Below are 57,671 nucleotides of genomic sequence, written 5' to 3'. Positions count from 1 at the left end.
GTCCATTGTACTCAATGTGTACAGCCAGGCCATGTTCCTTTTTCAGGGAATCCGGCGCCTGGTTTTCTATGAGGATCGTAATTTTCATAATTGCTGCCTCCTGTAGGGATGTTTAATCAGTGGGTTTGTCTTTCGGTATGGCAACATTTAAAATGATGGCTACCAGGGCAGCAGGGACGATCCCGGAGCCACCGAAGATCAGCTGGACTGCCTGAGGCAGATTGGCAAGTGCGTCTGAATTTGCACCGAGACCGTAGCCGAGGCCAAGTGCAACGGAGACAATGGTCACGACGCGGTTGCTCACTCCGTCTTTGGCGATCAGCTGGATACCGCTGACTACGATGGATGCAAACATCATGACAGCAGCGCCGCCCAGAACAGACTGGGGCATGATGGACACGAGAGCAGCTAGTTTCGGAAACAGCCCACAGATTACAAGAAATCCGGCACCCATGGCGATGGAATAGAGGTTGACGACTTTTGTCATTCCCACAAGCCCTACATTTTGACTAAAGGATGTATTGGGCAGCACTCCGAAGATAGAGGCAAAGGAGGAACCGAGACCGTCGCAGATCACACCGCCGGACAGCTCTTTATCTGTGGCCTCTCTGGACAGACCGCCCTCTGTGATGCCTGAAATATCTCCTATGGTCTCTACGGATGTCACAATAAACATAATGGCGATTGGAATAATCGCTTTGAGATCAAATACAATTTTCACAGGCATGAGCTTTGGAAGGGAAAACCAGCTGGCGGCAGCTACTTTATCCCAGTTTAATACCCATGAAGCTGTCTGCTTGACACCCTCTGCATTGGTGTAGGTGGTCGGAAGAAACAATCCCAGAATACCGCACAGAATATAACCCACGATGACGCCGATCAAGATCGAGGAACTGCTGGTCACCCCTTTGGTAAAGTGCTTTAGAACAACGATCACAATCAGGACCACAGCTCCCACAAAAAGATTGGGAAGGGAGCCAAAATCTCCTGCTCCGGAACCGCCGCCGAAGGAATTGATTCCCACGGATATGAGAGATAATCCTATGGCCATAACTACAGTACCGGTGACCACCGAAGGGAAAAATCTGCGCAGCGGTTTTAAGAATAGACCGAGGACACCCTCAAAAAGGCCGCCGATGATGCTGGCTCCTAAAATGGCGCCGTAGGCGGCGATTCCTCCTCCCATGGAGGCTGCCACGCCGGAGCATACACCGATGAAACCGGAGCTGGTTCCCATGACGACCGGAAGACGGGCTCCCACAGGTCCGATGGTAAAAAGCTGAACAAAGGTCACCAGACCGGCCACCAGCATGGCGTTTTGCAGGATGGAAACCTGAAGGGGACTGCCCGCACCGATGCCGCAGGCACCGGCAATCAAAATGATTGGAGTCAGATTACCTGCAAACATGGCCAGTACGTGCTGAAGGCCTAATACGACAGCCTGGGGAAGGGGAATCTTTCCTTCCAGGTCTTGAGGGGAAGAATACGTTTGGTTTTTCATATAAAATCTCCTTTATATAGTTTAAAAATGAAAAAACGGAGTGTACCTATGCTTACACCGCAGGAACGGGCTCCGTTTTGCTAATTAAAAGTAGCATATGGAGTGAAAAATGTCAAAATTAACGTAATAAGGGCGAAAAATGGAAGGAAAATAAACGGAAGAATAAAAAGATAAGCGGTACAAAAATAGGAAAAATCAGGGCACAAAAAAGTTTTTATGACAACTAAACCGCCATTTATTACATTGACGCCCAAAAATCCGAAATATGATGTATAATAAATCTAAATTCAAGGTTCCCTCCCTTGAATTAGAGATAACCCTCTCTCACACATTAAGTGTATTTTGGTATAATGAAAGGCCTTCCATCGCCAGGTGGAAGGCCTTTCATTTTTTATTCCATAGGAAAGTTCTTTGAACCTCCCTATGGAATAAAAAAGCCCTGAGGGCAGTATGCACACAAATGTGTAAGGAATCTATTTGACTACGTCAAATCGCATTTAGTGCTCAAAGTTGTCAAGCCCCTCAAAGAGTGAAGGGGTGGGGAGATGAGATGGGCTTGCCCACTTTATTCTTCCAAAGCTTTTGTTATTTCATATAGTTTCATCCCATTGGAGCCTTTTACAAGGACCACATCATGTTCCTTCAAATTTTCCTTCAGAAAAGAAATCAGTTCTTTGTTGGTGGCAAACCACTGAACCCTTAGGGAAGGATTTTTCTTCAGGGACGCTTTGACATATTCCTTGGAGAGTGTACCGGTAATATAAAGGTCCGTGACTTTTGTTGAACCAAGGTATTCCCCTACTTCCTTATGGTATCCGGGGGAATCCGGCCCCAGTTCCAGCATATCGGACAGGACGGCAATTTTTCTTCCGGTATCCTGATAGTCAGATAATATTTTAAGACCGGCCTTCATAGAATCAGGGCTGGCATTGTAGGCGTCATCGATGATGGTATAACCATTCTGCTTAACAATGTTCTGCCGCTGTCCTGAAAAGGTAGAAAGCTGCTGCCTGATCACTGTCATCGGCACATCGTAGGCAAGTCCGATGGCGATAGCAGCAAGGGCATTGGATACGTTGTGGTCTCCAAGGACATTTAATATGATAGGTTCTTTTCGATCTCCGCAGACAAATGTGAAATGTGTCTGCCCATTATCTTCGGTCACATCAACTGCCCGGTAAGTGCAGTCTTTCGCAAATCCAAAAAACTCATATGGATGTGTTACATAATCAATATGTTTCCGGATCATATCGTTGTCACCGTTCAGATACAGCACGCCGTCTTTTGGCAGGCCGTTTTGTATGTCCAGCTTTTCCCTGCAGATATTGTCCCGGCTGCCCATCTGTTCTATGTGTGAGACTCCCACATTGGTGACCACCGCGGCGTTGGGATGGATGATTTCTCCAAGGATGGTGATCTGACCGGGTTCGCTCATACCCATCTCCAGCACTCCGATCTCATCCTTTGATGTGAGACGGTCCAGGGTCAAGGGTACGCCGACCTGGCTGTTCTGGTTTCCAATGGTCTCAAACACACGATATTTGCCCTTCAGCACATGGGCGATCATCTCGCGGGTCGTGGTTTTTCCAACACTTCCTGTAATGCCAATGATCGGAAGAGACATTTTATTTCTATAATAAGATGCGATCTGCTGCATAGCCTTTAAAGTATCCGCTACCCTGATAAATGGATGCGGACCTTCTGCGTGGTCATGTTCCTGAGTCAGAGCAGCTCCGCCGTCTTTCAGGGCGCTGTCGATAAATTTATGTGCGTTTACCCGTTCACCGATGATGGGTACAAACAAGGTATCCGGCCCCACTGTTCTGGAGTCTGTGCTTATGCGTTTGATCGGCATAGAAGAATCGCCGCACAGAAGGGTGCCGCCGGTTGCAGCTAAAATATCCTGAATGGTCATATGTTCCATAATCTTACTCCTTTATCTTCTTATCTTTTCCTTAGCATTATAGCACAGGAAATAGTTTTGTGGTAAAATCTATATATCTGTATAGAATTGTTGTTCGATCAACCGAAGGAGGACACGTTATGAGAAAGAAAAAACTGATATTTGCCGGACTACTGGCTGTGGTCGCAGCAGCGGGATTAGCCGGATGCAGTAATGATAATACAAAGCAGACAACAGAAAAGACCACAAAAGCTTCCACTGAAGCGGAAAAGACCACGGCAAAGAAAAAGACAACAGGGAAAAAAGCCGCAGCCACAACGGCAGAATCAAAGAAGCCGGTTGTAAAAGATTGTACCATCTATGCGCCGGATGACAATGTGGAGACATTGATCCAGGGAAAGGTAAAGATCCAGGATGTGACGGCGCAGAAGCTGCTGAAAGAGATGATTAAGATGGGAACACTGGAAGAGGGGACGAAGATCAACTCTTTCCAGATCAAGAAGCAGACAGCCTATATCGACTTTAATAAAACAATTGAAAAGACTTTGCGCAAGATGGGCAGTTCAGGTGAGGTGCTGACAGTTCAGGCAGTGACAAAGACCATATGTGAGAATCTTGGTACAAATGCAATGAAGTTTACGGTGGAGGGGAAAGTATTAGAGACCGGACATAATATTTACGATGAGCCTCAGAGACCGGGCGAAGAATAAGTACAGGAGAGAAAGTCCATGAGTTTTACACACTTACATGTTCATACAGAATACAGTCTGCTGGATGGATCCAGTAAGATCAAGGAGCTTGTTCATCAGACCAAAGAACTGGGGATGGACAGTATTGCCATCACAGATCACGGTGCCATGTATGGAGTCATTGATTTCTATAAGGCTGCCAAAGCAGAAGGCATCAAGCCTATCATTGGATGTGAGATCTATGTGACGGCTGGATCCAGATTTGAAAAGGACGGAAGGCAGGGAAGTAACAATTATTTCCATCTGGTCCTTTTGGCTGAAAATGACCAGGGGTATCACAACTTGATGAAGATTGTATCCAGAGGATTTACAGAAGGATTTTACTATAAGCCGAGAGTAGATTATGAAGTGCTGGAGACTTACAGTGAAGGCATCATTGCGCTGAGTGCCTGTCTGGGAGGAGAGATCCCAACTTATATCAGAGAAGGCGACTATGAGAAGGCAAAAAAAGCTGCCCTGAGGCTGGAGAAGATCTTCGGCAAGGGCAATTTCTTTCTGGAACTCCAGGATCATGGGATCAGTGAGCAGACAACAGTCAACTCTGCCCTGCTTAAGATGTCCAAGGAGACAGGCATTGAGCTGGTGGCCACCAATGATCTCCACTATACCTTTGCGGAGGATGTGGAGCCCCATGATATCCTGCTGTGTATCCAGACCGGAAAAAAAGTGGCGGATGAGGACAGGATGCGGTATGAGGGCGGACAGTATTACTTAAAATCACCTGAGGAGATGGAGCGCCTTTTTCCATATGCCAGAGAAGCCATAGACAATACGGGAAAGATTGCAAAGCGGTGCAATGTGGAGATCATTTTCGGGGAACAGAAGGTGCCGAAGTTTGATGTGCCGGAGGGTTATACTTCTACTTCTTATTTAAGAAAGCTTTGTGATGAGGGGATCAGCCGCCGTTACGAAGATGTGTCGGAGGAACTCAGAGACCGCCTGGAATTTGAGCTGGACACGATTGAAAATATGGGATATGTGGACTATTTCCTGATCGTATGGGATTTTATCCGCTATGCTAAAGACCATGGTATCGCTGTGGGGCCCGGGCGGGGATCTGCGGCGGGAAGTATTGTATCCTACTGTCTGGAGATCACAGATATCGAACCTACCAAATACCAGCTTCTGTTTGAGCGCTTCCTGAATCCGGAGCGTGTATCCATGCCGGATATTGATATTGATTTCTGTTATGAGCGCAGGCAGGAAGTCATTGACTATGTGGTGGAGAAGTATGGAAAAGACAAGGTGGTTCAGATCATAACGTTCGGAACTATGGCGGCCAGAGCGGTCATCCGGGACGTGGGAAGAGTTCTGGATATTCCTTACGCCAAGGTGGACAGCATTGCAAAAATGGTGCCCAATGAGCTGAATATCACCATTGAGGGGGCGTTGAAAAAAAGCCCTGATCTGAAAAAGGCATATGCGGAAGATGAAGAAACAAAATATCTTATCGACATGTCGAAGCGTCTGGAAGGACTGCCGAGGCACGCATCTATGCATGCCGCAGGTGTCGTGATTGGTAAGGATTCCATCGATGAGTTTGTGCCTTTGGCAAAAGGTACAGACGATGCTATAACAACACAGTTTACTATGACGACCATCGAAGAATTGGGACTGCTCAAGATGGATTTCCTGGGACTCCGGACATTGACAGTGATCCAGGATGCGGTGCACCTGATTGGGAAGAAAGAGGGCAGGCCGTTTAACATTAATGATATCGATACGGAAGACGCAAAAGTCTATGAGATGATCGGCCAGGGTAAAACAGAGGGTGTGTTCCAGCTGGAAAGCGGCGGCATGAAATCCTTCATGAAGGAACTGAAGCCGGAAAGCCTGGAGGAGATCATCGCGGGGATCTCTCTTTACCGGCCGGGACCGATGGACTTTATCCCGAGGTACGTAAAGGGAAAAGTGGATAAAGAGAGCATCCGCTATGACTGTCCGCAGCTGGAGAAGATTTTAAAGCCCACATATGGATGTATCGTATATCAGGAACAGGTAATGCAGATCGTAATGGAGCTGGCCGGATATACCCTCGGCCGCAGTGACCTTGTCCGCAGAGCCATGTCCAAAAAAAAGGGCGACGTCATGGTGAAGGAGCGGAAGAACTTTGTATACGGCAATGAAGAGGAAGAGATTCCTGGCTGTATCAAAAATGGTATCGACGAGAAACTGGCAAATCATATCTGGGATGAGATGCTGGACTTTGCAAAGTATGCCTTTAATAAATCCCATGCGGCAGCCTATGCGGTGGTTTCTTACCAAACTGCTTATCTGAAATGCTACTATCAAAAAGAATTTATGGCTGCATTGCTGACCTCCGTTTTGGGAAACACTAATAAGGTATCAGAATATATCTATGCCTGCCGAAAGATGGGAATCAGGATACTGCCGCCGGATATCAATAAGGGTGAAGGAGCGTTTTCCGTGGATGACGGATGTATCCGCTACGGGCTCAGTGCCATCAAGAGTCTTGGAAAGCCGGTCATAGAAGAGATTCTAAAAGAGAGAACCGAACATGGGCCTTTCAGGAGCCTGAAAGATCTGGTGGAACGGCTGTCCAGCAAGGAAATGAACAAACGGACCGTGGAGAGTCTGATCAAGTCAGGAGCACTGGACGGACTTGGGCGGACAAGAAAACAGCAGATGTTCGTCTACGCAAATATTCTGGAGAGCGTCCAGAAGGAACGCAAACAGGAGATCTCCGGACAAATGAGCCTTTTAGATTTTATGTCGGAGGACCAGCAGGAGAGCTTTGAGATAAAGTACCCAGACGTTGGGGAGTATGACAAAGAACAGAGACTGGCAATCGAAAAAGAGGTGCTGGGTATCTATGTAAGCGGACATCCGCTGGAAGACGATGTTGAGATCCTGGAGAGGCTCACGACAGCCAGTACATCCGATTTTGTTGCGGAAGAAGACACGGGGCAGCCAGTGTTAAAGGATAAGCAGACCTGTATCATCGGAGGCATCATCAGTGACATGAATATAAAACTCACCAGAAACAACCAGAATATGGCGTTTTTGACGGTGGAAGATCTTATGGGGACAGTGGAAGTCATTGTATTTCCGAGAGAATTTAACAACTACCAGCATCTTCTCAAAGAGGATGCCAAGATCTTTGTAAAAGGAAACACCTCTATCTCAGAGGAAGAGAGTAAGATGATCTGCAGCCAGATCAGTACGTTTGACGACCTGGCCCAGGAGATTTGGGTGCAGTTTGATGACAAGGACCGTTTTTTTGCGGAACAGGAACGGTTTTATGAGATGCTGAAGCCTTACAGGGGCAGCAATCCTGTGATCGTCTACTGCCGTAAGGAAAGAGCCGTGAACAGACTGGACCGGGCTTATGCGGTGAACAGTGAGGATGAACTCATTTATGCACTTGGAGAACGTTATGGAAAAGGAAATATCAGGATCAAGAAAACAGGGTTAAAATAATTATATTGAAAATCTTTAACAAATGCATTAAAATGAGTCTAACAAAATATAATTTTATGCTATTATTTGGAGGATTTTAACATGGGAACACCGAAAGTAAGAACAATTGGAGTACTGACCAGCGGAGGGGATGCACCCGCAATGAACGCTGCCACAAGAGCAGTCGTTAGAGTAGGTTTAGAGCGCGGTTTAAATGTAAAGGGTATCAGAAAAGGATATAATGGTTTATTGAATGAAGATATCATCGATCTGACTTCAAGACATACTGCAGATAGTATTTCACGGGGAGGCACCATCTTATTTACTGCCCGCTGTGATGAGTTCAAGACACCGGAAGGACAGAAAAGAGGCGCAGAGGTGTGCCGCGAACAGGGAATCGACGGACTTGTTGTCATCGGTGGAGACGGTTCTTTCCAGGGAGCGCAGAGACTTGCGGAGCTTGGGATCAACACCATCGGAATTCCAGGGACCATCGACCTTGACATCGCATGTACCGAGTATACTATCGGATTTGATACAGCAGTGAACACGGCGATGGAAGCCATTGATAAGATCAGAGATACATCCACATCCCACGAGCGCTGCAGTATCGTTGAGGTAATGGGACGTGGCGCTGGTTATATCGCACTGTGGTGCGGAATGGCTACTGGAGCGGAAGATATTCTGATTCCGGAAAGCTTTGACGGCAACATGCCGAAGTTAGAGCAGCAGATCATCGAACATCTGCTCAGGAACAGAGCGTTAGGAAAGACTCATCACATGATCATCAATGCGGAAGGGGTTGGACATTCTTATGGCATGGCCAAGAGGATCGAGGCAGCTACAGGAATTGAGACAAGAGCTACGATTTTAGGCCACATGCAGCGTGGCGGAAGCCCTACAGCAAAAGACAGGGTGTATGCTTCTATGATGGGAGCCTATGCAGTGGATCTTTTATGTGCAGGAAAGAGCAACCGTATCGTTGGATATCAGAACGGAAAGTTCATGGACATTGATATGGACGAGGGGCTGGCAATGGAAAAGCATGTGGATGACTATCAATTACAGATTGCCCATTTACTTGGAAAATAAAAAGATTTTATGGAAAAAGCGATCTTTTAAAGATGGCTTTTTCTGTATATAAGGAGAAATAAAAGGGAATGAAGAAGATTAAGCCGGTCCATATTATATTATTTGGATTCTTATTTGTCATACTGATTGGGTCTGTGCTGCTGACATTGCCGATCGCGTCAAAGAGCGGCCACGCCACGCCTTATATTGACGCATTGTTTACATCCACAACATCTGTATGTGTCACCGGGCTGGTGGTGGAGACAACGATGACTTACTGGAGTACATTCGGACAGTTAGTGATCCTGGTGCTGATACAGCTGGGAGGTCTGGGTGTTATTACATTTACCACAGGAATGTTTCTGTTTCTGAAGAAAAAGCTGACAATGAAAAACCGGATACTGATCCAGGAATCCTACAGCTTGAATACAATGTCCGGTCTCATAGAACTGGTCCGCAAGATTTTAAAAGGGACTTTTATTATAGAAGGGATCGGGGCGGCATTATTTGCAACACAGTTTATTCCGGAATTCGGTGTAAAATATGGCATTTGGGCATCTGTATTTAATTCTATATCCGCTTTCTGCAATGCAGGGATCGATATCGTGCAAATGGACAGTCTTAGGAGCTATATTACGAACCCTGTGGTAAATTTTACTGTCATGGGACTGATTATCTTAGGAGGGCTTGGTTTCATCGTTTGGAGGGATCTGCTTCGGGTATTCAGGGCACTGATCCATAGGGAATTCCCGCTTCGCAGAGCTTTTGGAAAGCTGAGACTTCACTCTAAGATCGTATTGTCCACCACAGTGATTTTAATTTTTATCGGTACCGTATTTATTTTTATCTTTGAATATGCAAATACTAAAACAATAGGAAACCTTTCTCTTGGCAATAAGCTTATGGCATCGATGTTTCAGTCTGTCACAGTAAGAACGGCGGGATTTGAGACTGTTCCCCAGGCGGCGCTGACCGAGGGATCCTCTCTGATCTCTATGATTCTTATGTTCATCGGAGGCTCTCCTGTGGGAACAGCAGGCGGAGTTAAGACGGTCACATTTGTTGTTTTGGTTTACTGTGTGCTCGTTACGGTCAAGCAGGAGGGAGCGATCCATATATTTAAGAGAACCATACCAATGCATGTTATACCAAAAGCACTGACGATCATCTGTGTCAATCTGATTGTACTGTTGTCTTCTATTTTGATCGTACTGGTATCTGACACCGCATCCTTTATGGATACATGTTATGAATGTGTCTCCGCACTTGGAACCGTGGGTCTTAGCAAGGGATTGACACCGGACTTGAGTGTGATCGGAAGGCTGGCGATCATCGTCACCATGTATCTGGGAAGGGTCGGTCCTGTCTCTTTGGCAGTGGGATTTGCAGTACGGGGTAAAAAGAAAGTATTGGCAGCATATCCGGAAGAAGATATTATTTTAGGATAAAAGAAGATAGAATCTGCTGTGCAGACTGCCTTTTGTGGAATGTGTATTATACAATGTTATTATAAAGGAGTAAGGAAAATGGGAAAATCATATGCAGTGCTTGGGCTTGGCAAATTTGGCAAAAGTGTTGCCTTAAATCTGATGAAAGATGGGGCAGAAGTGCTGGCAGTGGACCAGAAGGAAGAATTGGTCAGGGATATTGTGGATTATGTCACCTGCGCAGTCTGCGCGGATGTCACCGATATGGAAGTGATGAACAGCATCGGTTTGGAGGAGATGGACGGGGTGGTCATTGCCACTGCGGAAAGTCTGGAAGCCAGTGTTATGGCACTGATGATCGCAAAGGAGATCGGAGTTCCGTATATCCTTGCTAAGGCAGATGGAAGGCTGAAAGGAGAGATTCTAAAAAGGATCGGCGCCGATGAGGTGGTATATCCTGAGGAGGAAATGGGTGCCAGGACTGCCTACAATCTTGTGAGTGGAAAAGTGATGGACCTGTTTGACCTGTCATCCAAGACCAGTATCGTGGAGATACATCTGAAAAAAGGCTGGGTTGGGAAAAATCTGCGCCAGCTGGATATCCGTGGGAAATATAACATCAATGTTGTGGCCATCCACAGTGGAGAAGATTTTAACGGGGCGCCGGATCCAGACCAGATATTAAATGAGCGCGACAGCCTGATTGTGATTGGAAATAAAGAAGATTTGATCAAGCTTAGATAAATGGAAGTGATGTCCGGACTGGGGTTTTCCTGTACCGGCTTTAGATAGTGGAGAAAAACTTATGATTACAACATCACAGAATAAACAGATCAAACAGGTGGTAAAATTACTGAAAAGTTCCAGAGAGAGAAAAAAGACCGGACTGTTTGTTATTGAGGGACTCCGCATGTTTCGGGAGATACCGGAGGACCGGAGAGAAAAAGTATTTGTTTCCAGTGATTTTTTACAGGAGCATGGAGAGATACTCCGGGATGTTTCTTTCGAGGAGGTCTCTTCCCAAGTGTTCCGTGAGATCTCTGATACAGAGACACCCCAGGGGATTCTTTCCCTGGTGAGAATGGAGCAGACCCCGATTTCTGAAATAATAAAAAGGGACGGCAACAGCATTCTTTTGCTGGAGAACCTACAGGATCCGGGGAATCTGGGGACATTGATCAGGACCGGAGAAGGAGCAGGAGTCTGCTGTGTCATCATGAGCAAAGATACGGTGGATATCTACAACCCAAAAGTCATACGCTCTACTATGGGTTCCATCTTCCGGGTGCCGTTTTGTTATGTGGAGGATCTGGCAGAGATGGTGGAACTGTTAAAGCAGCGTTTCATTCATGTTTACGCGGCGCATCTGGATGGTACAGATTACACGGAAGAATCCTATGATAAAATCAGTGCGTTCCTCATAGGGAATGAGGGGAATGGGCTGACAGACAGAATCGCGGCTTTGGCAGATAAGCGGATCAGGATCCCGATGGAAGGCCGGGTCGAATCATTAAATGCAGCTATGGCCGGAGGACTACTTATGTATGAGGCCAGAAGGCAGAGAAAAGGAGGTAGCTGATTATGTATACGGTATACTGGTTGATAGCGGTCGCTGTTTTCCTCTTGTTGGAAATATTGACGCTGGGACTTACGAGCATTTGGTTTGCGGTGGGTTCTTTGGCAGCAGCCATTGGCGCTGGGCTGGGGCTTCCATTCTTCGGGCAGCTGATATTGGCTGCGGCTGTTTCTTGTATCGTTTTTGTATTTGCGAGGCCGTGGGCCCAAAAATATCTCAACAGCAAGACAGAAAAGACCAATGCAGAGAGCCTGATTGGGAAGACAGGTATTGTTAAAAAAAGAATCATCAATATTAAAGGCCAGGGAATGGTCTACATCCAGGGTATGGATTGGACGGCGCGTTCTGCCGATGATGAGGAAATCCCGGAAGAGACAGAGGTAATCGTAGAGGAAATTAAAGGTGTGAAACTAATCGTGAGCAAGAAGTAGGAGGTGCAGAATGTTTATTTTATTATTGATCTTATTTTTCATTATCATCATGGCGATGCTTTCCAGCATCCGGATCGTTCCGCAGGCAAATGCCTATGTGGTGGAACGTCTGGGAGCATTCAAAGAAACGTGGTCTGTAGGGCTTCATATCAAAGTTCCGTTCATTGACCGAGTGGCAAGAAGAGTAAACTTGAAGGAACAGGTTGTGGATTTTCCACCTCAGCCGGTTATCACGAAAGACAATGTCACCATGCAGATTGATACAGTCGTCTATTTTCAGATTACAGATCCAAAACTTTATTCATATGGAGTTGAGAATCCGATCATGGCCATCGAAAATCTGACAGCTACAACATTGAGAAATATCATCGGTGACTTGGAACTTGACCAGACATTGACATCCAGGGAAACCATTAATACAAAGATGCGTGCTACTTTAGATGAAGCAACAGACCCATGGGGGATCAAAGTCAACCGAGTGGAATTAAAGAACATTATTCCGCCGTCAGCAATCCAGGATGCCATGGAAAAACAGATGAAGGCAGAGAGGGAGAGGAGAGAAGCGATCCTTCGTGCGGAAGGTGAAAAGAAATCCGCCATCCTCCGCGCAGAAGGCCATAAGGAATCTGTGATCCTGGAAGCAGAGGGTGACAAAGAATCAGCGATCCTCCGTGCAGAGGCGAACAAAGAAGCGACCATCAGGGAGTCTGAGGGACAGGCGGAAGCAATCAAACAGATTCAGAAAGCTAATGCAGATGGTATTGAATTTTTAAAGAAAGCTTCTCCAGATAATGCGGTACTCCAGTTAAAGAGCTTGGAAGCATTTGCAAAGGCGGCAGACGGAAAAGCTACGAAGATCATTGTCCCATCTGAGATCCAGGGAATCGCAGGACTGGTGAAATCCATCACGGAGGTGGCCGCGGACGAAAAACCTTCTCTAAGGGACGAAATTGAAGAGAGTTTGACCAATTCTTCAAAATAAGATATAATATCCATTAGTGTGTACTTTTTCAAAACGAAAAGGCACGAATATTATCATTTAGGAGGAAAAAGGAATGAGATTGAAAAAGGTTTTAGCAGTAGGTCTCGCAGCTGTCATGGGGATCAGCTTGGTTGCATGCGGCGGCGGAAATAAGAAAGACTCCAAGGAAAAGACATATAAGATTGCATCTGACACAACATTTACACCATTTGAGTTCGAGGATAAGGATGGTAACCGTGTAGGGATCGACCTTGATTTATTAGATGCGATTGCTAAAGAAGAAGGATTTAAGTACAAAGTGACAGCGGTTGGTTTTGATGCTGCCATGGCTTCTGTAGAGTCCGGACAGAGCGACGGAATGATCGCCGGTATGTCTATAACCAAGGAAAGAAAGCAGAAATACGATTTTTCTGAAGCTTACTATGATTCCAAAGTTGCTTTCGCTGTAAAAAAAGGCGGAAAGACATTTGATAATATTAAAGACAAGAAAAAAGCAGAAAAAGAAGCTCTTTCCAGCCTGAAAGGAAAGACAGTGGCAGCAAAAGTAGGTACGGTAGGTGCCACATATGCCAATGCCAATGCTGATAAATATGGCTACAAGGTAAGACAGTTTAAGGATTCACCAACCATGTACCAGGCAGTATTAACTGGAAACGCAGCGGCATGCTTTGAAGATTTTCCGGTAATTTCTTACCAGATCGGACAGAAGAATCTGAAATTACAGGTTGCTTTCACATCTGAGAGCGGAAGCCAGTATGGATTTGCTGTAAAGAAGGGCAAAAATTCTGAGCTTGTAGAGAAGTTTAACAGCGGTTTAAAGAAGATCAAAGACAACGGAAAATATCAGGAAATCGTTGATAAATATACTAAGACTAAGTAGGCGGACAGATTATGAACTTTATAGAACTATTCCAACAGTATTTTCCGTCGTTCTCGACGGCGCTGGGACTGACACTGCAGCTTGCTCTTGCTTCCCTGATCTGTGCCAGCATCATCGGTATTATTTTTGGTATGTTCAGCGTATCAAAAAACAAAATACTTAACATCATCTGCAAAATTTATGTGGATATTATCCGCGGGACTCCTTTGGTCGTACAGGTTTTCATCATGTACTATGGAGTGGCAGGAGCTTTTCTGCAGCCGATGGATTTAAACTGGGATGATTTTGGCGGCCCTTTTGTGGCTGCTGTTGTAGCCCTCAGTTTAAATGCCGGCGCATATATGGCTGAGATCGTCCGCGGAGGGATCGAGTCTGTGGACAAGGGTCAGATGGAGGCAGCAAGAAGCCTCGGACTGCCCTACGGAAAGGCCATGTCAAAGGTCATTCTTCCGCAGGCGATCAGGACAATGCTTCCTTCTATCATTAACCAGTTCATCATTTCTATTAAGGATACCTCTCTGGTGTATGCCATCGGTATCCGGGAACTTACGATGAACAGCCAGATCATCACGGCCAATGAGCCTACATCCGTCATGAGTATTTATGTGATGGCTGCCATTTATTATCTGGTGATCTGCACCATCCTTTCTAAGGTGGCAAATATAGTGGAAAGGAAGTTGTCTTATGGAAAATAAAGATACGAAAAAAGTAAAGGTTCAGGTAAAAGGTCTGGTTAAGAGCTTCGGAGACTTAGAGGTTTTAAAGGGAATGGATCTGGAGGTTGCAGACGGAGAAGTGGTCTGCCTGATTGGGCCTTCCGGTTCCGGAAAGAGTACATTTTTAAGATGTCTCAACCGCTTGGAGACGATTACAGGCGGTGAAGTTGTCGTGGACGGCTTTGATATCACGGACAAAGGAACAGATATTAACAAAGTGAGAGAGAATATTGGTATGGTATTCCAGCATTTTAATCTGTTTCCTCATAAAACGGTCTTAGAAAATATCACCATGGCACCGGTCCAGTTAAAGAAAATGACATTGGAGGAAGCCAAGACAGTAGGCATGGACCTGCTGAGAGATGTGGGACTTGAGGAAAAAGCCAGTGTCTATCCGGCACAGCTTTCCGGAGGACAGAAACAGCGTGTGGCGATCGCCAGAGCTTTGGCTATGCATCCGGATATCATGTTGTTCGATGAGCCGACCAGCGCGCTGGATCCGGAGATGGTCGGAGAAGTTTTAAACGTTATGAAGCAGCTGGCGAAGAATGGAATGACCATGGTTGTAGTAACACATGAGATGGGATTTGCACGCGAGGTTGCGGACCGGATCATTTTTATGGATGCGGGATATATCGTTGAACAGGGGGAACCCCATGAGCTTTTGTCAAATCCAAAAGAACAAAGAACAATTAATTTCCTGAATCAGGTATTATAAAGAAATATGAAACAACCGCTTCTTATATATGGATAAGAAGCGGCTGTTTTTATATAGTGTCACGAAAAGGAGTGTACGATGAAGACGATACTGTGTTATGGGGATTCCAATACATATGGCTACAATCCGGATAACGGATACCGCTATCCGTATGAAAAGAGATGGACAAGTATTCTTGAAAAAAATATGGAGGGACGTGCCAGAGTGATTCCAGAAGGACTTAACGGGAGAACCACCTGCTTTGAGGACGAGATCCGTCCCGGCAGGAATGGATACGCATATTTGGAACCGTGTCTCCACTCCCATGGGCCTGTAGATTTAGTGGTTCTGATGCTGGGGACCAACGACTTAAAGATCCGTTTCCAGCTGACCCCTGTGGATATCGGAAAGGCCATTGAGCGTCTGATGAAAAAGATCCTGGAAGTAACGCCGCAGAAGAGAGAGGACAACAGATCGGCAGATATTCTTCTGGTCTCACCTATTTTAGTGGGAGAGAATATACGCAGTGTCCCTGACGGAGAGACGATGGGATATGAGAGAGCCTGTGAATATTCTAGACGGCTGGCTTCTGTATATAAAGAGTGGGCGAAACTTTATGGGGTTCATTTTTTGGATGCGGCACAGTATGCGCAGCCGTCCCGAAAAGACGCATGCCATCTAAGCGCAGAAGGGCACCAAAAGCTGGGAGAAGCCATCAGTAAGGCTTGTGAAAACATATTGGGTGCTATATAATGATTGTTATGCAAAGCCCATAAAACGGAGGAAGAAAGATGAATTTAAAAGGAAGAAATTTTTTGACACTAAAAGATTTTACCCCGGAAGAGATCAGCGGTCTGCTGGATCTTGCGGCGAAGTTAAAAGCTGATAAGAAAAAAGGCATCACAGGAGACAGCTTAAAAGGCAAAAATATCGCTCTTATTTTTGAAAAGCCAAGTACAAGGACAAGGTGTGCATTTACCATCGGCTGTATTGATGAGGGCGGACATCCTGAGTACTTAGGAAAGGATGACATCCAGCTGGGATATAAGGAAAGCGTGGAAGATACGGCCAGAGTCCTTGGAAGAATGTTTGACGGCATTGAATTCCGTGGATTCTTACATGAGAACGTGGAAAAGCTGGCAAAATACAGCGGTGTGCCGGTATGGAACGGTCTGACGGATGACTATCATCCGACACAGATCCTGGCTGATTTTCTTACACTGAGAGAGCAGTTCGGAGAATTAAAGGGACTGAACTTCGTTTTTGCAGGGGACGGACGCAACAATATGGGCAATTCCCTGATGATCGGCTGCGCAAAAATGGGTGTTAACTTCACCTGTCTTGCTCCAAAAAGCCTCTGGCCAAAGGAAGAGTTGATCGACCAATGCAGAGAGTACGCAGAGGAATCCGGAGCAGCACTTACTTTTACAGAAGATACCGATGCCGTAAAAGGAGCGGACTGTATCTATACAGATGTATGGTGCTCTATGGGAGAGGAAGACAAGGCGGCGGAGAGAGTGGCGTTGTTGAAACCTTTCCAGGTCAACGACGAACTGATGAAAAAAACAGGAAAAGACACAAGTATCGTTATGCACTGCCTGCCGGCAGTCAAAGGCAATGAAGTCACAGAAGATGTTTTTGAAAAATATGCGGAAGTAATCTTCGATGAAGCGGAAAACCGCATGCATACTATAAAAGCAGTCATGGTCGCAACCCTTGGAGAAGACTAAGACAATGAAAGAAAAGATTCTCAGGGAATTAAAGGCAGGCGAAAGTTATATATCCGGCCAGGAGCTGTGCCAAAAATTCGGAGTTTCAAGAACCGCGGTCTGGAAACATATCAAAGCTTTGAAGGAAGAAGGATATGTGATTGATTCTGTCAGCAACAAGGGCTATAAGCTGGTCCGATGTCCGGACGTACTTACCGCTGAAGATATCAAAAGCAGTCTTTCGACTACCTGGCTGGGAAGAACGGTAAAGGTTATGAAGACTGTGGATTCCACCAATCTGGAGGCGAAAAGGCTTGCGGAAGCAGGGGCCTTACATGGGACGCTTGTAACGGCAGAAGAGCAGACCTCCGGGAAGGGAAGAAGAGGACGGTCATGGATATCCGTACCGGGTCAGGGTGTGTGGATGAGCTTTGTGCTGAGGCCGGATATTGAGCTTGAAAACAGTTCTATGCTGACTCTTGTGGCAGCGTTGGCTGTAGAAAAGGGGATCAAAGATGCGGCGGGTATTGACGGACGCATCAAATGGCCCAATGATGTATTGGTCAATGGCAAAAAGGTCTGCGGGATCCTCACGGAGCTGAGCGCTCAGATGGATGAACTGAACTATATTGTGGTAGGCATTGGGATCAATGCAAATATTGGACAGTTCCCGGAGGAGGTCAGGGACAAGGCCACTTCCCTGCTTGCAGAGACGGGAGAAACAGTGGACCGTACTAGACTGCTATGTCAAGTTTTGAAGCATTTTGAGCAGGACTATGAGCTATTTAAAAAAACGGAAGATTTTTCTGAACTGATGGAGGAATACAATGGATTTCTCGCCCACTTCGGCCAGGAGATCAAAGTTGTGCGGGGAAAGGACGAGTATATCTGCCGGTCCGAAGGGATCAACCGCCGGGGTGAGCTCAGAGTGGTAGATTCCCTTGGACGGACGCAGGAGATTTTCTCCGGGGAGGTATCCATCAGAGGAATCCATGGCTACAGTGTATGACAGGAGGAAGTATGTATCAGGAAACGATTACCCTATGCGGCTCTAACGGATATGAGAAGAAATATTATCTCAATGAGGATTTTGAATCTGTTCCCCAGCAGATCAAGGATGAACTAAAGATTGCCTGTGTGTTGTATACAGAAGAGATCGGGGGAATTTTGACACTGGAGTTTGACGAAAACGGAAAATTGTTATTTAAGACAACAGCCGCGGACAATGATTTTTTTTATGATGAAATCGGAAGTGCACTGAAGATAAAAGAAATGCAGCGTGACAGAGCGGATCTTTGGGAATCGCTGGAGTTATTTTTTCGGGTGTTTTTTCTGGGAGAAGAGGTATAAGCAATGTTATTGACTATGGATGTGGGAAATACCAATATCACAGCTGGCATTTTTGTGGATAAGGATCTGGTGGAAATGTTTCGTATTACGACGAAGCTGCCAAGGACTTCTGATGAATTTGGAATTTTAATTCGGGATATGATAGCAGCCAAGGGACTGAACACAAAAGGAATCCGTGCGGCTATTATCGGGTCAGTGGTGCCGAATATCATGTACTCTCTGACCAACGGGATCATCAAATATTTTGATGTGACACCTGTGATCGTGGGTCCAGGTATCAAGACCGGGATCAACCTTGGACGGCTGAATCCGAGGGAAGTGGGTGCAGACCGGATCGTGGATTTGGTGGCAGCCTATGAGATCTATGGAGGACCAACTTTGGTGATTGATTACGGCACTGCAACCACCTATGATGTGGTTACGGAGGACGGAGTATTTTTAGCCGGTGTGACAGCGCCGGGGATCCGCACTTCTGCCAACGCTCTCTGGAAGGGAGCGGCCAGACTTCCTGAAATAGAGATAAAGACGCCGGAGAGTATCCTGGCCACTAATACGATTACGAGCATGCAGGCAGGACTTATGTACGGGGTCATCGGAGAGACAAAATATATCATTGAGCAGATGAAGAAGGAAACTGGATTTGAGGACATGAAAGTTGTGGCCACTGGCGGTCTGGGAAAAATGATCTCCAGGGAGGTTCCGGAGATTAACTGTTTTGATGATACACTGACATTGAAGGGATTGCGGATTATTTATGAAAAGCAGCAGTAGATTAAAGCCATTGGCCATTGGGGATATTAAAATAGAACATCCCTTTGTGCTGGCACCTATGGCAGGGGTCACGGATCTTCCTTACCGGCTCTTATGTAAGGAGATGGGGGCTGGGCTTCTCTGTACGGAGATGGTCAGTGCCAAGGGAATGTACTACAACAGCCCCAACACAGGTCCTCTTCTTGCAAAAGAGGAAAAAGAAAGGCCCATTGCAGCCCAGATTTTTGGTTCCGATCCCGAACTGATGGCAGACATGGCTGTCAGGATCGAGGATATGGGTTTTGACATCATTGACATCAACATGGGCTGTCCGGTCCCAAAGATCGTCAACAATGGAGACGGGTCAGCTTTAATGAAAAATCCTGAGCTTGCCGGACGGATTATCCGGGCCATGTCAGATAAGCTTCACGTTCCGGTTACCGTAAAGATCCGGAAAGGTTTTGATGACCAGCACATCAATGCGGTGGAAATGGCAAAGATCGCAGAACAAAGCGGAGCGGCAGCGGTGGCTGTGCACGGCAGGACAAGGGAGCAGTATTATTCCGGGAAAGCAGATTGGGACATTATAAGGCAGGTCAAAGAGGCAGTTTCTATTCCAGTCATAGGAAACGGGGATATCAATTCACCGCTGGATGCGGAGAGGATGCTGGATGAAACTGGATGTGACGGCCTGATGATTGCCAGAGGCGCCAAAGGAAACCCCTGGATTTTTAAGGAACTCAGTCATTATTTTGAGACAGGGGAACTCCTTGACAGGCCGGACATGGAAGAGATCATCCAGATGGTTCTTAGGCATGCCAGGATGATGATCGACTGTAAGGGAGAATACATTGGGATTCGGGAGATGAGAAAACATGTGTCGTGGTATACGCATGGACTTGCCGGAGCAGCAAAGCTGAGAGATCAGGTAAATCATGCGGAAAGTATCGGGAAGCTGGCTGAACTTCTGAGCGGATACAAAAACGAAGGATAGGAGGGCTTGGTATGGAAGTATGTACATGTATAGTGCCGTGTTTTAATGAAGAAGAGGCTATACCCTATTATTATGAAGAAATGCAGAAGGTCATGCAGAAAGTCCCTGAACTGGATTTTGAATTGCTGTTTGTGGATGACGGAAGCTGTGACGGGACACTTAAGATATTGAAAGAACTTGCTCAAAAGGATTCTGGAGTCAGGTATATTTCTTTTTCAAGAAACTTTGGAAAGGAAGCAGCACTTTACGCAGGGCTTCAGAATGCAGGCGGAGATTATGCAGTGACGATGGATGTGGATCTACAGGATCCTCCGTCATTGATTCCGGAAATGTATAAGGTGATTCAGCAAGGCGAGTACGACAGCGTTGCTACCAGGCGAGTAACAAGAAAAGGGGAGCCTAAGATCCGGTCATTTTTTGCGAGGAAGTTTTATCAGATTATTAATAAGATGTCAGATGCGGATATTGTTGATGGTGCCAGAGATTTTCGATTTATGAAGCGGTCTATGGTGGATGCTATTCTATCAATGAAGGAATACAACCGGTTTTCAAAAGGTATTTTTGGATGGGTCGGATTTAAAACAAAATGGCTTGAGTATGAAAATGTTGAACGGGTAGTCGGAGAAACCAAATGGTCATTCTGGAAACTATTTCGTTATGCTTTAGAAGGAATTATTGCTTTTTCAACGACACCTCTGTCAATCGTATCCGTCATTGGAATGGTGATTTGCTTTTTGTCGTTTATCCTTTTGCTCGTGATTATTATTAGGGCATTATTGGTTGGTGATCCAGTAGCGGGCTGGCCCTCTCTGGTGTGTATTATAACATCTTTGGGTGGAGTACAGCTTCTATGTACTGGTATTGTAGGATTGTACTTATCAAAAGCATACCTGGAGACGAAAAACAGGCCGATCTACATTGTAAAAGAGAAAAACTAAAGAAAGAGAACATCCTTAGTTGACAAACAAATTACCGCTGAGATATAATTTACGGATGAGCGTGTACGAACCAGACGGACAGAAGGATTGATATAGAAGGAAAGGAAGCGAAAATATGGCAGAAGCAAAAAAGAATATTCTGACTCAGGAGGGCTTAAAGACATTAGAGGATGAATTACAGGATTTAAAAGTTGTCAAAAGAAAAGAAGTAGCCCAGAAGATCAAAGAAGCGAGAGAGCAGGGAGACTTATCAGAGAATGCCGAGTACGATGCTGCGAAAGATGAGCAGAGGGACATTGAGGCAAGGATCGAAGAATTAGAACAGATCCTGAAAAATGCGGAGGTGATCGATGAGGAATTTCAGCACGGTGTCATCAGCCTTGGCTGCCTTGTAAAGTTAGAAGACATCACATTTGATGAAGAAGTTACTTATCATATCGTCGGTTCCACAGAGGCTGATATTCTGAATAACAAGATTTCCAATGAAGCACCGATTGGCAAGGCACTGCTCGGGGCGAAGATCGGAGATGTGGTGGAAGTGGAAGGCGTAGGCCAGGTGAATAAATATAAAGTTTTAGACGTTAAGAGAAAGTAAGAGGATTGGAAAGTGGCAGAACAGAACAAAGATGCGGGCGAACTTGTCAAGGTACGCAGAAATAAACTGGAAGAATTACAGAGTGCAGGAAGAAATCCGTTTGAGATCATGAAGTATGATACAACGCATCACTCTATGGAGATCAAAGACCATTTTGAAGAACTGGAAGGAAAAGAAGTGTCTGTTGCAGGCCGGATGATGTTCAAGAGGGTCATGGGAAAGGCTTCTTTCTGTAATATACAGGATCTTGAGGGACGGATTCAGGCATATGTGGCCAGAGACGAAATCGGTGTGGAGGAATACAAGGACTTTAAAAAGATGGATATTGGAGATATCATCGGAATCAAAGGTACTGTATTTGCGACCAAAACCGGCGAAAAGTCCATTCACGCAAAAGAGGTTGTACTCTTATCAAAAAGCCTGAAGCCCCTTCCGGAGAAATTCCATGGCTTAAAGGATACCGACGCCAGATACCGCCAGAGGTATGTGGATCTGATCATGAATGAGGAATCCAAAGACACGTTTATTAAACGCTCTAAGATCATCAGCAAGATCCGTTCCTTCTTAGACGGACAGGGATTTATGGAAGTAGAAACACCGATGCTGGTGCCGAATGCCGGAGGAGCGGCGGCCAGACCGTTTGAGACCCACTATAATGCATTGGATGAAGATGTAAAACTCCGCATCTCCCTGGAACTTTATTTAAAGAGACTGATCGTCGGCGGCCTGGAAAAGGTGTATGAGATTGGCCGTGTATTCCGAAATGAGGGTGTAGATACAAGACATAATCCGGAATTTACTCTGATGGAATTATACCAGGCGTATACAGATTACAATGGAATGATGGAACTGACAGAGAATCTGTACCGCTATCTGGCACAGGAAGTCGTGGGAAGCACCACGATCACATACAATGGCATTGAGATGGATTTGGGCAAACCGTTTGAAAAGATCACAATGGTTGAGGCTGTAAAGAAATATGCGGGTGTTGACTTTGACGAGATCCATACGGTTGAAGAGGCAAGAAAAGCTGCGGATGAACATCACGTAGAATATGAAGAACGCCATAAAAAAGGCGATATCCTTAATCTGTTCTTCGAGGAGTTCGTGGAGGACAATCTGGTACAGCCTACATTTGTATTGGATCATCCGGTTGAGATTTCTCCTCTTACGAAGAAGAAGCCGGAAAATCCGGACTATGTGGAACGGTTTGAGTTTTTCATGAACGGATGGGAGATGGCAAATGCCTACTCCGAGCTTAATGATCCCATCGATCAGAGAGAACGGTTTAAGGCACAGGAAGAACTGCTCGCCCAGGGTGACGAAGAAGCAAATTCCACAGACGAAGATTTCCTGAATGCATTAGAGATTGGTATGCCGCCGACAGGAGGCATTGGTTTTGGAATAGACCGAATGGTCATGTTGCTGACAGACTCATCTGCGATCAGGGATGTATTGTTATTCCCGACGATGAAGAGCCTGGATAAATAGAGGCAGCTGTAATCAACAGAACTAGACGATTGTTCATACAATAAATATAAGAGATAATGAAAAGAAAGGGAGACTACTGAGAAGTGGTCTTCTTTTGTTGTTTATAGTGACATTTGCGTGGATGAAATAGTAAGTCTAAAAAAAGAGTATCATACACGTGCCAAATGTAACGAAAGAAGGAGACGTGGAATAAAATGTATTACTAAGATAAATAAAGGAAGGATTATTGTGTTAGCGACGCCTATTATAATTATTGCAGCTGTTGTCATAATAGCTGTGCTGGCTGTTGTCATCGTATGGCGGATCAGAAGCCGCAGGTTTCGTCCGAATGCGAATAAACGGCAACAACAAATGGAATTAAATGCCGACCTCAAAGAAGCTGGGTTTGCATATGAAATAAATGGTGATTACTTCTATTCTCTGATGGACTGTTGGCAGCGGGAAGTTGGATATTGTCGTCTTTATGATGAGGGTGCGCCCTTGTTTAATATGATTATGGATTGTGAGCCTATCACTTTCTCTTATGGGGGAAAAAGATGGCTGATAGAACTGTGGAAAGGTCAGTACGGAATCACTACCGGAGGGGAGATTGGTATATATAATACGGAGAGAGAAGACATCGATCATGAAAAGTTTCAAGGAACTTTTTATGAAAATATACGGGATGATGAAAGACTGCCAATGTCATATGTTCTAAAGAGAAATGGAAAAGTTATTCTGCGCCGTAAGGATGTCCACTGGTGGCTGACTGGCTTCAAGCTGGGGGAATTTTCAGAACCGGATTCACTTGTTATGGATGCATCCATAACATTTCCTAACCGGGAAATGAGAGATGTATTTATAGACAGTTTAAGGAATCTTGGATATAGAAAAAGGGAATTTTCTGTACGCAGGAACACGGTGCGTATCCATTATACGACACCTCATTCAGTGCAGCCGGAAGCAAGGGATGGACTGCAGGAAGCTGTTGTTCAGAAAACAAACAGAAATAACTGTAGATTATATGAATTCTCTACTGAAAAGTATAGTGACACACTTGATAAGGTGGAATATATAAAAGCCATCATGCCGGAGCTCTACGCGATATTTGTGGACTCCCTATATACAAAAGGTCTCTATGGGGCATTTGAATGGATCAAAGACTGGCTGATAGGTAAGAGACCGGATCCAAGACCGCCGAAGCCACCGCGTCCGCCAGAGCCGCCGTGTTCTCAAGACCCTTCATGTCCGCAGGGGCCCGTATGTCATCTCTGTTACCCTTCTCCTCCGAAACGGGAATGCAAGCCGCATGACTGCCGTTGCCAGAATACAGACTCCTGTGATGATTGCAAAGGGCAGAAAGAAGAATGAGTTATAGGACCGTAAAGAGAAAACTGGATCAGGTTTATAAACATGCACCGGTTGTAACGTTTGATTCCGATTCAAAACTGGTGATCATGAGCGACTGTCACCGAGGACAGGGGAACGCAGGAGATAATTTTCTGGCCAATCAGGATGTGTGTTTTGGCGCTCTGGAGTATTATTTCCATGAAGGATTTACGTATATTGAACTTGGAGACGGTGATGAACTGTGGGAAAATAGGAGACTGAAGACCATTGCGGAGGTTCACGATGACATCTTCTGGATCTTGTCCAGATTTTACGAACAAAAACGGCTTTATATGGTGTATGGAAACCATGACATAGTCAAACGGAATAAGGGGTATATGAACCGCCACTGCGACAATTATTATTGTAATTCCGCCCATACTGAACAGCCTCTTCTTCCCGGAATTACTGTGGAAGAAGGTTTGGTCTTCCAAAACAGGAAAGATGGAAATGAAATATTTATGGTACACGGTTTCCAGGGAGATTTTCTGAATGATACACTATGGCCGCTGGCCCGGTTTTTAGTGCGGTATGTGTGGCGTCATATGGAGCTGATAGGATTTTTGGATCCAACCGGTGCCGGACGCCCTAGAAAAGCCAAAGAACGAGTTGAGAAAAGGCTGGCTGACTACAGCTGCAACAGGCAGCAGATCTTGATCGCCGGGCATACACACCGGCCCGCATTCTCCACACCGGAGGAAGGATTCTATTTTAATTCCGGGAGCTGTGTGCATCCGCGGTGTATCACATGTATTGAGATCGAAGATAATGAGATCTCTCTGGTGAAATGGTCTGTCCGTTCCGGAGGAGACAGAATCTTAAGAGTGGAGCGGGAAGTGCTGGAGGGGCCGGCATCTCTCACAGAGTACACACGGATGAGAAAGAAAATAAAAGAGTAAACAATGAGGTACAGACGCCTTGGTCTGTACCTCATTTTGTGATATAATGTCACCATGTCCGGCGGTGCAGCTAAAAAGGAGGGGTGAATCCTATGATTTCAGAAAAAAAAATAAAGATTATGACTTCGCTCGCCCAGTACGAAAAAAAAGAGGGCGTCAAGGATTTAAGGATCAACCGTTATAGCTGCAGTGATTATGTAAGAATGGAAACAATGAAAGTAGGAGTTGCTCTAGTGGTGGCGCTCTTGCTTCTCAGCGGGATCATAATCATATTTCAGATAGAAAACGTAATTTCTATGATGCGGAAAGGGACCATCGCTGTACCGGCAATATTGATTTTATTCTGTTTTGGAATCCTTTTCTTTTGCTATGTAAAGACCACCCGGTCCAGAGCGGAGCATCGCTATAATGAGGCTATGGTGCGCATCAATGCATATGAAAGACAGTTGGAGAAGCTTCTGGAAGTTTATGAGGAAGAAGAGAACGAAGATAAAAGCCCGAAGATAGATACAGAGGAGTTGGCAGATGGAAAAATTATTGATTTATAGAGAAAAGCTATTAAAATTCCTGTCATCCCATTGGCAGGTCTGCGGACCTCTGGGAAAGTTCATAGGAGGGGTGTTCATATTTTATGTGATCAATTCACTGTTTGGATATTCTAAAATACTAAGTCAGCCGTTCAGCACATTGATCCTGGCGGGTATCTGCGTATTCCTGCCATTTTCGATGACATATTTGCTGTGCAATCTGATCATTATCATTCATTTATCTGTGGTATCGATGGAGATCACAATATTGTATTTTATTATCGTGGGTATTTACTATCTGCTGTATCAGCGGATGTTTCCTGAAATGAGATATTTATTTTTTATGACCCCGGTGTTTTTCTTTTTCCACTTGACTGCCGTCATTCCACTGTTTGTGGGCAGCTTCATTGGGATCACGGGAATTCCGGCGATTGTCATGGGAACATTTCTGTACATCTTTGCACAGACAGTCCAGAGCGGAGTGGTACAGGTAAATAACGGTTCATTTGGCAGCCAGTTGTATAATTTTGTACTTCAGGGAACGATAGAGAATAAGCAGTTAATTATATATATTCTGTGTTTTATTTTTGTGGTAGCCCTGATTGTGGGGATCCGCAGGATGCAGGTGGATTATGGATGGTATTTTTCGATCTTTATCGGAGGTATTGCCTATGTGACCATCGTGCTGGTTGGCGGATTTTTTACTGGAAACCGTGTAGATATCGGCGGAGAGCTGATCATTGCGGCGGTAAGCATTCTGGTTGTGATGATCATGCAGTTTTTCAAGATCGTCATTGACTACTCCAGACAAGAGACCTTGGAGTTTGAGGATGAGGATTATTACTATTATGTCAAGGCGATTCCCAAGAGCAGGGTCAATGAGGAAGAGATCAATATCACGAAGATCAATCCTGCCGGGAAGAAATTTGGATTTAAAAAACATAAGGGAGAGTAGATTTGGAGCAGCTTTTATCAGTCATCGAAAAATATTTATATTGGTTATCCATTCCCCAGATGTCAATCACGGATATCCTGGATATCCTGATCGTCAGCGTGCTGATCTATGAAATCGCCAAATGGATCAAGAATACCAGAGCCTGGACCCTTCTGAAAGGCATTATGCTGCTTGTTTTTGTAGCTATGGTAGCTTATGTATGTCAGCTGCACACAATATCCTGGCTGATCAATAATACCATGGGTGTGGGTGTCACTGCGGCGATCATTGTGTTTCAGCCGGAACTCAGGAATGCCCTGGAGCAGCTGGGCAGGAAGAATCCTATTGTAAATCTGTTTTCATCCGACGAAAGCCGGGATGAGAAGGTGGGATATACAGACCGGACTCTCCAGGAGATCGTTAGGGCTACCATTGAGATGTCGAAGGTCAAGACCGGTGCACTGATCGTGATGGAACGTGAAGTCCCTCTGGGTGAATTTGAGCGGACAGGAATTCCTGTTGACGCCAAGATGAGCAGTCAGCTGCTGATCAATATTTTTGAACACAATACTCCGCTTCACGATGGGGCAGTGATCGTGAGAAATAACCGCATTGTGTCAGCTACCTGCTATCTGCCTCTGAGCGACAGCCTGGAGATTGAAAAGGAACTGGGAACCAGGCACAGGGCGGCAGTGGGGATCAGTGAAGTCTCTGACAGTGTGACGATTGTTGTCTCAGAAGAAACGGGAGGTATTTCCATTGCACAGGGCGGCAGAATTTACAGAGGATTGACTCCGCAGCAGCTGAGAGACCGGCTGGCTGTGGTGAAGAACGATTATAGCGACGGAAGGAAATTCAGGCTTTGGAAAGGATTGAACCGCAATGAAAGAAAAATTAGGAAATGATCTTGTCTTAAAAATATTTTCTCTTGTCCTTGCCATCCTGCTTTGGCTGTTTGTCATCAACACAGAAGATCCGGTGATAACCAAGTCTTTTTCAAATATCCCTGTGGATATGCTCAATGAGCAGGTACTGGATGAGCTGAACCGGACGTATAAGATCACAGAGGGCTCAACCGTGAGCTTTACGGTAAAAGGGAAAAAGACAGTTCTTGACAAATTGAAAAAAAGTGATTTCAGGGCAACTGCAGATGTGTCCTCCATGTCTAAGGTAAATTCCATCCCGATCAAGATCGTACCGCTGAAGTTTGCTGACCAGCTGGAGATTGTATCAGGAAATAACCAGAGTGTCAAAGTAAAACTGGAAGACCTGCGCAGAGTACAGGTGCCGGTGACAGTGGAGACAACAGGAAAACCGGCATCGGGATATGCGGTGGGCAGCAGGACTGCGGCACCGAACCTGATTTCTATTTCCGGTCCTAAGAGTGTGGTTAAGCAGGTGAAAGCCATCAAAGTAATTGTAGATGTTTCTGGACTAAAGAGAGACGTATCCATCACTCATAAAGTTGTCTGCTATGACAGCGAAGGAGAGCAGGTAGACCAGTCCAGGCTGAAACTGGATGACGACGAAGTCAAAGTAAGGATCAAGTTTAGCAGGACCAAGACTGTACCGATCGTAGTAAAGACAAAAGGAACTCCTGCAAAGGGATATGCTCTGGGAAGTATCGACTACTCTCCGGAAGAGATCGAGATCACCGGAGAAAAGGACGTTCTGGATGAGGTGGACGAGATCGCTTTGTCCACCATTGATATCAGCAGCAGTACCAAGAGTATCGAAAAAACCATCAAAGCAGAAGATATCAAGCTTCCGGAGGGAATTACGTTTGTAAAGGATACAAGCAAGATCGAGGATATTGTAGTCAAGGCAAATATTGAGAAGAATAAAAAGCGCACGATCACTCTTTCTACGGACCAGATTCAGCTGATCAACAATAAGAATAACTATCATATAGAGTTTGACCAATCTGAAGTGCCGATCAAGGTTACAGGATTAAAATCAGTTGTGGATGAACTGACAGCTAAGGATTTGAATCCAAAGATTGATGTGTCTGTCTATGAGACCGGAACACACACGGTGCAGGTACAGCTCAAAGAAGTAAAGAATATGGATATTATCGGAAATGTCCAGGTGAAGATTACAGTATCAGAATAGGAGCCTATTTATGAAGACAATGTCAATCGTTCTTCCGGCTTACAATGAAGAACAAATGATAGAAAAGACGGCCAGGATCATACCAGAGCTTATGGAAGAAGAAAACATAAGTTATGAACTGGTGTTTGTCAATGACGGGTCTAAGGACCTGACATGGGAAAAGATTGTTAAAGTATCTGAGGAGAATCCAAACATAAAAGGAGTCTGCTTTTCCAGGAATTTTGGAAAAGAAGGAGCTGTGTTTGCAGGGATCGCCAATGCCTCTGGAGATTGTGTGGCAGTCATGGACTGCGATCTCCAGCATCCTCCTGAGACTCTGGTGACTATGTACAGGCTCTGGGAGCAGGGTTATCAGGTGATCGAGGGAGTAAAGGCATCCAGAGGAAAAGAAGGGATGATCCACAAGTTTTTTGCCAAGACATTTTATAAGATTATCAGCAATGCCACAGGTGTGGATATGTCAAGAGCATCGGACTTTAAACTTCTGGACCGGACTGCTGTGGACGAATTTCTTAAGCTGCCAGAACGGAATGTATTTTTCCGTGCACTGTCCTCCTGGGTGGGCTTTAAGACTACTTATGTAGAATTCCACGTACAAGAGAGGGAAGCCGGAGAATCAAAATGGTCTATGAAGTCACTTTTCAGATATGCGATCAATAATATTACGTCTTTCAGTGCAGTACCTATGCAGGTTGTTACATTCTGTGGCGTCATCTTCTTTTTATTTGCAGTTGTTTTGGCGGTACAGTCACTCTACCTATATTTCAGCGGAAAGGCAGTGGCAGGCTTCACCACAGTGATCCTGCTCTTGCTGATCATTGGCAGTATCTTGATGTTCAGTTTAGGAGTGATCGGATATTATCTGTCTAAAATATATGAGGAAGTTAAAATGAGGCCGAGATACATTATTTCGGAGATCACAAAACAGAAGAAATAAAAAACAGCGGAAAGAAATCAAGGCCGATTTCCTTCCGCTGTTTTGCTTTTTGTTCCTTCGTTCCAGTCTGAAGCCTTTACCCAATTTTCAAAGTAGTGCATCTGTCTGTGTTTCCAGATTGTACGGCGTTCCCGGTTGTAGAATGAGAACATCTTTTTTTTGATCTTCATATATTTCGGGTCTTCCGGGGGACCGATGGGCCTCTCCGGAGGCAGCTGGCAGTAATACTTACCGAAATAGTATAAGTGATCAAAATCATGTTCTTTCTTCGCGGCGAATGTGACAATGTTTGAAGTGCCGATATGATGAGGGTGGCCATATTCTCCTTCCGGATTATGGGTGGCGATGACCTTCCATTTTTTGTATCTTAAAAGGGTGCGGATGTTTTTTTCAATCCTGTTTTTGTATGGTTTCCATGAAACCCGTTTTCTGTTTACATAGTCCGGATAATTCAGCATGATGCTGGGAGAACCGGCTACATTCATAGCGTATTTAAATTCTTTGTATCTGGTGAGATGATATGTATTGGCATTGGTGAGACATACAACAAGGTACCGGTCCTTTGCCAGGTGCGCTCCTCCCCATAGAGACTCATCGTCAGGATGTGCCACGATCATAATGTTGTCGATACCTCTAAGATCTAAGGTGTCAAGGTACTGGGGTGTGGCATCTTCCTTGACGGGAAATGAAGAGCCGATGACTCCCAGACACAGGGCAAAGACCAGAGTCAGTGCAAGCATTATCTTTTGTGCTTTATCTAATTTCATAATGTTAATCTCTTTCTGGCTGTGTATGTTTAAAAACTAAAAATTTACTGATAAAGTAGTTTACGATCACCACGATCACCTGTGTTTCCAGTTTGGCCAGCCATTTGGCCTGTCCAATAAACTGTACAAGGACATAGACGCCGCCGACTTCAATGACCATAGTAGATAAACGGCCCAGCACAAACCTGTAAAATTCTAAAAATACTTCTTTCCAGGAGCTGCAGCTGGAAGAGAAGACAAAAAGCTTATTGACCACATAGGCAAAGAGAATTGCCGCAATGACAGAAATAATATTACTGATGGTATAATTGATATGGAACGTATAAACAAGTACATTAAATATCACCAGGTTTACAAGAGTAGTGCAACCGCCGAAAAAAAGATAGCGGAGCCCTTGATTATACCAAAGTTTTTTAATTAAATTCATCATGATAGTATCCTTTTCTTATATATTATATGTTTAAAATTTATTATAGTATAAAACCTCTGATAAAAGTTTGCAAGAATGTGAAGATTTTCTTACAATCCAGAGAAGTGACTAGAAAGAGCTTAAATTATTGCCGACTTATGGTATAATAAATGAATACTTTAGTTTTATGGAATTTTTTGGATAGGTGGTATGAATCATGAGAGAGAATAAAAAATTAAAAAGTGGATTGATCTATACGGCATTGTTTGCGGTCATATCCTGCATTGTGTTTTACCCTATGTATCAGAGCGGGAAGTCTCTGATATGGGTTTCAATGGCAGGTGACGGATTAAGCCAGCATCTAAATTCATTGGCTTACTGGGGCGAGTATCTGCGGAGCTTTTTTTCGAATCTTTTTGCAGGACATCCTTCGCTCCCTATGTGGGATATGAGTCTTGGATACGGCGCAGATATATTATCTACATTAAACTATTACGCCATAGGGGACCCGCTGAATCTTGTATATGCATTTGTTTCTAAAGAAAATGCAGAGTATCTGTATAATTTTATGATTATTTTCAGAATGTATCTGGCAGGGCTGTCCTTTATGGCCTATTGTTTGTATATGAAGAAAGGGCACAGGGCAACTGTATTTGGTTCTCTGATCTATGTGTTTACAGGATTTACACTGTGGGCGGGCATAAGGCATCCATTTTTCCTGAACCCGCTGATCTATTTACCGCTTCTTTTGATTGGCGCTGAAAAGATATTTAAAAATGAGAAACCTTATGTGTTTATACTCTCTGTAAGTATTTCGGCTATGAGCAACTATTATTTTCTTTATATGCTCACTATATTTACATTTTTGTATGCTTTGATCCGCTTTTTTTCCTATGTCCGGGAGAATTATTTTATGACTTTTATACGGACAGTGGGAAGATTCTCCGGCTATTATCTTTTGGGACTGGGGCTTTCCGCAGTTATTTTGCTGCCGGCAGTCATAGGGTTCCTAGGAAACGGACGGAGCAACGAGAACATATCAGTGGGAATGTTCTATCCACTGCGGTATTACAGCCGTGTCCTGCTGAATTTCGTTGGTTTTGGAAATTCAGGAAATTCGGTTTCTTTAAGTTTTGTTCCTGTGGCAGGATTAGCCGTTCTTCTCCTGTTTGCGGCAAAGAATAAAGACAGAAAATATACACCTCTCAAAGCTGTATTTGGATTGGCACTGATCTTCCTCTGTGTCAAAGTGTTTGGTTATGGGTTGAATGGTTTTGCATATGTGACAAACCGCTGGACATTTGTCATAGGATTTATTGTCGCATTTATTTTTGTAGAAATGTATCCGAAGCTGTTTTCAATGACGAAGAGAGAAAAATGGCTGGTCGCCGCTGGGATTGGTCTGTTGGCTGTCTATAGTGTGTTTGCTCAGAAATTTGTTGGAGGCGGGTTCTATACATATGGTTCTAACAGTGCTATCATAGCATTGGCGGGCAGTTTTTTATGTATCTGTCTGATCCAGAAGACAGGAGCGGCATATCAAAGTGTGATCAGTTCTGTGATGATAGCTTTGCTGATCATCGGCAGTCTGGGAATACACTCCTATTATCGGTTTGGTCCTAAGAAAGGAAAGTACACCAAAGACTTCTTAGACAGCGGAACAGGATATGAATCCCTGCTGGATGACTCAGCAAAAGTATTACAAAATACAGGAGATCCCGGCGTTTTCCGTGTGAACACCAATCAGAGCCTGAATCATAACTACGGACAGGCTGCTGATTTAAATACAGTAAATAACTATTACAGTGTTACAAATGGAAATGTAGGGAAGACAGTAGAAAGCTTCCAGACATTAAATCTGACGTATCTATTTAAGTTCAAGGGACTGGACCACAGGACTGGTCTGTATGGTCTGAATGGAGTCAAATATATTTCTGTAAAATATAGCAAAAATGCGTCAAAAGCATGGAAAAAGAAAGGCTTTGATCCAATATCTATAAAAAACGGCAGGTTGCTCTTAAAAAACAGATATGCTCTTCCATTTGGATATTCCTATGACTCTTATATTACAGCGGATGAATACAAGGAGCTGAACGGGATTGAGAGAGAGCAGGCAATGCTTCAGAGTGCTGTGCTGGACGAAAAGGAGCAGGGCATCCGCAGAGGAGATCCGCAGTTTTCAATCACAGAGCGAAATATCTCATTAGAGAAAAAATCTATAAAGATTAAAAAAGGGCATCAGATGTACCAGCTTCCAATTCATATGGTACCGGGAAAGGATAATTATCTCTATATAAAGGGATTGGAATATGAGAACAACAGAGAAGGAAAAAATACATATTTTATAACATTGTCAGGCCAGGGCTGGAGACAGAAACTCAGGATCCAGCAGAAAGGAAGCAATTATTCTTTTGGAAGAAAAGACTATATACTGCATCTTGGAAGGCTGAAGGACAAGACTCTCAGTATTATTTTTAATAAACGCGGGAAATATAAAGTAGATAACTTGAAGATTTTGGCTGTCAGCCAGGACAAAACTCTGCATCAGCTGATTCGTCTGAAAGACAATAGTGTCATGAAGGAGATTTCATATAAGGATAATGACTTCTCAGGAAAAATTTCTGTGAAGGAAAACAGGATGCTTTGCATCCCCATCCCCTATTCCAGCGGATGGAAGGCCCAGGATAACGGAAGGGATTTGAAGATCAAAAAAGTAAATGGCATGTATATGGGCTGGCTGCTGACACCGGGAGAACATAAGATCCAGATGACTTACCGGACGCCGGGACTTGTACCCGGTGCGGCTGTCAGTATACTTACCCTTGGCCTGCTTTTGGTTTTGAGGAAACGAAGAAGATTCTAAAAGGAGCGACAGAGATATGACATCACAAAGGAGTACAAAGAAATATTATTTGCTATATTTCATATTATTTATTGTAATGTGTTTTGCGGCTTTTTATCCGTTTATCGCAGAAGGAAAATCGTTTATCTGGGCCGCAGGCGTGGAAGACGGACTGACTCAGCATTTTGAGTCTCTGGCTTATTGGGGTCATTATCTGCGGGAAGCAGTGAAAAGCATTTTCTCAGGGCATTCGTCACTTCCTATGTGGAATATGAATCTTGGCTACGGAGGGGATATTTTATCCACGTTAAATTATTATGCCATCGGTGATCCGCTGAATCTTCTGTATATCTTCGTGCCGATGAAACATACGGAAGTTATGTATAATTTTATGATCCTTCTGCGGATGTTTTTAGCGGGAACAGCTTTTATGTTATATTGCAGAAAGATGAACAAAAATAATTTTGCCTCTGTGATGGGGGCTCTTGTGTATGTGTTCTGCGGTTTTATTTTCCGTTCAGGACTCAGGCATCCATTTTTTATTAATCCGATGATTTATTTTCCATTGCTGTGCCTAGGCGTTGAAAAGATCTATAAAAAAGAACGTCCTTACCTGTTTATCGCAGTTACTGCGGTAGCATCGATGAGTAACTTTTATTTCTTATATATGCTGACGATTTTTACAGTCATCTATGCGCTGATCCGGTTTTATCAATACTATGCCGAGGACAGGCTTAAAAACTTTCTCGTGCTGCTCAGGGAATTCGCAGGATATTATATTCTGGGAGTGGCTCTTTCAGCAGTGATTCTTCTGCCTGCTGTCTATGGCTTTTTAGGAAACGGACGTGGAGGCGGACAGGTCCACAATCTAATCGCCTATCCGTTCAAGTATTATATTTTATTCCTGGAGAATTTTGTGGGATATGGAAACAGCGGACAGTCGACCAATGTAGGTTTTATTCCTATAGCAGGCATCGTTGTTCTGTTCTTGATGTATTCCCGCCGAATGAAACATAAAAAATACAAACTGGCCTTTTTGGGCTGTATCATATTCCTGGCACTTCCAGTGTTCGGATTTATCTTTAACGGTTTTTCCTACGTTACAAACCGTTGGAGCTTTGTCTTTACGTTCATCATTGCACTGCTTGTGGCAGAGATGTATCCGAGACTTTTCCATATGTCCAAGCGCCAGATCATAGGGATATTGATCGGTATCTCTATTTATAACCTGATCATCAGAGTGGCTGAGTTTAGCAAGCCGGATGTGTTTAAAAATGATGGAGCCTATATAGCCGGTATTTTTCTCTTTTTGTTTTATCTGGTGTTACTGTTTTTCCAGTGGAAAAGTATGGATAGTAAGAATATAGCCACCAGAATTGTTATCTCAGTGCTGATTGTGGTCAGCATCGGGGTCCATGGATTTTACCGTTTTGGTGACGGAGGGAGAAATTATATAAGTGAGTTTTTAAACCATGGAGAAGCCATGAGACTGCTTTCTTCTGATGAAAATAAACAGCTGAAAGAGCAGGCTGCAGGCCAGATGGTCAGAGTCCACAATGAAACTCAGAGGTTCCACAATTATGGTGTTCTGGACGAATTGAATACAGTCAGCGCTTACTATAGTATTATCCCCAAGGAGACAATGGAGGCAGTACGCAGCTACGAAACGCTGGGAATGCAGTATGCTGACAAGTATCACGGTGTGGATCTGAGACAGGGGCTTTTAAGCCTTGCCTCAGTCAAATATATTATGGTACCTGAAAATGAGAACCTGAAGGACTGCCGTCTGCTCTATGAGACAGATGGGGTCAGGCTCTATGAAAACCCATATGCCCTTCCGTTTGGGTATACGTATGATTCATGGATGAGCCAAAAGGAGTACGATTCCATGAACGGGGCAGAACGTGAGCAGGCGATGATCAAATCGGCAGTTCTGGATGAGGGTGTAGAAGGCCTTAAGAAGCAGGAACGTTCTTCTATACATGTTGGAGAGAAACGACTTTCTGGCAGACAAAGCCTGTCGGTCAATGAGGGAGGAAAGACCAAAAAGTATCGTGTCAATCTGAATTCCAAAAAGGAGAATTACATCTATATTAAGAATCTCCGGTACAGCCCTTTGACAAAAAACAAATCCAACATCTCAGATATCGCCTTAAAAGGGAAAAAAGGCAACAGAGGGATCGATGTCATAGACGGCTCAAAGGAACAGCATATTTATATGCAGGATAAAATGAGTTCCTACTATTTTGGACGCCATGATTATCTGATGAAAATTACCGGGGAAGGGGACTTTGAAGTGAATTTTTTAAGCTCTGGAACATACAGTGTAGAGTCTATCTCTCTGATCTCAGTAAATCCTGAAAAGATGCAGAAAGAGCTGAAAAACAGGAAGAAGAATTCACTTCAGAATATTACTTATAAAGACAATGTGTTTTCAGGGCAGATCAAGACTAAGAAAACCAAATTGTTGTGTATTCCGGTGGCATATTCTAAGGGATGGTCAGCGAAAGTCGACGGCAGGGAGACCAAAATATTAAAAACTAACGGTATGTATATGGGGTTAGTCCTTACGCCGGGTGAACACAAAATCACGTTAAATTACACAACTCCGTGGCTGATCCCGGGAGTTGCTGTCAGTACGTCTGCAGGGATCATCTTGATAATTTATATTGTAGTATCCAGAAAGAAGAGGAAAAGAGTATGAGAAGAGCTATAAGTACATTGACAGCAGTCTGCCTTGCAGGGGGCCTTATGTTCGTTCAGCCAGGGACAAAGCCAGTCCGGGCCGATGAATCTGAGAGCACCGCGACATCAGTGACGGATCCAAACGAATATAAGACAAAAGAGGTCATTGTAAAATTCAAAGACGGTGTATCCGAGACAAAAAAAGAAAATATCATAGAGGAAACACCGGGAGAAGCCGAGCAGATAACGGGGACGGTAGCTGTGGTCAAGGCGGACACAAAAAAAGAGACGGCAGCTGCAGTGAAAGAACTGGATAAAAATGATGATGTAGAATATGTACAGCCCAATTATGTTTATCGGCTGGTAGACGGAAACGGCAGAGTATCCGAGAGAGAGACCGCCATGAAAACGGCTGGTGTTAACGATCCTTTCTTTTATGTACAGTGGGGGCTCTATAACTATGGAACAAATCTTACAGACTTTGTCCGAACTCAGGGCGGGGGACAGGGTGTTACGATTCCACAGAAAAAGGGATTGGATATTAATGTAAAGAACCTTTGGAAACAGCTGAATAAAAAAAATACGAGTAAGGTCATTGTGGCCAATATTGATACCGGAGTAGACTACACTAGTACTGGCCTTAAGTCCGTTATGTGGAAGAATACGAAAGAAAAGAAAAACGGGAAAGACAGTGATAAAAACGGCTACAAAGATGATATTTATGGCTGGAATTTTTATAATAACAATAACAAAGTCTATTCAAACAGGGCTTATAGCTACAATAATTATGAGGATGACCATGGGACCCATGGGGCGGGGACTATCGCCGCTGTGCGCAACAATGGCTATGGAATAGCGGGGATTGCATCGGGCACCAATGTAAAGCTTATGACCATCAAGGTTCTGGGCGGGAGAAAAGGAGAAGGAACAACCTTGAGTGTCATCAAGGGTATAAAATATGCCAAAAAGATGGGGGCCAAGATATGTAATTTTAGCTTTGGATCCTACCAGAACGATAAGATGCTCAGGGATGTGATAAAAGATAGTAAAGATATGCTGTTTATCTGCGCTGCGGGAAATGAGAGAAACAACAATGACAGATATCCTGCTTATCCGGCCAGCTATAATTACAGCAACGTGATATCGGTTGCAAATCTTGATTACACAGGTTACTTAGAGTCTTACTCAAACTATGGAAAGAAAAGTGTTCTGCTGGCAGCGCCGGGGACGGACATATTCAGCCTGGGTGTTAATGAACGGGGCATCGTTGAGACCGGAACCTCTATGGCAGCGCCTATGGTGACCGGTACAGCAGCTTTAATCTACGCAAAGTACCAAGGAATAACCCCTGCTATGGCGAAAAATGCGTTGAAGCGCGGAGCAACCAGAATCAGCAGCTTAAATGGAAAAGTGGCGTCCGGCGGATATTTGAATGCTGAAAAGACTGTGAATTCTAATTACTATCCACCATATATTACAGTTAAAACAACACAGAAGAAGAATTATTCTCTGGCAAAGGTCAGTGCCAAAAAGAGAGGCAGTACGAGAGTTACTGCAGTTAAATACATAACGGGAAAGAAGACTTCCGCTTACTTTTCCAATGGAAAAAGGGGATATAACGTAAAAAACGGGACACTCAAAGTAAAAAAGGCCGGGTATTATACGGTTTATGCTAGAGACAGCGCAGGGAACCAGACAGTGAAGACCGTAAAGATCACTGCCGGGAAGCCGCCGAAGCTTAATGTCAAAGTATATAAAAAGAGCCGTTCAAAAGCAAAAGTTAGGATAAAAGCCTCAGACGAGAGCAAAAAGACATTAAAATTCAGATATGCAAAAGGAAAGAAATCGGTTTCTTATTTTAAGCAAGGGAAAAAGGGAAGCAGGCTGAAGAATAAGAAAGGCAGTGCCAGCTTTCAGGCGAAAAGGGGCAGATATTATACGATATATGTGGTAGACCGAAGCGGTAACGAGAAAATAAAGAAAGTGAAAATATAGTTACCAAAATAATGCGGAATGTTGAATTTTGTTTTAATCGGAGAACTGGAATAGGGCAAATATGTTGTAGAAATGTTACTTTTGTGATAAAATAGGGAATCAAAGAGATAAGTCTAGGATGGGGACAGAGGTTTAGTGTTTAGCTGAGAGAGAAAGAATGAGGTGTAGTATGAAAAAGCTAAAATTTTTATTGCGAACGGCATCATTGTGTATGGCGTTTATTTTGATGGGCACAAATACTGTGTCAGCCAAAACCCCTAAGGTAAAAAAGATTAAATTTTCCAATGTTTCTTCCAAAAAGACCATGTACAGGGGCACATCCAAAAAGTTTACAGTAAAAATAACTCCGTCCAAAGCCAAAAGCAGAAAGCTTCAGTGGTATTCCAGTAATAAGAAGGTGGCGACGGTCAGTTCTAAAGGAACTGTAACTGCGAAGAAGAACGGGACGGCCTACATCACAGCCAGGGTAAAATCACAGAAGTCTAAAAAGGTAAGATGTAAGGTTACGGTAAAAACGAAGAAGGTATCCAAGGTATCGTTCAGTTCAAGCAAAGCTGTTCTCCAGCAGGGAAAGTACTATACCAGAAAACCTACAGTTTCACCATCATATGCTTACAATAAGAAAGTTACATATAAGTCATCCAACACAAAGGTGGCGACGGTTAATTCTTCAGGGAAGATCTATGCAAAAGGACAGGGGACTGCAACTATTACGGCGACAGCGGCAGACGGATCTAAGAAGAAATCAAGCTATCCGGTAAGGGTGATTGGTAAAATTACAAGTAATCCAAGCAGCGGGACCAAATTTGTGGCACACCGCGGGTTAAGTTCAGAGGCTCCGGAAAATACAGTGAAAGCATTTGAGCTTGCAGGAGAGGCAGGATTCTGGGGTGCGGAGACAGATATCCGTATGACAAGTGATGGCGAATTTGTTGCCATGCATGATACAACTTTGAAAAGGATGTGTGGTGTTGATAAAAGGCCTGAAGATATGACGTCAGAGGATATAAAAAGTAGAAAGATAATCAGCGGTAACAATATTTCAAAATACAAGAATGATCCAAAAGCTAATCAAGTAGCCTTCTTAGAAGACTATCTGAAGGTGTGTAAAGAGAAAGATATGGTACCGGTTATTGAGATCAAGATGGAGTATACGACGAACGGCAAAGTTGCAGACAGCAGGATGCAGGGAGTTGTGGAAGATGATTTACAGAAATTAAGTGATACTGTGGAGACAAAAATGGACGGCGGACAATATATGTTTATTGCTTATGACTTTGACACCATGGTTGAGATGAGAAAAATAGTAAAGGATATGCCAAATGTCAAGCTACAGCATGTTACCAATGATGCAAATCCAGGCATGATTAATTACTATTATAAAAGAGGAATTGCCCTGGATTGCAATTACACTAAAATTTCAGACTCAACATTAAATCAGTTTTTAAATTCCAAAGTGCTGGTAAACTTGTGGACTGTTGATAATGAGGAAAAAGTTTGGGATTTTATTAATAAAAAAGTGGACTATATTACGACAAATAAGAAATTTTGGTAGGCATGGGGTATTAATTATAATAGGGACAATGTGGCTATGGGATTCCTAAAATCAAGAATTAGACAGTTTTTTCTTAAATATCAAATGATATGTCGGAAAATATAATTATTGTGACGGTACATAAACAAAGATTTAAAACCAAACAAATTTCAGAAACAGTTTAAAAGGCTATAACGAGACAGTCAAAAACGAACTAAAAAAGACAAGCACATGCTCATTAAAAGATTTGAAGATCCGATGAAAATGAACACTGTTAATTTTCTTAAACAATACATGTGATTTTTATAACCCTGACTGTTAAAATAGATAAAGAAGATAAAAAAGGTATACATTTCGATGAAATAGAGGGTGTAGAAATATGAATATTAAACAATCTCAGAAGCAAAATCTCATAATTTATTTTTTCGACGTTTTAGGAATTATCTTGGGCTACTTTTTAATGATTCTACTTAGATTTCAGGGAGATGTGAGATTATACGTTGATAATATGGTTCTATATAGACTAATCATTGCAATTTTTATATTGACACTAAATTATTTTCTTTTTTATCCAAATGAAAACTTTTTTAAAAGAACATTCATCAAAGAATTATGGCATAATTTTAAGATTAATGTAATTGCGGCGGCTTTTATGGCTACGGTCGCCTATTTAATCGACGACGCAAAGGATTATTCACGCTTTATTTATATTATGACTATGGTATTTAGTTTTATTTGGATGCAAGTAGTACATAGTTTGTATCGTTATTATATGTTGAGATTTAAAAAATATAGTCAGACTAGCCAGAAGATGCTGATAGTAACTACCAGTGAAAAGGCTGATGAGATTATTGGAAACATAATCAAAGAAAAGACCTGGAACTTATGGATCACAGGAGTTATCATTTTAGATCAAGATTGGATTGGACGCAAGATCCATGGAATCCCTGTTGTTGCAAACAAAGAAAATATGTTTTTATATACAGTACGTTCTGTTGTAGATGAAATCTTTATTTACACATCAGAATCTAATAGAATTGCAATAAAAGATATAGTTCAAAATTTTAGAGACATGGGTATATCTGTAAAGATGAACATCGATTTGTTTAATATGGAAATTGCTACTGAAAAATATATAGACAAAGTCGGGCAATATAATACAGTATGTTTTGCACCTAAAATAACTCCACTTCATATGGTTTTTATGAAAAGGCTGATTGATATTTTAGGAGCATGTATCGGATTAGTAATAACCTTTTTTATTACATTGTTGCTTGGGCCTTTAATTAAAATTGAATCGCCAGGTCCAATCTTTTTTTCTCAAAAAAGAGTCGGAAGAAATGGGAGAATCTTTAATATCTATAAGTTTAGATCTATGTATGTAGATGCAGAGGAAAGAAAAAAAGAGTTAATTGAAAAAAATGAAATGAATGGACTGATGTTTAAGATTAAAAAGGATCCTAGGGTTACGAGAATTGGAAGAATAATTAGAAAAGCCAGCATTGATGAGTTACCTCAATTTTGGAATGTGTTAAAAGGCGATATGAGTTTAGTAGGAACAAGACCTCCTACGGTTGATGAATTTGAGCATTATGAGGGCTACCATAAACAGCGTCTAAGCATGACTCCCGGTTTGACTGGAGTATGGCAGGTGAGTGGAAGAAATGATATTCAGGATTTTGAAGAAATAGTTGCTATGGATGTAGACTATATTAATAACTGGTCACTAAAAAAAGACTTGGGTATTATTTTAAAGACTATCCGAGTAGTATTAATGAGCAGTGGTGCGAGATAATAACCGCTATTTAGAGAGGAAGATTTATGAAGATTTGTTTAGTAGGGTCTAGCGGAGGCCATCTAATGCATTTGTATATGTTGAAATCATTCTGGGAAAACAAAGAGCGATTTTGGGTGACCTTCGATAAAGAAGATGCAAATAGTTTATTGAAAAAAGAAACAATATATAGATGTTACTACCCAACGAATAGAAATGTTAGAAATCTAATAAAAAACACATTTTTAGCAATTAAAGTCTTGGTGAAAGAAAAACCTGATTTAATAATATCATCTGGCGCTGCAGTTGCTGTTCCGTTTTTTTATATTGGTAAACTAATGAGAATAAAGTTGGTATATATAGAAGTATTTGATAGAATAGATAAACCTACATTAACTGGAAGGTTAGTGTATCCTATCACAGATAGATTTGTTGTCCAATGGGAGGAACAAAAAAAAGTATATCCTAAAGGGGTGAATTTAGGGAGTATTTTTTAACAATAGGGAGGAAAGTATGATATTTGTGACAGTGGGAACTCATGAACAACAATTTGATAGGTTAATTTCATGTATTGATAAATTAAAAGGGGCAGGGAAAATACCAGATAATGTGTTTATGCAGGTCGGTTATTGTTCATATATACCAAAATTTTGTGAGTGGAGCCACTTTCTATCATATGAAGAGATGATTCATAAAATTACTGAAGCTCGAATTATTATAACCCATGGGGGACCTGCTAGTTTCGTTGCGCCTTTACAAAAAGGAAAGGTTCCAATAGTTGTACCAAGACAAAAAAAATATAATGAACATGTAAATGATCATCAACTTGAATTTGTTCGTATTGTAGCAAACCGTATGAATAACATTTTGGTTGTTGAGGAGACCTACGACTTAGAAGAAATATTGCAAAACTATAACAAATTAGTAACCCAGATTAAACAGGAATCATTTTATCATAATGAGATCTTTAACACTGAGTTCGAAACAATGATCAATAAACTGTTTGAGGGCAAAAAACGTAGATAGGATAAAAAGTATGAGTGAACTGGTAAGTGTTATTATCCCCGTATATAACATAGAGCAATATATTACTCGCTGTGTCGACAGCGTTCTAGAACAGTCTTATAGTAACCTGGAAATTATTTTAGTAGATGATGGTTCAACCGACAATTGTGGAGCAATATGCGATAGTTATAAACAAAAAGATAATCGAGTTTCGGTAATTCATAAAAAAAATTGTGGATTATCAGATGCTAGAAATGTAGGAGTTGATAAGGCACGTGGGGATTTTCTATCGTTTATTGATGGAGATGACTATATTCACCCTGATTATATTAAATTACTATATAATGCTATGGACAGAGAGAAAGCAGATTTGGCTATCTGCGGATTTCATATTGTAGATGAGGGTGGCAATACAACAAATAAATTATCTAATGGTGAAAAATACAGGACTGTTATACCAATAAGAAACGAAGTATTATCAGGCAGAGATATAATATATAAATCATATGTGCTGCAGAACGGATTTGCATTTGTTGTAGCATGGAATAAGTTATATAGAACAAGCCTTTTTAAAGAATTGAGATATCCAATTGGAAAGATACATGAAGATGAGTTTGTGTTTGCTGATTTACTACTAAAATGCAAGAGAGTAGTTTGTATGACAGATAGTCTTTACTATTATGTTCAGCGAAAAGGAAGTATAATGTCTGCAGAAAGGATGGATTTAAGAATTACTCATTTGATGGAAATACATAATAAAAGGTCAACGACTTATCAAATATACAATGAAAAGAAATTACAGATTTTAGATATGCAAGAATATGCGGATCAAATTATTATATATTATACTCAGGTTGGAAGACCAATGAAAAAAAAACTGCGGAATAGATATTGTAAATTAATAAAACAGATTTTAAATCAAGGTCAATGTTCAGGAAGAAAAAAACTAAAATATATGTTAGGATTATTTAGCTTGAATTTATTAAGTAGAATGAGAAAGTGTTATAAATCAACAAAAAGATGTATGAATTAAAGGAGATCGAAACATGGATAGAGTATTGGTTACAGGAGCGGATGGCTTTATCGGGAGTCATTTGGTTGAGGAGCTGGTGAAAAAAGGACATGAGGTAAAGGCTTTTATATATTATAATTCCTTTAACTCATGGGGGTGGCTTGACAGTTTGTCTGAGGAAGTAATGGAGTCTGTAGAAGTATTCGCGGGAGATATCAGGGATCCTAATGGTGTTCGTGAAGCGATGAAGGGGTGTAATGCCGTTTTTCACTTGGCAGCTTTAATAGCGATACCTTTTAGTTATCATTCACCAGATGCCTATGTGGATACAAATATAAAAGGGACTTTAAATGTTTTACAGGCAGCAAGAGAGAGGCAGATACGTGTTTTAATAACCTCAACATCAGAGGTATATGGTACTGCAAAATATGTCCCAATTGATGAACAACATCCATATCAAGGACAATCTCCATATTCGGCGACAAAGATAGGAGCAGATCGTTTGGCAGAATCTTTTTACCGTTCTTTTGAGTTACCTGTATCTATCGTGCGTCCCTTTAATACTTATGGACCACGCCAGTCTGCACGTGCTGTTATCCCTACTATTATTACACAACTTCTGGCGGGTAAAACAGAAATCAAACTTGGGTCTTTGACTCCGACAAGGGATTTTAATTATGTGAAGGATACTGCCAATGGCTTTATTTCTATCTATAATTCCTCAAAGGCGATAGGAGAGGAAATAAATATCGCAACAGGAATTGAACATTCTATTGGTGATTTGGCGAATGAGTTGATTGCGCAGATTAATCCTAAAGCGGTGATTATTTGTGACGAACAAAGACTAAGACCTGAAAAGAGTGAGGTAAATAGATTATTAGGATGCAATAAGAAAATAAAAAAATTAACAGATTGGGAACCTCAATATTCTTTTAAGCAAGGTTTATCTGAAACTGTGCGATTTTTACAGGAGAACATTCAAAAATATAAAGTGGACATTTATAATGTTTAAAAGGGGATAACTATGAATCAGAAGTTTATACCATTATCAGTTCCGAATCTTAAAGGTAATGAGTTAAAATATGTAAGTCATGCGATACAAACGGAGTGGGTCTCAACTGCGGGTCCGTATGTGGAACAGATGGAAAAAGAGATAACTGACTACGTCAAGTCAGCAGGTGCAGTGGCATGTCAAAATGGCACTTCTGGATTACACATTTCTTTGATTGTCGCAGGTGTTACTAATCAAGATGCTGTTATTGTGCCAACTTTAACCTTTATTGCGGCTGTGAATCCAGTAAAATATGTTGGAGCAGAGCCAATCTTTATGGACTGCGATGAATCGTTTTGTTTAGATCCAATAAAACTAGAAAAATATTGTGAAACTGAATGTGAATTTAGAAATGGAAGTCTTATAGACAAAGTAACCCATAAGGTTATTAAAGCAATTATTGTAGTTCATGTTTTTGGAAATATGGCAGACATGGAAAAAATCAAATCTGTTTGTGGGAAATATAACATCAAAATAATTGAAGATGCAACAGAAGCTTTGGGAACATATTATACTCAAGGTACCTATAAAGGAAAATTTGCAGGTACGATAGGTGATTTTGGAGTGTATTCATTTAATGGGAACAAAATCATTACTACAGGCGGGGGTGGCATGATTGTTTCCAATGATAAAGAAAATCTCGCTAAAGCGAAACACCTGACAACACAGGCTAAAAGTGATGATCTAAATTTTATTCATGATGAAGTTGGATATAATTATAGAATGACAAACCTGCAGGCTGCTTTAGGAATTGCTCAACTGGAACAGTTGGAGACATTTATTGAAATAAAAGAAAGAAATTATCGATTATATAAAGAAAAAATTAGTAAAATAGATGGATTGAAATTGGTGAGCTTTAGAAAAGGAATCCGTAGTAATTTTTGGTTTTATTCTTTGGATGTGCAAGATTACAAATTAAAGAAGGAAGACTTGATTCATTCTTTACAGAAAAACAGGATTCAGACAAGACCTATTTGGGGATTGATAAATGAACAAAAATCCTATAAATATTCACGTTCTTTTCGAATTGAAAAGGCAAAAGAATTCTGGAGAAATATTGTTAATATTCCCTGTAGTACAAATTTGTCAGAAAGTGACGTAGAGCTAGTTGTTTCAACAATCAAAAACTTGTAATCTTAAACAAAGGAAGAAAGGTGCATTAATGGAATTTGAGAAATGCCTAATAAATAAAAGTATGTCAATAATGCAGGCAATGACACTGTTAGATGATTTGGGAGTCAGGGTGTTGTTTATTGTTGAGAATAAAAAACTTATTGGTTCTTTGGCAGATTCTGATATTAGAAGATGGATTTTAAAACATGGCAATATCGATGCCGAGGTTATTACTGCTTCTAATTTGAAGCCGCGTTATATTTATGAAAATCAAATACATAATGCAAAAATTTTAATGCATCGATGGCATATTGATGCAATACCAGTTTTAAATGAAACAGATCAAATTATAAATATTGTATTCTTATATGATAAGCCTCCAGTTAATGATAATCAAAATTTAAATATTCCTGTTGTTATGATGGCAGGAGGAAAGGGTACGAGATTGTATCCATATACTAAAATTCTACCTAAACCGTTAATTCCTATTGATGATATCCCAATTGCAGAGAGGATTCTAAATGGTTTTTACCAAATTGGCTGCGACGATTTTTATATGATCGTAAATCATAAAAGTAATATGATTAAGGCATATTTTAGCGATCCTGCATTTGAATATGATGTCAAATTTATCAATGAAACAAAATTCTTAGGGACTGGTGGTGGCATTGGACTATTAAGAGGAAAAATAAACTCGACTTTTATCTTAACAAATTGTGATATATTGATCGAAGAAAATTTTGAAAAAATTTATAAACAGCATATAAAAAGTAAGAATGTCGTCACTATGGTATGTTCTTTAATGAACTATTCTATTCCGTACGGAGTAGTTGAATTTGGAGAAGAAGGGAGACTCATTAAGGTGAAAGAGAAACCAGAATATTCATTTTTCACCAATTCAGGATTGTATTTTGTAGAACCTGAAGTTATAGATCTAATAGAAGCAGATCAGTCCATAGATTTTCCGGAAATAATTGAAAGGTGTATGCAAAGTGGGCTTGGCGTGGGAGTATACCCTATTGGTGCAAATGCATGGATGGACATGGGACAATTTAGTACTATGGAAAAAATGCAGCAACATTTTCAGGAAAGAAACATTTGATGAAGCTTTTAATTTGTTCAGTTGTATTTCCGCAATCCATGAGATATTTTGAGAGTTTTATTAAAAGCATTGATATGCAGACAAATAAAAACTTTGATTTCCTTTTAGTAAACGATGGAGTTGACCTAAAAAAATATGATTTAAGAAATACGATTATCGTTAACGCTAAAGGTAGTATATTAGAAAACAGAAGGCAAATGATCGAGTATGCAATTCTGCACAAATATGACTATATAGCTTGGCAGGATAGTGATGATTTAATGTTGCCTGATAGAATAGAATTTTTGCAAAATCATATTACAGGAATTTATGATATTTATGTACATGATCTTTGCTTAATCAACGAACAGGAAGAGAATCTAAATAGAAATTTCATTGGGGACAGGATAAGTTTCGAAGAATTCACCTTTAATGATATCATGTTTTATAATTTTGCCGGGTTTGGGAATTCTGTCATAAAAGTGTCATGTCTGGCAAACATCATTTATCCTATTTGTGAGGTAAAGGCTGTTGACTGGTGGCTGGTGTCTGTTCTGCTAATGAAGGGGTATAGAGCCTTTTACCTGAAAAAAGTTCTGGGGAAGTACAGGCAGTATCAAAACAATCTTTCTGGTTTACAGAAGTTGGATTTGTCTGCTTTCCAGAGAAAAAGACAAATAGTTATTACCCACTATGAGGCTCTTTTTGAAACGTGTAAGAACTGTACTTTCAAGTATCCGGAGATTTTACACTATTATAATAAATTATTAAAAACTAATATTTCAGAATTTGATGTAATGGAAGGTAATACGCAAGAAGGACTATGGTGGGAAGATGTTTACAACCTTATAAATTCAAGGTAAAACTATTTAGTATTATCAAGTAAATATGAAAAGAAAGATTTAGATAGGAGTTGAATTATGGCAAAATTAGAATTAGATAATGGGACAGTTATTCAGGACTATGCAAAACCATATGTGATTGCAGAATTAGGATCAAATCATAATGGAGATATGGGATTAGCAAAAAAATTAATTTTACAGGCAAAAGCATGCGGCTGTGATTGTGTTAAATTTCAGTCATGGACTAAGGATACGATATTTTCAAAAAAGGTGTATGAGGATAATTACTTCTTACAAGATGATTATCGGAATCGAGATGATTATACGTTGCAAGAAATTGTTGACGAATTTAGTATAAGCGAAAAACAATTGTATGAAATGTCAGAACTTTGCCAAGAAATTGGGATAGATTTCTCTTCTTCCCCTTTTAGCAAAAAGGAAGTTGATTTCTTGGCAGATACGTGCAAAGTTCCTTTCATCAAGGTGGCATCTATGGATTTGGATAATTATCCTTTTCTAAGATATATAGCCAGAAAAAATATCCCGATTATACTTGCAACCGGATTAAGCTCTATGAGTGAGGTAGCACGTGCAGTGGAATCAATAGAAAACGAGGGTAATAATAAAATTTTTCTGCTGCATTGTATCTCTGTCTATCCACCAAAATTTGAGGATATAAATTTAAACAATATCTTGACTCTCAGAACCATGTTTCCAGACTATCCAATAGGTTTTTCAGATCATTCACTTGGAATCGAAATACCAACAGCTGCTACGGCTCTTGGAGCAAGCATAATTGAAAAACATTTTACCTTGGATAAGGACATGTTTGGGTGGGATCATAAAATCTCTGCTGATCCTAAAGAAATGAAACAGCTTACAGAAGCGTGTCATCATGTACAACTGGCGTTGGGAAGCACAAAGAGAATTGTGAATAAGGATGAAATCGAAAAACGCTTAGCTTTTAGAAGAAGTATTGTAGCTGCGCGGGAACTATCTGCGGGAATGGTTTTAAATGAAAGTGATTTGACGTTAAAAAGGCCAGGGACAGGTATGCCACCTGAAAAACTATTTGATATTGTTGGAAGAAAATTAGCGCGTAATGTTGAGTATGATAAAATAATAGAAAGAGAAGATTTGTTATGATAGCACTGATACCTGCCAGAGGGGGATCCAAAGGATTACCAGGTAAAAATATAAGAAATCTAAATGGCAAGCCATTAATTGCATATACCATTGAAGCTGCAAAAAAGGCGAAATGCATAGATGAAGTTATTGTTACAACAGATAGTAAAGAAATCGCTTCAATAGCTTTAGAATATGGAGCAGATGTTCCATTTTTGCGTCCATCAGAACTGGCTACTGATACATCGTCGGCAATAGATGTCTATCTCCATGCAATTGAGTGGATTAGCAAAACAAAAAATATATCTATTGAAAAGTTTATGGTTCTGTTACCTACTACACCTTTTAGAGATGAAAAAGATATAGATGATGCCTATAATTTATACCAGACAGAGAAAGCCAGAACTTTAATTGCAGTAAAAGATGCACCTATTCCTCCAGGATGGTTTTTATCTGAATTTGATAATAAAAGGGTTGTACCATGTAATTTTGGAACAGGTAAATTGAATGAAAACAGACAGAAGTCAGATCGGTATGTCATTCCATGTGGAGCTATATACATACTCGATTATTTTCTATTGAAGGAAAAACGGACATATTATGATGCCAATACAGTAGGATACAAACTTAGTAATAATAAATCGGTAGACATTGATACAGCAGAGGATTTCCAATTTGCACAATATTTAATAGAAAAGGAATTGGTAGCAGAGAAAGATGAAAAATAAGAAGATACTATTGATAGCTAAGGAAACATATTCATGGCCTATGATTTTATTAGCTGAAAAACTAAAAGAAAATAATGATGTAGGATTGTTTTTTATATGCCCATCAGAATGTACGTTTAATGAATTTGAACTGGGTTATTCTAGTACCTATTATTATGCAAAGAAAAATCTTCCTGATGTAAAACAGTATGATGTGAGAGGCATCTCTTTAGAATTTGTAAAGAATGCAAAAACTCCCCCAGTGGATTATGATTATATATCGATGTTAGAAAAAGAATATACACATTATAAAAATATTAATTTACAGTGTATGTCAGCTCAGGAGTTATCCAGAAGCTTTCACTTTAGATCAATCTATGGGCATGCTACACATGATCAGAGGTTCTATTGGGTTGAGCTAAATTACAAACAGATTATTAATGTAATAAATGATTTTCAGCCAGATATGGTTTTGGATCTAAATAACGAGATGATACAGAGAACAATCCTCAGTGAAGTATGCTATAAAAAGAATATACCACACATTAATGTTGAAGAATCAAAAATAGAGGATAACTATCATTATTCTTTTAGCAATACAGCAGAACTTGATGAATATTTCTTGGAAGATTATAAGAGATCTATGAATCTTACAGAAAGTGATCTGGCACAAGAGTATAATTATATCAAGGATTTCCAAAAGCGGGTAAATATAATGGCGGAACGCTTAATGGACACGCCAAATGCTCAATATACAGCAGATAGCTGGAGAAAAATTTTTAGATGGTTTTTAAGTGCTGCGCATTATGAGTATCAAAAAGATATAAAGTCTCATAATGGAAAGCTTTGCCGAGCAAATCCTGTATTTTTTGGGGAAATGAAAAAACAATTATCCTACTATACAAAAGTGGAACTGAAAAGAAAATATCTATTCGGAAAAAACAAATATTTTGAAGATCCTGTTCCAGGTGAGCCTTATGTTTATGTGCCCTTGCATTTAATACCAGAATCTACAACTTTTGTACAAGCACCTTTATACGTAAATGAACTGAATAATATTGAAATGCTTTCAAAATCAATACCAGCAGGTTGGAGAATATATGTTAAGGAACATCAGACAATGCTTGGAGAACGTTCTTTTGAATTTTACAAGAAGGTTAAAAAAATTCCAAATGTCCGTCTTGTCCGTTTTAATTATTATCAAGATCCTAAACCTTGGATCACAAATGCAAAAGGTGTATTCACGGTTACGGGGACCGGCGCATATGAAGCAGCTTTATTAGGTAAGAGAAGTGTTATTTTTGGAGAGATGGCCTGTCAAGTTATTGATGGAATTGAAAAAGTTAATTCTTTTAGGGACCTATCTGAGGCGATTCGAAAGTTTGATGAGCCATTAGATAACATACATTCATGTGCTGCTTATATCCATACAGCACAAAAATATGGTATTCCATTAAAAATCAATTATTTGATGATGCATGGAAAAGAAATATTAAGAAATAATTTACAGGTTGATGATGAATATAATAGTCAACTCAACCAACTGATAGACTTTTATGAAAAAGGATATAATCTATATTTGAATCGAGAGAAGCTTAAACATGAAGGAGCATAAAAAAAATAATTTAATATCTGCGACTATGGTATATACAATATGTAATTTGTTTGTCAGTGGTTTAGCAGTTCTTACTTCACCCATTTTTACTCGAATATTATCTACTGGTGATTATGGTATTTACTCTTTATTTAATTCTTGGCAAAACATTTTCGTATGCATCACATCACTAGGACTTTCCTATAGTATTGCCCTTGCTAAGATTGATTATAAAGAACAGTTTAAGCAGTTTATTGCTAGCATCTTACTTATTAGTATTTTAATTCCGATTTTGTTGCTAATCTCCTCCTTGGTGTTTGGAAATAGTATGTGGACTAGAATTACAGAGTTGCCTAGTAGAGTAGTTACAATATTATTTGTTAATTTGATCTTTTATACAGTACTGGATATAGCAAGTAATAAAATGTCCATTCAATATGAGTATAAATCCTATACGATAATGGCTGCTTTAAGGGCAGTCTTATCTACGGGATTATCTATTATTTTAATTTTAGTAATGAGTAAAAGCAAATATTATGGTCGGATTAATGGAGTTGTAATAGTAACAGCTATAATTGGGACTTTTATCTGTATTAAGTACTTAAAGTATCTGCAATGGAACAGAATAATTGAGCATATGAAGTATGCCTTGCCTATAGCATTACCAATGATATTCCATGGGCTAGCAATGATTCTGTTAGGACAGATTGATAGAGTAATGATTGCAAAGTACTATACGGAAAGCGAAACTGGATTATATAGTTTTGGATATACAGTGGGTACTATGCTTGCCTTCTTTACAAATGCAGTATCTTTGGCAATTAAGCCTTGGTTATATGACAAATATGCTGGAGGATTTCATGAGGAAATTCGCATCAGATTAAAAAGCATTTTAAATATGTTGATTTTTGTTGTTTTATTATATATCCTTGTGATGCCTGAAGTAATTAAATTACTGTCCGCAAAGCAATACTGGAATACTCAAAAGATGATAGTACCTATAGTTGTCGGTACCTTTTGCCAGTATATCTATACTAATTATTGTGCTGTCGAAACTATAAACAAGAAAACTAGATATATAGCAGCCGGCTCTGCGCTGGCGGCATTACTTAATTTTGTACTAAATCTTATATTTTTAGAAAAGTTCGGTTATTACGTAGCCGCATTCACTACGTTTGTTGGTTATTATGTGTTAATGCTTTTTCACTCAGTAATTTGTAGATTTATATGTAAGAGAAAAGATTTAAATTATTTTTATAATAGTATAGTCTGTTTAGTTCTATTCTTTGCAGGATGTTTGATTAGTATGTTTTATGAGGAGGTTTTGATTAGATATTTAATTGTTTGTGTTTTAGCAGGGATATTTATATGGAAATATGGAAGATTATTTTCAAAGCTGATCATAGATAAATTTAGATAGGAGATTATATGGATAGATTAACCAAATACATAGATTGTTATATTCCCACAGAAACATGTAATTTAAAATGTCATTATTGCTATATTGCTCAGCAAAATAAGTTTAATAATAATGTTGTGAAATTTGATAAAAAACCAGAAGAAATTAGACAGGCTTTAAGTGTGGAGAGACTAGGCGGGAAATGTTTATTAAACTTTTGTGCCGGGGGAGAGACTTTACTTTCCGAGGAAGTATTGAATGTAGCCAAAGAATTGGTTGCTGAAGGACATTATATTATGTTGGTTACAAATGGTACTATAAGTAAAAGGTTTAAACAGGTGTCAGAATGGCCGCAGGAGTATAAAAATCGTCTAGCTTTTAAATTTTCATTTCATTATTTGGAATTATTGAGACTAAATATGCTTGATGTATTTTTTTCTAATATTAAATTAATGCGCGAAAATGGTTGTTCTTTTACAGTTGAGATTACTCCCAATGATGAATTAATTCCTTATATTGAAGAAGTTAAAAAAGTATGTATTGAAAAGCTGGGAACATTATGTCACATAACGATAGCAAGAGATGATACAACAAAAGAAATACGGCACTTATCAAAATATGAATTTGACGAGTTTGTTGAAATATGGAGTGCTTTTGATTCCGAATTACTTGATTTTAAGAAGACGATTTTCTATAAAAAGAGAAAAGAATTTTGTTATGCGGGTGACTGGAGTCTTTACTTAAATTTGAAAAGCGGTGAATTAAAACAATGTGTCTATGGAAATTATCTTGGAAATATATATCGAAATCCCGATCAAAGAATTCCAGTCTGCGCTGTTGGAAACAACTGTGAGTATCCGCACTGTTACAATGGACATGTTTTTTTAACCTTAGGGGATATACCTGAATTACATACACCAACATATTTGAAAGTACGTGACAAAATTGATTCTAATCAAGAGACATGGATGAGACCATTATTCTCCGAATTTATTAGTCAAAAGCTATCAGATAATAATGAGTTATATGATTTAGAGAAACAAAAACAAATCAATAAACGAAACCGAACTGTGAAGTTAAAGAGCTTTACTCATAGGATAATTAACAGACTAAAGGAATAAAATGAAATGAATTTAAAAATTGTTAAGACGAGTTTGAGGAAGCTAGTCAGCTACTTTAGAAAGAAAGCTGCCTGGAATGACTTGAAACAAATTCCAAAATTAAATAGAGAAAAAACTCTTTATTTGTTTGGTTCACCGCTTCATGGAAATATGGGAGACCAGGCCATCTCAATCGCACAAATAGATTTTCTCAATTATTATTTTCCTGAGTTATATGTAAAAGAAATTCCACGTGAGTACTGGCTGTATTTTAGGACTAAGATTCTTCAATTTATAAAGCCAACGGATTTCATTTGCATAACAGGTGGTGGTTTTCTAGGAGATTTATGGATGGATGAAGAGGAGTTTGTTCTGGATATTCTAAATTCTTTTCCTGAAAACAAAATTGTAATATTTCCACAAAGTATCTTTTTCAAGGATCAAAAAGAGAAAGCTAGGTTTGAAAATATTGCTAATCATCATAAACATTTAAAAATTTGTTTGCGTGAAAAAAAATCTTATCATATGGTTTATACTGGATTGGATAGGAAAGAAGATATACACTTGTTTCCTGACATGGTATTTTGGATGAAGTATGAAAAAAACGATATAGATACTAAAAAAATACTGTTATGTTTTAGAAATGATAAAGAAAAGATTATAGATACTGATATTGCTGAGTACATTAAAAATTATTATAAATCTAAAAATATGAATATAAAAGAAATATCAACTGTTATAAGCGGATTTGTACCTTTAGCGAAGAGAAACAAATCATTTCTTTGTACTATTCACCAATTTCAATCAGCACGATGTGTGATAACGGACCGCCTGCATGGAATGTTATTTGCAATTATTTCTGGCACTCCAGTACTAGCATTTGACAATGTAAGTGGGAAGGTCAGAGGATGTTATAAATGGGTAGAACAATTGCCCTATGTGTTCTGTCCAGATGCGGATGACGATTTTAAAGACAAGTTAAGTCTGTTATTAGATTGTCCACCTAGTACTTATAGTAAGAATTATTTGAAAAACGAATTTGATTCGATGGCCGGTTTGCTGTCTGAATTTTGGAATCTTAAGAAGAAAGAGAGGGATTAAAATGTCAAAGGATGTATATATTGTGCACTGTGTAGATACGGAAGGTCCATTATATGAATCATTAGAGGCTACCTTTTCCAGACTAAAGGAGATTTTCGGAGTTGATTTAGAACCAACACGTAAGAATTTAAACAAGATCCAAAACAGGGAGATTGACCTTAATGGAAAGGAAGATTTAGTAGCAGATGCTTTTGCAGATAATCGTATTTCTACTTTAGGATCATGGACCGAAGTTGATAAGGTATTGGATGATTTAATGTCTGAGTCTTTTAGGAATAAAGTGGTGGATTCTGAAAACAATGGATGGGTTTTCAACTGGTTTTGTTTAGATCATGTTGGATTTACAGGAAATAATCCAAGGAGGAGAGACGCAGGTTTTGGTAATATTTATGAGCATTATTTAACAAAAATAAAAGAAAATCATTGTGAAAAAAAGGATTTACTTCAGTTCCACTATCATCCACTACCCTTTAATGGCCATTATAATTATTGTGGTACATCTTATATTAATTCAAACAATTTATTTGAGATAATGTGTCGTCGATTAATTGATAAACAAGCATTTCCGGCATCTTATCGAGCTGGTATGGAAGCAGAAAGACCTGATGCACATTGGTTTTTGGAACAGTGGATTCCATTTGATTATTCCAATGACTCATATGAGAGAGAGAATTCATCACGTCAGCCGGACTTAAGAGACGGTAGATATGGTGACTGGCGACATGCTTCTATGAAATGGAGGCCTTATCATCCATCACATGATGACTATCAGGAAGAGGGATATTGTCATCGATGGATTACAAGATGCATTAGTTTAGATTCCCGTGTGGCTAAACTAGAGACACAGGATGTCAAAGAGGCATTTGAACAAGCTGATAGAGGAGAAACAGCTATTTTGTCATTCGCCAATCATGACTTTAGAGACATGCATAAGGAAGTCGAGAATGCGATGTATATGATAAAAAGCACGGCAGATAAATATCCTGACGTTAAATATCATTTTGTTGATGCAATTGAAGCCATGAAAAAGACTGAGGGGTTAGAGGCAGCAGCTCCAGAATTTAATGTTAAACTGGCCAAAGACCAAGATAATGATGCATGTGAATTAGTAGTCATGGCTCGCAATAGCATTTTTGGAACACAGCCGTTTTTGGCGATAAAGACTATAACAGGTCAATATTTTTGGGATAATTGGGATTATGGTCTTCAAAAAGGTAAATGGACTTATGTGTTTGACGATAAGACTTTACATTTTAATACAATTGATACAATTGCATTTGCCTCAAATAATGATGAGGGAAAAACAGAGATAATAATAGTAAAAGTCAGGGAAGGGAAAGGATTACGGCTGTATAAACATGGACAACGAATATTACAAAAGCAGGAATTCAATTTATAAGATTGTCTTTATATAGTGTGCCAGGAAAGCGTATGGAAATTTCAGTGATTATTCCAGTTTTTAATGTGGAATTATATTTAGAGAGAGCAGTAAATTCAATATTAGCCCAATCAATAGGTGATTGTATTGAAATTATTCTTGTAGATGACGGCTCAACTGATTATTCAGGCCAGCTCTGTGATCAATTAGCCCAAAATAATAAAAATATCTCTGTTATACATCAGAAAAACTCCGGTGTATCCGCTGCGAGAAACGCTGGAATTCATGCAGCGAAAGGTACTTATATTGCATTTTTGGATGGAGATGACTATGTGATTAATAATATGTATGAAATTCTATTAAGAAATATTAAAAAGGAAAATGCAGAAATATCATGTGTTGGTTATTCAATTCACCGAAGAAGTGGAATGAAAGTAGAGCGCTATAATACAAAAAGAAGATTTGTCTGGAATAGACAAGAAGCCATCTTTGAAATGTTATCTGAAAAAAGATTTGATTTCCTTTGTATTGATAAACTATACAAAAGGGAACAGGTAATAGATCATTTATTCGATACAAAAATTGCTATTGGAGAAGATAGGCAGTTTGTATTTGAGAATATTAATGTATGTAATAAAGTGGTATACGAAGATATATGTTGTTATGTTTATGACAGACGTGATGGATCAGCAATGGTTTCTCAGTTTACTGAAAAAAATATAGTCAATTACAATGTTGCAAAAAAAATGTGTGATCAAGTTAAGACTAACTATCCAAATTTGAGACGTGTTGCAGAATGCCATTTGATCAGAACAGCATATAAAACTTTAGAAAAGCTTGAAATGGTTCATGAAATTCCAGAAGAATATGCTGATATTAGAGAAAATTTATATTCCACAATTCACTCCTTCAAAATTAGATATTCTTTTGGAATATTATCACTAAGGCACATATTCGCTTTGACGTTGATGAAATATTGCCCGATTCTTTATATAAAGATATGTAAAATAGCAGATGTTTGAGGGATGAAGGGGGAAGTATGTGTAAAGAAAAAATCGTTTTATTAGGAGGCGGGGGTCACTGTGCATCTGTTATTGACAGTATATTAGAAAAAGATATTTATTCTGAAATTGTTGTACTGGATAATGATAATAGTTTATTTTTGCCAGGAGGTATTCATGTAATCGGAAATGATGAGGA

At 40.7% G+C, this 57,671-nt stretch carries 52 protein-coding genes and 1 pseudogene (2 of these 53 running past the window's edge); 48 read left to right on the top strand and 5 right to left on the bottom strand.

The window, feature by feature from the left end:
• From AR1Y2_RS14570 to AR1Y2_RS14560, 3 genes are all read right to left on the bottom strand, one after another.
• Positions 1-88, bottom strand: the start of a protein-coding gene (locus AR1Y2_RS14570; protein WP_137329626.1) for an MBL fold metallo-hydrolase. Its footprint begins 755 nt before the window's first position; 88 of the gene's 843 nt are visible here — the first part of the coding sequence; the start codon lies at positions 86-88; its stop codon lies beyond the left edge, outside the window.
• 24 nt (positions 89-112) lie between these two features.
• The gene (locus tag AR1Y2_RS14565; RefSeq protein WP_137329625.1) at positions 113-1,501 is read right to left on the bottom strand and encodes a uracil-xanthine permease family protein; all 1,389 of its coding nucleotides are present in this window, start codon (positions 1,499-1,501) and stop codon (positions 113-115) included.
• A 565-nt stretch (positions 1,502-2,066) separates the two neighbouring features.
• Complete coding sequence (locus AR1Y2_RS14560; protein ID WP_137329624.1) at positions 2,067-3,425, bottom strand: UDP-N-acetylmuramoyl-tripeptide--D-alanyl-D-alanine ligase; 1,359 nt, start codon at positions 3,423-3,425, stop codon at positions 2,067-2,069.
• A gap of 119 nt (positions 3,426-3,544) precedes the next feature.
• Here AR1Y2_RS14560 and AR1Y2_RS14555 point away from each other — a divergent pair, with 119 nt between their 5' ends.
• The 27 genes and pseudogenes from AR1Y2_RS14555 to AR1Y2_RS14425 all read left to right on the top strand — a co-directional run bounded on the left by AR1Y2_RS14555 (position 3,545) and on the right by AR1Y2_RS14425 (position 29,957).
• Entirely contained in the window at positions 3,545-4,114 is a 570-nt protein-coding gene (locus AR1Y2_RS14555; protein ID WP_243118766.1) for a GerMN domain-containing protein, read from the top strand.
• Between the two features lie 18 nt (positions 4,115-4,132).
• On the top strand, positions 4,133-7,594 hold the full coding sequence (locus AR1Y2_RS14550; protein WP_137329623.1) for a DNA polymerase III subunit alpha: 3,462 nt from the start codon (positions 4,133-4,135) through the stop codon (positions 7,592-7,594).
• Positions 7,595-7,675: 81 nt separating this feature from the next.
• The gene (pfkA, locus tag AR1Y2_RS14545) at positions 7,676-8,665 is read left to right on the top strand and encodes a 6-phosphofructokinase (RefSeq protein ID WP_006566089.1); all 990 of its coding nucleotides are present in this window, start codon (positions 7,676-7,678) and stop codon (positions 8,663-8,665) included.
• A gap of 68 nt (positions 8,666-8,733) precedes the next feature.
• A complete protein-coding gene (locus AR1Y2_RS14540) occupies positions 8,734-10,092 on the top strand; it encodes a TrkH family potassium uptake protein (RefSeq protein WP_137329622.1) in 1,359 nt (452 codons plus the stop codon).
• 78 nt (positions 10,093-10,170) lie between these two features.
• On the top strand, positions 10,171-10,815 hold the full coding sequence (locus AR1Y2_RS14535) for a potassium channel family protein (RefSeq protein ID WP_024726545.1): 645 nt from the start codon (positions 10,171-10,173) through the stop codon (positions 10,813-10,815).
• A 61-nt stretch (positions 10,816-10,876) separates the two neighbouring features.
• Positions 10,877-11,650: a TrmH family RNA methyltransferase gene (locus tag AR1Y2_RS14530; protein WP_137329621.1), complete on the top strand. Its 774-nt coding sequence runs from the start codon at positions 10,877-10,879 to the stop codon at positions 11,648-11,650.
• A 2-nt stretch (positions 11,651-11,652) separates the two neighbouring features.
• Positions 11,653-12,078, top strand: coding sequence for an NfeD family protein (locus AR1Y2_RS14525; protein ID WP_137329620.1), 426 nt, complete (start codon positions 11,653-11,655; stop codon positions 12,076-12,078).
• A 10-nt stretch (positions 12,079-12,088) separates the two neighbouring features.
• A complete protein-coding gene (locus AR1Y2_RS14520) occupies positions 12,089-13,060 on the top strand; it encodes an SPFH domain-containing protein (protein ID WP_024726548.1) in 972 nt (323 codons plus the stop codon).
• A 73-nt stretch (positions 13,061-13,133) separates the two neighbouring features.
• Positions 13,134-13,940 (top strand): transporter substrate-binding domain-containing protein, encoded by an 807-nt coding sequence (locus tag AR1Y2_RS14515; RefSeq protein WP_137329619.1) that lies wholly within the window; start codon positions 13,134-13,136, stop codon positions 13,938-13,940.
• 11 nt (positions 13,941-13,951) lie between these two features.
• A complete protein-coding gene (locus AR1Y2_RS14510; RefSeq protein WP_006565744.1) occupies positions 13,952-14,635 on the top strand; it encodes an amino acid ABC transporter permease in 684 nt (227 codons plus the stop codon).
• Positions 14,625-15,374 carry an amino acid ABC transporter ATP-binding protein gene (locus AR1Y2_RS14505; RefSeq protein ID WP_137329618.1) on the top strand — a complete coding sequence of 250 codons (750 nt, stop codon included), beginning with the start codon at positions 14,625-14,627 and terminating at the stop codon, positions 15,372-15,374. The genes AR1Y2_RS14510 and AR1Y2_RS14505 overlap by 11 nt, the downstream gene beginning before the upstream one ends.
• Before the next feature lie 78 nt (positions 15,375-15,452).
• Complete coding sequence (locus AR1Y2_RS14500) at positions 15,453-16,106, top strand: SGNH/GDSL hydrolase family protein (RefSeq protein ID WP_137329617.1); 654 nt, start codon at positions 15,453-15,455, stop codon at positions 16,104-16,106.
• Between the two features lie 38 nt (positions 16,107-16,144).
• Positions 16,145-17,083 carry an ornithine carbamoyltransferase gene (argF, locus tag AR1Y2_RS14495; RefSeq protein ID WP_137329616.1) on the top strand — a complete coding sequence of 313 codons (939 nt, stop codon included), beginning with the start codon at positions 16,145-16,147 and terminating at the stop codon, positions 17,081-17,083.
• A 4-nt stretch (positions 17,084-17,087) separates the two neighbouring features.
• Positions 17,088-18,071: a biotin--[acetyl-CoA-carboxylase] ligase gene (locus AR1Y2_RS14490; protein WP_137329615.1), complete on the top strand. Its 984-nt coding sequence runs from the start codon at positions 17,088-17,090 to the stop codon at positions 18,069-18,071.
• Positions 18,072-18,082: 11 nt separating this feature from the next.
• Entirely contained in the window at positions 18,083-18,412 is a 330-nt protein-coding gene (locus AR1Y2_RS14485) for a DUF6145 family protein (RefSeq protein ID WP_137329614.1), read from the top strand.
• Between the two features lie 3 nt (positions 18,413-18,415).
• On the top strand, positions 18,416-19,183 hold the full coding sequence (locus AR1Y2_RS14480; RefSeq protein ID WP_137329613.1) for a type III pantothenate kinase: 768 nt from the start codon (positions 18,416-18,418) through the stop codon (positions 19,181-19,183).
• Complete coding sequence (gene dusB, locus AR1Y2_RS14475) at positions 19,167-20,156, top strand: tRNA dihydrouridine synthase DusB (RefSeq protein ID WP_024726557.1); 990 nt, start codon at positions 19,167-19,169, stop codon at positions 20,154-20,156. The genes AR1Y2_RS14480 and dusB overlap by 17 nt, the downstream gene beginning before the upstream one ends.
• A gap of 11 nt (positions 20,157-20,167) precedes the next feature.
• Positions 20,168-21,094: a glycosyltransferase family 2 protein gene (locus AR1Y2_RS14470; protein WP_137329612.1), complete on the top strand. Its 927-nt coding sequence runs from the start codon at positions 20,168-20,170 to the stop codon at positions 21,092-21,094.
• Between the two features lie 115 nt (positions 21,095-21,209).
• Positions 21,210-21,689, top strand: a complete 480-nt coding sequence (gene greA / locus AR1Y2_RS14465; RefSeq protein ID WP_024726559.1) for a transcription elongation factor GreA — start codon at positions 21,210-21,212, stop codon at positions 21,687-21,689.
• A gap of 12 nt (positions 21,690-21,701) precedes the next feature.
• Positions 21,702-23,171, top strand: a pseudogene (gene lysS, locus AR1Y2_RS14460) (lysine--tRNA ligase); the annotation flags it as partial.
• 237 nt (positions 23,172-23,408) lie between these two features.
• Positions 23,409-24,530 (top strand): DUF4474 domain-containing protein, encoded by a 1,122-nt coding sequence (locus AR1Y2_RS14455; protein WP_024726561.1) that lies wholly within the window; start codon positions 23,409-23,411, stop codon positions 24,528-24,530.
• Positions 24,527-25,447, top strand: coding sequence for a metallophosphoesterase family protein (locus tag AR1Y2_RS14450; RefSeq protein ID WP_137329610.1), 921 nt, complete (start codon positions 24,527-24,529; stop codon positions 25,445-25,447). The genes AR1Y2_RS14455 and AR1Y2_RS14450 overlap by 4 nt, the downstream gene beginning before the upstream one ends.
• Positions 25,448-25,539: 92 nt before the next feature.
• Positions 25,540-25,995: a hypothetical protein gene (locus AR1Y2_RS14445; RefSeq protein ID WP_024726563.1), complete on the top strand. Its 456-nt coding sequence runs from the start codon at positions 25,540-25,542 to the stop codon at positions 25,993-25,995.
• Positions 25,973-26,929 (top strand): hypothetical protein, encoded by a 957-nt coding sequence (locus tag AR1Y2_RS14440; protein WP_137329609.1) that lies wholly within the window; start codon positions 25,973-25,975, stop codon positions 26,927-26,929. The genes AR1Y2_RS14445 and AR1Y2_RS14440 overlap by 23 nt, the downstream gene beginning before the upstream one ends.
• Before the next feature lie 59 nt (positions 26,930-26,988).
• On the top strand, positions 26,989-27,813 hold the full coding sequence (gene cdaA / locus AR1Y2_RS14435) for a diadenylate cyclase CdaA (RefSeq protein ID WP_137330286.1): 825 nt from the start codon (positions 26,989-26,991) through the stop codon (positions 27,811-27,813).
• Positions 27,791-29,020, top strand: a complete 1,230-nt coding sequence (locus AR1Y2_RS14430; protein ID WP_137329608.1) for a CdaR family protein — start codon at positions 27,791-27,793, stop codon at positions 29,018-29,020. Before cdaA ends, AR1Y2_RS14430 begins: the two co-directional genes overlap by 23 nt.
• A gap of 10 nt (positions 29,021-29,030) precedes the next feature.
• Positions 29,031-29,957 carry a glycosyltransferase family 2 protein gene (locus AR1Y2_RS14425; protein WP_095142868.1) on the top strand — a complete coding sequence of 309 codons (927 nt, stop codon included), beginning with the start codon at positions 29,031-29,033 and terminating at the stop codon, positions 29,955-29,957.
• Positions 29,958-29,974: 17 nt separating this feature from the next.
• Here AR1Y2_RS14425 and AR1Y2_RS14420 read toward each other — a convergent pair whose 3' ends face one another.
• Positions 29,975-30,724, bottom strand: a complete 750-nt coding sequence (locus AR1Y2_RS14420) for a PIG-L family deacetylase (protein ID WP_137329607.1) — start codon at positions 30,722-30,724, stop codon at positions 29,975-29,977.
• A gap of 4 nt (positions 30,725-30,728) precedes the next feature.
• Positions 30,729-31,154 (bottom strand): GtrA family protein, encoded by a 426-nt coding sequence (locus AR1Y2_RS14415; protein ID WP_137329606.1) that lies wholly within the window; start codon positions 31,152-31,154, stop codon positions 30,729-30,731.
• A 196-nt stretch (positions 31,155-31,350) separates the two neighbouring features.
• Between AR1Y2_RS14415 and AR1Y2_RS14410 the strand changes: the two genes are divergently transcribed.
• From AR1Y2_RS14410 to AR1Y2_RS14310, 21 genes are all read left to right on the top strand, one after another.
• Entirely contained in the window at positions 31,351-33,996 is a 2,646-nt protein-coding gene (locus AR1Y2_RS14410) for a YfhO family protein (protein ID WP_137329605.1), read from the top strand.
• A gap of 16 nt (positions 33,997-34,012) precedes the next feature.
• Positions 34,013-36,679 carry a YfhO family protein gene (locus tag AR1Y2_RS14405; RefSeq protein WP_137329604.1) on the top strand — a complete coding sequence of 889 codons (2,667 nt, stop codon included), beginning with the start codon at positions 34,013-34,015 and terminating at the stop codon, positions 36,677-36,679.
• On the top strand, positions 36,676-38,655 hold the full coding sequence (locus AR1Y2_RS14400; RefSeq protein ID WP_137329603.1) for a S8 family serine peptidase: 1,980 nt from the start codon (positions 36,676-36,678) through the stop codon (positions 38,653-38,655). Before AR1Y2_RS14405 ends, AR1Y2_RS14400 begins: the two co-directional genes overlap by 4 nt.
• A 169-nt stretch (positions 38,656-38,824) precedes the next feature.
• Entirely contained in the window at positions 38,825-40,210 is a 1,386-nt protein-coding gene (locus AR1Y2_RS14395) for a glycerophosphodiester phosphodiesterase family protein (RefSeq protein WP_243118765.1), read from the top strand.
• A gap of 358 nt (positions 40,211-40,568) precedes the next feature.
• A complete protein-coding gene (locus tag AR1Y2_RS14390; RefSeq protein WP_137329601.1) occupies positions 40,569-41,984 on the top strand; it encodes a sugar transferase in 1,416 nt (471 codons plus the stop codon).
• Between the two features lie 26 nt (positions 41,985-42,010).
• Positions 42,011-42,460, top strand: coding sequence for a PssD/Cps14F family polysaccharide biosynthesis glycosyltransferase (gene pssD / locus AR1Y2_RS14385; protein WP_137329600.1), 450 nt, complete (start codon positions 42,011-42,013; stop codon positions 42,458-42,460).
• A gap of 16 nt (positions 42,461-42,476) precedes the next feature.
• Positions 42,477-42,989, top strand: coding sequence for a glycosyltransferase (locus AR1Y2_RS14380; protein ID WP_137329599.1), 513 nt, complete (start codon positions 42,477-42,479; stop codon positions 42,987-42,989).
• A gap of 10 nt (positions 42,990-42,999) precedes the next feature.
• Positions 43,000-44,001, top strand: coding sequence for a glycosyltransferase family 2 protein (locus tag AR1Y2_RS14375; RefSeq protein WP_137329598.1), 1,002 nt, complete (start codon positions 43,000-43,002; stop codon positions 43,999-44,001).
• 13 nt (positions 44,002-44,014) lie between these two features.
• A complete protein-coding gene (locus tag AR1Y2_RS14370) occupies positions 44,015-44,992 on the top strand; it encodes an NAD-dependent 4,6-dehydratase LegB (protein WP_137329597.1) in 978 nt (325 codons plus the stop codon).
• A 12-nt stretch (positions 44,993-45,004) separates the two neighbouring features.
• Positions 45,005-46,165 carry a LegC family aminotransferase gene (locus AR1Y2_RS14365; protein WP_137329596.1) on the top strand — a complete coding sequence of 387 codons (1,161 nt, stop codon included), beginning with the start codon at positions 45,005-45,007 and terminating at the stop codon, positions 46,163-46,165.
• 28 nt (positions 46,166-46,193) lie between these two features.
• A complete protein-coding gene (locus tag AR1Y2_RS14360; RefSeq protein ID WP_137329595.1) occupies positions 46,194-47,246 on the top strand; it encodes a sugar phosphate nucleotidyltransferase in 1,053 nt (350 codons plus the stop codon).
• Positions 47,246-48,088 (top strand): glycosyltransferase, encoded by an 843-nt coding sequence (locus AR1Y2_RS14355; RefSeq protein ID WP_137329594.1) that lies wholly within the window; start codon positions 47,246-47,248, stop codon positions 48,086-48,088. Before AR1Y2_RS14360 ends, AR1Y2_RS14355 begins: the two co-directional genes overlap by 1 nt.
• A gap of 57 nt (positions 48,089-48,145) precedes the next feature.
• Complete coding sequence (locus AR1Y2_RS14350) at positions 48,146-49,213, top strand: N-acetylneuraminate synthase family protein (RefSeq protein ID WP_137329593.1); 1,068 nt, start codon at positions 48,146-48,148, stop codon at positions 49,211-49,213.
• Positions 49,210-49,920, top strand: coding sequence for an acylneuraminate cytidylyltransferase family protein (locus AR1Y2_RS14345; RefSeq protein WP_137329592.1), 711 nt, complete (start codon positions 49,210-49,212; stop codon positions 49,918-49,920). Before AR1Y2_RS14350 ends, AR1Y2_RS14345 begins: the two co-directional genes overlap by 4 nt.
• Complete coding sequence (locus AR1Y2_RS14340; RefSeq protein ID WP_137329591.1) at positions 49,910-51,514, top strand: hypothetical protein; 1,605 nt, start codon at positions 49,910-49,912, stop codon at positions 51,512-51,514. Before AR1Y2_RS14345 ends, AR1Y2_RS14340 begins: the two co-directional genes overlap by 11 nt.
• On the top strand, positions 51,501-52,913 hold the full coding sequence (locus AR1Y2_RS14335) for a lipopolysaccharide biosynthesis protein (protein ID WP_137329590.1): 1,413 nt from the start codon (positions 51,501-51,503) through the stop codon (positions 52,911-52,913). The genes AR1Y2_RS14340 and AR1Y2_RS14335 overlap by 14 nt, the downstream gene beginning before the upstream one ends.
• A gap of 8 nt (positions 52,914-52,921) precedes the next feature.
• The gene (locus AR1Y2_RS14330; protein WP_137329589.1) at positions 52,922-54,013 is read left to right on the top strand and encodes a radical SAM protein; all 1,092 of its coding nucleotides are present in this window, start codon (positions 52,922-52,924) and stop codon (positions 54,011-54,013) included.
• Between the two features lie 6 nt (positions 54,014-54,019).
• Complete coding sequence (locus tag AR1Y2_RS14325) at positions 54,020-55,093, top strand: polysaccharide pyruvyl transferase family protein (RefSeq protein ID WP_137329588.1); 1,074 nt, start codon at positions 54,020-54,022, stop codon at positions 55,091-55,093.
• Position 55,094: 1 nt separating this feature from the next.
• Entirely contained in the window at positions 55,095-56,492 is a 1,398-nt protein-coding gene (locus AR1Y2_RS14320) for a hypothetical protein (protein WP_137329587.1), read from the top strand.
• 32 nt (positions 56,493-56,524) lie between these two features.
• Positions 56,525-57,493: a glycosyltransferase family 2 protein gene (locus AR1Y2_RS14315; RefSeq protein WP_137329586.1), complete on the top strand. Its 969-nt coding sequence runs from the start codon at positions 56,525-56,527 to the stop codon at positions 57,491-57,493.
• A gap of 17 nt (positions 57,494-57,510) precedes the next feature.
• Positions 57,511-57,671, top strand: partial view of an acetyltransferase gene (locus AR1Y2_RS14310; RefSeq protein WP_137329585.1) — the start only. The gene runs 517 nt beyond the window's last position; only the first 161 of its 678 coding nucleotides appear in the window; its start codon is at positions 57,511-57,513; the stop codon falls past the right edge of the window.

Origin of the sequence: Anaerostipes rhamnosivorans (genome assembly GCF_005280655.1) — a bacterium.
Taxonomy (GTDB): Bacteria; Bacillota; Clostridia; order Lachnospirales; family Lachnospiraceae; genus Anaerostipes; species Anaerostipes rhamnosivorans.
The sequence above is the reverse complement of the archived record's forward strand: the minus strand, read 5'-3'. Positions and strand labels throughout refer to the sequence as shown.

What these genes read in the sequence shown, in the direction of transcription:
- AR1Y2_RS14535 (WP_024726545.1), top strand. Translation starts at nt 10,171, where the DNA reads ATGGGAAAATCATATGCAGTGCTTGGGCTTGGCAAATTTGGCAAAAGT.
- AR1Y2_RS14500 (WP_137329617.1), top strand. Translation starts at nt 15,453, where the DNA reads ATGAAGACGATACTGTGTTATGGGGATTCCAATACATATGGCTACAAT.
- AR1Y2_RS14450 (WP_137329610.1), top strand. Translation starts at nt 24,527, where the DNA reads ATGAGTTATAGGACCGTAAAGAGAAAACTGGATCAGGTTTATAAACAT.
- AR1Y2_RS14395 (WP_243118765.1), top strand. Translation starts at nt 38,825, where the DNA reads ATGAAAAAGCTAAAATTTTTATTGCGAACGGCATCATTGTGTATGGCG.
- AR1Y2_RS14325 (WP_137329588.1), top strand. Translation starts at nt 54,020, where the DNA reads ATGAATTTAAAAATTGTTAAGACGAGTTTGAGGAAGCTAGTCAGCTAC.
- AR1Y2_RS14470 (WP_137329612.1), top strand. Translation starts at nt 20,168, where the DNA reads ATGGAAGTATGTACATGTATAGTGCCGTGTTTTAATGAAGAAGAGGCT.
- dusB (WP_024726557.1), top strand. Translation starts at nt 19,167, where the DNA reads ATGAAAAGCAGCAGTAGATTAAAGCCATTGGCCATTGGGGATATTAAA.
- AR1Y2_RS14540 (WP_137329622.1), top strand. Translation starts at nt 8,734, where the DNA reads ATGAAGAAGATTAAGCCGGTCCATATTATATTATTTGGATTCTTATTT.
- AR1Y2_RS14530 (WP_137329621.1), top strand. Translation starts at nt 10,877, where the DNA reads ATGATTACAACATCACAGAATAAACAGATCAAACAGGTGGTAAAATTA.
- AR1Y2_RS14375 (WP_137329598.1), top strand. Translation starts at nt 43,000, where the DNA reads ATGAGTGAACTGGTAAGTGTTATTATCCCCGTATATAACATAGAGCAA.
- AR1Y2_RS14510 (WP_006565744.1), top strand. Translation starts at nt 13,952, where the DNA reads ATGAACTTTATAGAACTATTCCAACAGTATTTTCCGTCGTTCTCGACG.
- AR1Y2_RS14410 (WP_137329605.1), top strand. Translation starts at nt 31,351, where the DNA reads ATGAGAGAGAATAAAAAATTAAAAAGTGGATTGATCTATACGGCATTG.
- AR1Y2_RS14390 (WP_137329601.1), top strand. Translation starts at nt 40,569, where the DNA reads ATGAATATTAAACAATCTCAGAAGCAAAATCTCATAATTTATTTTTTC.
- argF (WP_137329616.1), top strand. Translation starts at nt 16,145, where the DNA reads ATGAATTTAAAAGGAAGAAATTTTTTGACACTAAAAGATTTTACCCCG.
- pssD (WP_137329600.1), top strand. Translation starts at nt 42,011, where the DNA reads ATGAAGATTTGTTTAGTAGGGTCTAGCGGAGGCCATCTAATGCATTTG.
- AR1Y2_RS14440 (WP_137329609.1), top strand. Translation starts at nt 25,973, where the DNA reads ATGGAAAAATTATTGATTTATAGAGAAAAGCTATTAAAATTCCTGTCA.
- AR1Y2_RS14520 (WP_024726548.1), top strand. Translation starts at nt 12,089, where the DNA reads ATGTTTATTTTATTATTGATCTTATTTTTCATTATCATCATGGCGATG.
- AR1Y2_RS14315 (WP_137329586.1), top strand. Translation starts at nt 56,525, where the DNA reads ATGGAAATTTCAGTGATTATTCCAGTTTTTAATGTGGAATTATATTTA.
- AR1Y2_RS14550 (WP_137329623.1), top strand. Translation starts at nt 4,133, where the DNA reads ATGAGTTTTACACACTTACATGTTCATACAGAATACAGTCTGCTGGAT.
- AR1Y2_RS14480 (WP_137329613.1), top strand. Translation starts at nt 18,416, where the DNA reads ATGTTATTGACTATGGATGTGGGAAATACCAATATCACAGCTGGCATT.
- AR1Y2_RS14415 (WP_137329606.1), bottom strand. Translation starts at nt 31,154, where the DNA reads ATGATGAATTTAATTAAAAAACTTTGGTATAATCAAGGGCTCCGCTAT.
- AR1Y2_RS14505 (WP_137329618.1), top strand. Translation starts at nt 14,625, where the DNA reads ATGGAAAATAAAGATACGAAAAAAGTAAAGGTTCAGGTAAAAGGTCTG.
- AR1Y2_RS14405 (WP_137329604.1), top strand. Translation starts at nt 34,013, where the DNA reads ATGACATCACAAAGGAGTACAAAGAAATATTATTTGCTATATTTCATA.
- AR1Y2_RS14555 (WP_243118766.1), top strand. Translation starts at nt 3,545, where the DNA reads ATGAGAAAGAAAAAACTGATATTTGCCGGACTACTGGCTGTGGTCGCA.
- AR1Y2_RS14345 (WP_137329592.1), top strand. Translation starts at nt 49,210, where the DNA reads ATGATAGCACTGATACCTGCCAGAGGGGGATCCAAAGGATTACCAGGT.
- AR1Y2_RS14330 (WP_137329589.1), top strand. Translation starts at nt 52,922, where the DNA reads ATGGATAGATTAACCAAATACATAGATTGTTATATTCCCACAGAAACA.
- AR1Y2_RS14515 (WP_137329619.1), top strand. Translation starts at nt 13,134, where the DNA reads ATGAGATTGAAAAAGGTTTTAGCAGTAGGTCTCGCAGCTGTCATGGGG.
- AR1Y2_RS14485 (WP_137329614.1), top strand. Translation starts at nt 18,083, where the DNA reads ATGTATCAGGAAACGATTACCCTATGCGGCTCTAACGGATATGAGAAG.
- pfkA (WP_006566089.1), top strand. Translation starts at nt 7,676, where the DNA reads ATGGGAACACCGAAAGTAAGAACAATTGGAGTACTGACCAGCGGAGGG.
- AR1Y2_RS14380 (WP_137329599.1), top strand. Translation starts at nt 42,477, where the DNA reads ATGATATTTGTGACAGTGGGAACTCATGAACAACAATTTGATAGGTTA.
- AR1Y2_RS14355 (WP_137329594.1), top strand. Translation starts at nt 47,246, where the DNA reads ATGAAGCTTTTAATTTGTTCAGTTGTATTTCCGCAATCCATGAGATAT.
- AR1Y2_RS14340 (WP_137329591.1), top strand. Translation starts at nt 49,910, where the DNA reads ATGAAAAATAAGAAGATACTATTGATAGCTAAGGAAACATATTCATGG.
- AR1Y2_RS14335 (WP_137329590.1), top strand. Translation starts at nt 51,501, where the DNA reads ATGAAGGAGCATAAAAAAAATAATTTAATATCTGCGACTATGGTATAT.
- AR1Y2_RS14525 (WP_137329620.1), top strand. Translation starts at nt 11,653, where the DNA reads ATGTATACGGTATACTGGTTGATAGCGGTCGCTGTTTTCCTCTTGTTG.
- AR1Y2_RS14400 (WP_137329603.1), top strand. Translation starts at nt 36,676, where the DNA reads ATGAGAAGAGCTATAAGTACATTGACAGCAGTCTGCCTTGCAGGGGGC.
- AR1Y2_RS14365 (WP_137329596.1), top strand. Translation starts at nt 45,005, where the DNA reads ATGAATCAGAAGTTTATACCATTATCAGTTCCGAATCTTAAAGGTAAT.
- greA (WP_024726559.1), top strand. Translation starts at nt 21,210, where the DNA reads ATGGCAGAAGCAAAAAAGAATATTCTGACTCAGGAGGGCTTAAAGACA.
- AR1Y2_RS14425 (WP_095142868.1), top strand. Translation starts at nt 29,031, where the DNA reads ATGAAGACAATGTCAATCGTTCTTCCGGCTTACAATGAAGAACAAATG.
- AR1Y2_RS14560 (WP_137329624.1), bottom strand. Translation starts at nt 3,425, where the DNA reads ATGGAACATATGACCATTCAGGATATTTTAGCTGCAACCGGCGGCACC.
- AR1Y2_RS14420 (WP_137329607.1), bottom strand. Translation starts at nt 30,724, where the DNA reads ATGAAATTAGATAAAGCACAAAAGATAATGCTTGCACTGACTCTGGTC.
- AR1Y2_RS14360 (WP_137329595.1), top strand. Translation starts at nt 46,194, where the DNA reads ATGGAATTTGAGAAATGCCTAATAAATAAAAGTATGTCAATAATGCAG.
- AR1Y2_RS14445 (WP_024726563.1), top strand. Translation starts at nt 25,540, where the DNA reads ATGATTTCAGAAAAAAAAATAAAGATTATGACTTCGCTCGCCCAGTAC.
- AR1Y2_RS14350 (WP_137329593.1), top strand. Translation starts at nt 48,146, where the DNA reads ATGGCAAAATTAGAATTAGATAATGGGACAGTTATTCAGGACTATGCA.
- AR1Y2_RS14370 (WP_137329597.1), top strand. Translation starts at nt 44,015, where the DNA reads ATGGATAGAGTATTGGTTACAGGAGCGGATGGCTTTATCGGGAGTCAT.
- AR1Y2_RS14565 (WP_137329625.1), bottom strand. Translation starts at nt 1,501, where the DNA reads ATGAAAAACCAAACGTATTCTTCCCCTCAAGACCTGGAAGGAAAGATT.
- AR1Y2_RS14430 (WP_137329608.1), top strand. Translation starts at nt 27,791, where the DNA reads ATGAAAGAAAAATTAGGAAATGATCTTGTCTTAAAAATATTTTCTCTT.
- AR1Y2_RS14490 (WP_137329615.1), top strand. Translation starts at nt 17,088, where the DNA reads ATGAAAGAAAAGATTCTCAGGGAATTAAAGGCAGGCGAAAGTTATATA.
- cdaA (WP_137330286.1), top strand. Translation starts at nt 26,989, where the DNA reads ATGTCAATCACGGATATCCTGGATATCCTGATCGTCAGCGTGCTGATC.
- AR1Y2_RS14320 (WP_137329587.1), top strand. Translation starts at nt 55,095, where the DNA reads ATGTCAAAGGATGTATATATTGTGCACTGTGTAGATACGGAAGGTCCA.